General features: G+C 59.4%; 47 protein-coding genes, 1 tRNA gene and 1 other RNA gene (2 of these 49 cut by a window edge). 11 read left to right on the top strand and 38 right to left on the bottom strand.

The genetic code is table 11. The features are described 5' to 3' along the window. Positions 1 to 807, bottom strand: the 5' portion of a protein-coding gene (locus tag HK20_RS03110; RefSeq protein ID WP_086645600.1) for a class II 3-deoxy-7-phosphoheptulonate synthase. The gene continues 573 nt to the left of window position 1, outside the view; 807 of the gene's 1,380 nt are visible here — the first part of the coding sequence; it begins with the start codon at positions 805 to 807; its stop codon lies off the left edge, out of view. Between the two features lie 310 nt (positions 808 to 1,117). Here HK20_RS03110 and HK20_RS03105 point away from each other — a divergent pair, with 310 nt between their 5' ends. After that, on the top strand, positions 1,118 to 1,516 hold the full coding sequence (locus tag HK20_RS03105) for a hypothetical protein (RefSeq protein ID WP_086645599.1): 399 nt from the start codon (positions 1,118 to 1,120) through the stop codon (positions 1,514 to 1,516). Here the strand turns inward: HK20_RS03105 and HK20_RS03100 are convergent. Next, positions 1,513 to 2,124, bottom strand: a complete 612-nt coding sequence (locus tag HK20_RS03100) for a YigZ family protein (protein ID WP_086645598.1) — start codon at positions 2,122 to 2,124, stop codon at positions 1,513 to 1,515. The genes HK20_RS03105 and HK20_RS03100 overlap by 4 nt on opposite strands. Positions 2,125 to 2,327: 203 nt before the next feature. On the opposite strand from HK20_RS03100, the gene HK20_RS03095 reads away from it, so the two are divergent. Further along, positions 2,328 to 2,720 (top strand): hypothetical protein, encoded by a 393-nt coding sequence (locus HK20_RS03095; protein ID WP_233129051.1) that lies wholly within the window; start codon positions 2,328 to 2,330, stop codon positions 2,718 to 2,720. A 95-nt stretch (positions 2,721 to 2,815) separates the two neighbouring features. On the opposite strand, the gene HK20_RS03090 is transcribed toward HK20_RS03095, so the two are convergent. The 23 genes from HK20_RS03090 to rnpB all read right to left on the bottom strand — a co-directional run bounded on the left by HK20_RS03090 (position 2,816) and on the right by rnpB (position 33,048). Beyond that, positions 2,816 to 3,643: a pyruvate, water dikinase regulatory protein gene (locus tag HK20_RS03090; protein ID WP_086645597.1), complete on the bottom strand. Its 828-nt coding sequence runs from the start codon at positions 3,641 to 3,643 to the stop codon at positions 2,816 to 2,818. A 50-nt stretch (positions 3,644 to 3,693) separates the two neighbouring features. Beyond that, positions 3,694 to 6,369, bottom strand: a complete 2,676-nt coding sequence (ppdK, locus tag HK20_RS03085) for a pyruvate, phosphate dikinase (protein ID WP_086645699.1) — start codon at positions 6,367 to 6,369, stop codon at positions 3,694 to 3,696. Between the two features lie 223 nt (positions 6,370 to 6,592). Then, positions 6,593 to 8,653, bottom strand: a complete 2,061-nt coding sequence (ligA, locus tag HK20_RS03080) for an NAD-dependent DNA ligase LigA (protein ID WP_086645698.1) — start codon at positions 8,651 to 8,653, stop codon at positions 6,593 to 6,595. A gap of 26 nt (positions 8,654 to 8,679) precedes the next feature. After that, positions 8,680 to 10,401 (bottom strand): DNA repair protein RecN, encoded by a 1,722-nt coding sequence (recN, locus tag HK20_RS03075; RefSeq protein ID WP_086645596.1) that lies wholly within the window; start codon positions 10,399 to 10,401, stop codon positions 8,680 to 8,682. Positions 10,402 to 10,579: 178 nt separating this feature from the next. Further along, on the bottom strand, positions 10,580 to 11,590 hold the full coding sequence (locus HK20_RS03070) for an outer membrane protein assembly factor BamD (protein ID WP_086645595.1): 1,011 nt from the start codon (positions 11,588 to 11,590) through the stop codon (positions 10,580 to 10,582). A 97-nt stretch (positions 11,591 to 11,687) separates the two neighbouring features. Then, the gene (gene lpxC / locus HK20_RS03065; protein ID WP_086645594.1) at positions 11,688 to 12,668 is read right to left on the bottom strand and encodes a UDP-3-O-acyl-N-acetylglucosamine deacetylase; all 981 of its coding nucleotides are present in this window, start codon (positions 12,666 to 12,668) and stop codon (positions 11,688 to 11,690) included. Between the two features lie 148 nt (positions 12,669 to 12,816). Beyond that, the gene (gene ftsZ / locus HK20_RS03060; RefSeq protein WP_086645593.1) at positions 12,817 to 14,301 is read right to left on the bottom strand and encodes a cell division protein FtsZ; all 1,485 of its coding nucleotides are present in this window, start codon (positions 14,299 to 14,301) and stop codon (positions 12,817 to 12,819) included. Positions 14,302 to 14,383: 82 nt separating this feature from the next. Then, positions 14,384 to 15,820: a cell division protein FtsA gene (gene ftsA, locus HK20_RS03055; RefSeq protein WP_086645592.1), complete on the bottom strand. Its 1,437-nt coding sequence runs from the start codon at positions 15,818 to 15,820 to the stop codon at positions 14,384 to 14,386. Further along, positions 15,813 to 16,727 (bottom strand): cell division protein FtsQ/DivIB, encoded by a 915-nt coding sequence (locus HK20_RS03050; RefSeq protein WP_086645591.1) that lies wholly within the window; start codon positions 16,725 to 16,727, stop codon positions 15,813 to 15,815. Before HK20_RS03050 ends, ftsA begins: the two co-directional genes overlap by 8 nt. After that, positions 16,724 to 17,662 (bottom strand): D-alanine--D-alanine ligase, encoded by a 939-nt coding sequence (locus HK20_RS03045; protein WP_086645590.1) that lies wholly within the window; start codon positions 17,660 to 17,662, stop codon positions 16,724 to 16,726. The genes HK20_RS03050 and HK20_RS03045 overlap by 4 nt, the downstream gene beginning before the upstream one ends. Further along, positions 17,659 to 18,609, bottom strand: coding sequence for a UDP-N-acetylmuramate dehydrogenase (gene murB / locus HK20_RS03040; protein ID WP_086645589.1), 951 nt, complete (start codon positions 18,607 to 18,609; stop codon positions 17,659 to 17,661). The genes HK20_RS03045 and murB overlap by 4 nt, the downstream gene beginning before the upstream one ends. Beyond that, the gene (murC, locus tag HK20_RS03035) at positions 18,606 to 20,039 is read right to left on the bottom strand and encodes a UDP-N-acetylmuramate--L-alanine ligase (protein WP_086645588.1); all 1,434 of its coding nucleotides are present in this window, start codon (positions 20,037 to 20,039) and stop codon (positions 18,606 to 18,608) included. Before murC ends, murB begins: the two co-directional genes overlap by 4 nt. Further along, positions 20,036 to 21,181, bottom strand: coding sequence for an undecaprenyldiphospho-muramoylpentapeptide beta-N-acetylglucosaminyltransferase (gene murG, locus HK20_RS03030; RefSeq protein WP_086645697.1), 1,146 nt, complete (start codon positions 21,179 to 21,181; stop codon positions 20,036 to 20,038). Before murG ends, murC begins: the two co-directional genes overlap by 4 nt. Further along, the gene (locus HK20_RS03025; RefSeq protein WP_086645587.1) at positions 21,178 to 22,341 is read right to left on the bottom strand and encodes an FtsW/RodA/SpoVE family cell cycle protein; all 1,164 of its coding nucleotides are present in this window, start codon (positions 22,339 to 22,341) and stop codon (positions 21,178 to 21,180) included. The genes murG and HK20_RS03025 overlap by 4 nt, the downstream gene beginning before the upstream one ends. A gap of 7 nt (positions 22,342 to 22,348) precedes the next feature. Then, positions 22,349 to 23,764: a UDP-N-acetylmuramoyl-L-alanine--D-glutamate ligase gene (murD, locus tag HK20_RS03020; protein ID WP_086645586.1), complete on the bottom strand. Its 1,416-nt coding sequence runs from the start codon at positions 23,762 to 23,764 to the stop codon at positions 22,349 to 22,351. Next, a complete protein-coding gene (gene mraY, locus HK20_RS03015; protein ID WP_086645585.1) occupies positions 23,761 to 24,855 on the bottom strand; it encodes a phospho-N-acetylmuramoyl-pentapeptide-transferase in 1,095 nt (364 codons plus the stop codon). The genes murD and mraY overlap by 4 nt, the downstream gene beginning before the upstream one ends. After that, positions 24,856 to 26,295 (bottom strand): UDP-N-acetylmuramoyl-tripeptide--D-alanyl-D-alanine ligase, encoded by a 1,440-nt coding sequence (gene murF / locus HK20_RS03010; RefSeq protein ID WP_086645584.1) that lies wholly within the window; start codon positions 26,293 to 26,295, stop codon positions 24,856 to 24,858. Next, positions 26,292 to 27,761 (bottom strand): UDP-N-acetylmuramoyl-L-alanyl-D-glutamate--2,6-diaminopimelate ligase, encoded by a 1,470-nt coding sequence (locus HK20_RS03005; protein WP_086645583.1) that lies wholly within the window; start codon positions 27,759 to 27,761, stop codon positions 26,292 to 26,294. The genes murF and HK20_RS03005 overlap by 4 nt, the downstream gene beginning before the upstream one ends. Next, positions 27,758 to 29,806 (bottom strand): penicillin-binding protein 2, encoded by a 2,049-nt coding sequence (locus tag HK20_RS03000; RefSeq protein ID WP_086645582.1) that lies wholly within the window; start codon positions 29,804 to 29,806, stop codon positions 27,758 to 27,760. Before HK20_RS03000 ends, HK20_RS03005 begins: the two co-directional genes overlap by 4 nt. A 31-nt stretch (positions 29,807 to 29,837) precedes the next feature. Continuing rightward, positions 29,838 to 30,815: a hypothetical protein gene (locus tag HK20_RS02995; protein WP_086645581.1), complete on the bottom strand. Its 978-nt coding sequence runs from the start codon at positions 30,813 to 30,815 to the stop codon at positions 29,838 to 29,840. Further along, positions 30,812 to 31,831: a 16S rRNA (cytosine(1402)-N(4))-methyltransferase RsmH gene (gene rsmH, locus HK20_RS02990; protein WP_086645580.1), complete on the bottom strand. Its 1,020-nt coding sequence runs from the start codon at positions 31,829 to 31,831 to the stop codon at positions 30,812 to 30,814. The genes HK20_RS02995 and rsmH overlap by 4 nt, the downstream gene beginning before the upstream one ends. Before the next feature lie 3 nt (positions 31,832 to 31,834). Then, the gene (gene mraZ / locus HK20_RS02985; protein WP_086645696.1) at positions 31,835 to 32,314 is read right to left on the bottom strand and encodes a division/cell wall cluster transcriptional repressor MraZ; all 480 of its coding nucleotides are present in this window, start codon (positions 32,312 to 32,314) and stop codon (positions 31,835 to 31,837) included. Between the two features lie 321 nt (positions 32,315 to 32,635). After that, positions 32,636 to 33,048, bottom strand: an RNA gene (rnpB, locus tag HK20_RS02980) — RNase P RNA component class A. Positions 33,049 to 33,144: 96 nt separating this feature from the next. Between rnpB and HK20_RS02975 the strand changes: the two genes are divergently transcribed. Further along, complete coding sequence (locus tag HK20_RS02975; RefSeq protein WP_086645579.1) at positions 33,145 to 34,209, top strand: alpha/beta hydrolase; 1,065 nt, start codon at positions 33,145 to 33,147, stop codon at positions 34,207 to 34,209. A 32-nt stretch (positions 34,210 to 34,241) separates the two neighbouring features. Here the strand turns inward: HK20_RS02975 and HK20_RS02970 are convergent, their stop codons facing one another. Next, on the bottom strand, positions 34,242 to 34,700 hold the full coding sequence (locus HK20_RS02970) for a hypothetical protein (RefSeq protein ID WP_086645578.1): 459 nt from the start codon (positions 34,698 to 34,700) through the stop codon (positions 34,242 to 34,244). Next, positions 34,697 to 36,169: a glucose-6-phosphate dehydrogenase gene (zwf, locus tag HK20_RS02965; protein WP_086645577.1), complete on the bottom strand. Its 1,473-nt coding sequence runs from the start codon at positions 36,167 to 36,169 to the stop codon at positions 34,697 to 34,699. The genes HK20_RS02970 and zwf overlap by 4 nt, the downstream gene beginning before the upstream one ends. Positions 36,170 to 36,431: 262 nt before the next feature. Between zwf and HK20_RS02960 the strand changes: the two genes are divergently transcribed. Continuing rightward, a complete protein-coding gene (locus HK20_RS02960; protein ID WP_086645576.1) occupies positions 36,432 to 36,692 on the top strand; it encodes a DUF2312 domain-containing protein in 261 nt (86 codons plus the stop codon). Between the two features lie 42 nt (positions 36,693 to 36,734). Beyond that, positions 36,735 to 37,397 (top strand): hypothetical protein, encoded by a 663-nt coding sequence (locus HK20_RS02955; protein WP_086645575.1) that lies wholly within the window; start codon positions 36,735 to 36,737, stop codon positions 37,395 to 37,397. A 49-nt stretch (positions 37,398 to 37,446) separates the two neighbouring features. Here HK20_RS02955 and proB read toward each other — a convergent pair whose 3' ends face one another. The 9 genes from proB to HK20_RS02910 all read right to left on the bottom strand — a co-directional run bounded on the left by proB (position 37,447) and on the right by HK20_RS02910 (position 46,553). Beyond that, positions 37,447 to 38,577, bottom strand: coding sequence for a glutamate 5-kinase (gene proB, locus HK20_RS02950; RefSeq protein ID WP_086645574.1), 1,131 nt, complete (start codon positions 38,575 to 38,577; stop codon positions 37,447 to 37,449). 57 nt (positions 38,578 to 38,634) lie between these two features. Next, on the bottom strand, positions 38,635 to 39,651 hold the full coding sequence (gene obgE / locus HK20_RS02945; RefSeq protein WP_086645573.1) for a GTPase ObgE: 1,017 nt from the start codon (positions 39,649 to 39,651) through the stop codon (positions 38,635 to 38,637). Positions 39,652 to 39,756: 105 nt separating this feature from the next. Beyond that, positions 39,757 to 40,026 (bottom strand): 50S ribosomal protein L27, encoded by a 270-nt coding sequence (rpmA, locus tag HK20_RS02940; RefSeq protein WP_048854263.1) that lies wholly within the window; start codon positions 40,024 to 40,026, stop codon positions 39,757 to 39,759. Between the two features lie 50 nt (positions 40,027 to 40,076). After that, entirely contained in the window at positions 40,077 to 40,391 is a 315-nt protein-coding gene (rplU, locus tag HK20_RS02935) for a 50S ribosomal protein L21 (RefSeq protein WP_025826492.1), read from the bottom strand. 210 nt (positions 40,392 to 40,601) lie between these two features. Continuing rightward, a complete protein-coding gene (locus tag HK20_RS02930; RefSeq protein ID WP_086645572.1) occupies positions 40,602 to 41,525 on the bottom strand; it encodes a formyl transferase in 924 nt (307 codons plus the stop codon). Positions 41,526 to 41,573: 48 nt separating this feature from the next. Next, on the bottom strand, positions 41,574 to 42,896 hold the full coding sequence (locus HK20_RS02925; protein WP_233129050.1) for a lipopolysaccharide biosynthesis protein: 1,323 nt from the start codon (positions 42,894 to 42,896) through the stop codon (positions 41,574 to 41,576). A gap of 123 nt (positions 42,897 to 43,019) precedes the next feature. Beyond that, positions 43,020 to 44,147: a CDP-glycerol glycerophosphotransferase family protein gene (locus HK20_RS02920; protein WP_086645570.1), complete on the bottom strand. Its 1,128-nt coding sequence runs from the start codon at positions 44,145 to 44,147 to the stop codon at positions 43,020 to 43,022. 96 nt (positions 44,148 to 44,243) lie between these two features. Continuing rightward, complete coding sequence (locus HK20_RS02915) at positions 44,244 to 45,344, bottom strand: glycosyltransferase (protein ID WP_086645569.1); 1,101 nt, start codon at positions 45,342 to 45,344, stop codon at positions 44,244 to 44,246. Positions 45,345 to 45,422: 78 nt separating this feature from the next. Then, complete coding sequence (locus HK20_RS02910; protein ID WP_086645695.1) at positions 45,423 to 46,553, bottom strand: CDP-glycerol glycerophosphotransferase family protein; 1,131 nt, start codon at positions 46,551 to 46,553, stop codon at positions 45,423 to 45,425. Between the two features lie 509 nt (positions 46,554 to 47,062). Here HK20_RS02910 and HK20_RS02905 point away from each other — a divergent pair. The 4 genes from HK20_RS02905 (at position 47,063) to HK20_RS02890 (ending at position 53,443) form a co-directional block, all read left to right on the top strand. After that, a tRNA-Ser gene (locus HK20_RS02905) sits at positions 47,063 to 47,152 on the top strand. A 356-nt stretch (positions 47,153 to 47,508) separates the two neighbouring features. Continuing rightward, on the top strand, positions 47,509 to 50,700 hold the full coding sequence (locus HK20_RS02900) for an efflux RND transporter permease subunit (RefSeq protein WP_086645568.1): 3,192 nt from the start codon (positions 47,509 to 47,511) through the stop codon (positions 50,698 to 50,700). Continuing rightward, positions 50,700 to 51,905, top strand: a complete 1,206-nt coding sequence (locus HK20_RS02895) for an efflux RND transporter periplasmic adaptor subunit (RefSeq protein ID WP_086645567.1) — start codon at positions 50,700 to 50,702, stop codon at positions 51,903 to 51,905. The genes HK20_RS02900 and HK20_RS02895 overlap by 1 nt, the downstream gene beginning before the upstream one ends. After that, positions 51,902 to 53,443, top strand: coding sequence for an efflux transporter outer membrane subunit (locus tag HK20_RS02890; RefSeq protein WP_086645566.1), 1,542 nt, complete (start codon positions 51,902 to 51,904; stop codon positions 53,441 to 53,443). Before HK20_RS02895 ends, HK20_RS02890 begins: the two co-directional genes overlap by 4 nt. A gap of 205 nt (positions 53,444 to 53,648) precedes the next feature. Here the strand turns inward: HK20_RS02890 and HK20_RS02885 are convergent, their stop codons facing one another. Continuing rightward, entirely contained in the window at positions 53,649 to 55,796 is a 2,148-nt protein-coding gene (locus HK20_RS02885; RefSeq protein WP_086645565.1) for a heavy metal translocating P-type ATPase, read from the bottom strand. Positions 55,797 to 55,871: 75 nt separating this feature from the next. On the opposite strand from HK20_RS02885, the gene HK20_RS02880 reads away from it, so the two are divergent. Then, positions 55,872 to 56,315 (top strand): helix-turn-helix domain-containing protein, encoded by a 444-nt coding sequence (locus HK20_RS02880; protein WP_086645564.1) that lies wholly within the window; start codon positions 55,872 to 55,874, stop codon positions 56,313 to 56,315. A gap of 264 nt (positions 56,316 to 56,579) precedes the next feature. Next, positions 56,580 to 57,455 carry an arginase family protein gene (locus tag HK20_RS02875; protein WP_086645563.1) on the top strand — a complete coding sequence of 292 codons (876 nt, stop codon included), beginning with the start codon at positions 56,580 to 56,582 and terminating at the stop codon, positions 57,453 to 57,455. Positions 57,456 to 57,508: 53 nt separating this feature from the next. On the opposite strand, the gene HK20_RS02870 is transcribed toward HK20_RS02875, so the two are convergent. Continuing rightward, positions 57,509 to 57,671, bottom strand: the 3' end of a protein-coding gene (locus HK20_RS02870; RefSeq protein WP_086645562.1) for a LysR family transcriptional regulator. It continues 728 nt past the right edge of the window; only the last 163 of its 891 coding nucleotides appear in the window; its start codon lies beyond the right edge, outside the window — the gene reads right to left on this strand; its stop codon occupies positions 57,509 to 57,511.

Below are 57,671 nucleotides of genomic sequence, written 5' to 3'. Positions count from 1 at the left end.
GCAGTCATACCATTCGCCCGATGTGGAATCGACGCGCGTCAGGGCCTGCTCGTAAGGCAGCAGCAGCGCTTCGTGCGAGGTGTAGAACTCGGTTTCGTCCACCTGGGCGGAGGAGGCTGCGTCAATCCCGCAGGCCTGCATGAAGGCGAGGGTCTCACCAATACGTTCGGCCATGGTGCGGTAGCGGTTGGCCAACGGGGAGCGTTCCACAAAACCAAGGTTCCAGCGGTGCACTTCGTGCAGGTTGGCGTACCCCCCGCGAGAGAAGGCGCGTAGAAGGTTCTGGATTCCGGTGGACTGGAAATACCCTGTTTCCATCCGTGCCGGGTCGGGAATACGGGCTTCAGGGGTGAATTCCGGCCCGTTGATGATGTCCCCCCGGTAGGATGGCAGGCTGACACCATCTATCGTTTCCATATCGGAAGAGCGCGGTTTGGCGAACTGGCCAGCCATACGGCCGAGCTTGATGACCGGCACCTTGGCCCCAAAGGTGAGCACCACGGCCATTTGCAGCAGCACACGGAAGGTGTCGCGCACAATATCGGCCTTGAACTCGCCAAAGCTTTCAGCGCACGGGCCGCCCTGAAGCACAAAGGCCTTGCCCTGTGCAGCCTGAGCCAGATGGTTGCGCAGGCGGCGTACTTCACCAGCAAAAACCAGCGGCGGGTAGGCGCTCAGCCGGTCCTCAACATTTTTAAGGGCCGCTGCGTCCGGATAGGTGGGAATCTGCTTGAACGGAAACGAACGCCAGCTATCCGGCATCCAGGTCTCAGACGTCGGGTTGGGCTGGGTGAGCGTAGCACTCATAACGCGTTCCTGTTCAGTTGGGCTGATTACACACAAATGGTAAGCAGATGGGTAAAAACAATCTCTCTTGGGCATGAATTTGCCAAAGGCGGCTGCCTTTATGTCTAATATGCACAAATTACGCAAATAGCGTTTGCTGGCCCAAGCCATGTTCTGGTCAATGGTGTGGCATCTGCCCCACTCTTGACCAGAGGATTTGGATTTTTGCACTTTTGGTGTGATAAGGGGGACCAGTATGGAACCTGCGCGGCCATGTGCTTTATGGTTTGTGTGGGGTGTTTTTTCTTTTTTTCTTGCGGGGTAACGCGCAATGGCGCAGCTGCGTAGACCGTTTGTAAACGTGATGTCCGGCCTTCTGGTGGGGGCCAGCCTTGTGGGGGCAGTAAGTGTTGCTCACGCGGACCCCCTGATGACCCCCAATGACGATGTTTCCTTCTCCGAAGGGAATGGCAACATGGACACGGGCGCGGGCAAATCAACCGAAGCAAAGACCGTGCACGGGCACCGTAGCCTGCCCCCCGGTTATCAGGATGCTCCGTCCATGGAGTTCCAGCATGGGGATGACCCGGACCATCTGGCCAAGGTGCACAGGGATTCGGTCACGGGCTCGGACCTGTCCCGCTATGGTTCCGCTTACCAGAGTTCCGGCCCGTTTGGTTCGGGGCAGGTGGGGGATTCCACAGGCAATGGCTGGGTTACCCCGCGCTAAGCTGGTGTGGGTTCGTCCTCTATAAGACGAATATCGGCCTGACCACTGGTCAGGTCGGTCAGCTTTGCACAGACGTCCTGTTGCAAAGCCTGTGGGAGCAGAAGCTGGAACCACGCCCCGTTTTCATCAAAAACGGGTGGCTCGGCCTCCACTCCCCACTCAGGCAGACGGGCCTGAATAATTCCCAGTAATGAAAACGGGCAGTGGAACCCAAGCCTGATCCGCTCGATCAGCTCTTCCTTCGGGGCTTCACGCAGGCATTCGGCTGCCGTGCCGGCATAGGCCCGCACCAACCCGCCCGCACCCAGTTTGATCCCCCCAAACCAGCGGGACACCACAATAGCTACGCGGTCCAGCTTTTGGGCAACAACCACCTGCAAAATCGGGCGGCCTGCCGTGCCCGAGGGTTCTCCCGCATCGTGGCAGCGGCAGTGGGGGCCAAACTGCCATGCCCAGCAATGGTGGGTGGCGTCCGGCTCGGCTGCGGCAATGCTGGCAATAAACGCATCGGCTTCCGCAATGCTGGCAATGGGGATTGCGCGCGCGAGAAAACGGCTTTTTTTAATATCCCGTTCCAGCAAAAAAGGGCCGACCAGCGTTTGTGTCATGCGCCCTTCTTATCCTTTCCGTTCCGGTTCGGGCAAGTCGGGCGGGGGCAATGCGCAGCTTCACGAGGGGCATATGCCAAAACTGGGGGCTGACAGTCTTTTGTAACAGGAGTAACGCGGTAACAGATGTTAACCTGTGTTACGCTAGCCCGGAACTGGCAAACCCTGCCACCAGAGGTCTGAACAAAGGAGAAAGCACCCACATGATGCCGGTATTCCGTAAAAAATGGAAAATCCTGTTTGGCTTGTGTGCGCTTGCACTGCCCCTTATGGCCGGTGTGCCCGCCCACGCCGATGGTGATCCGCTCAATGGTGGGGATGATGATGACACGGACGCCCACCGTGCCTCCAGCATGCATAATCTGGCAGGCAAGTTACCTTTGCCACGCGCGCACAAGGACTTTAGCAAATACCGTTTTGTGCCACCGGGGGACAGGGTGGTGGAACAGGCCGATACAAACCGGCTGCTGTTCTGGACCAAAGGCGGCCAGCCAGATGGGTATGCCCAGCGGCGCGGGAGCAGTGTGATTTATTACAACGCCCAAGGGCAGGCTGTGCGGGTACAAAGGCTGACAGCGCAGGAAATGAACGACTAAATGCCTCGCCCAGCCCATGGTGCTGTTCAATCAGAGCCAGAGGCTGGGAGGATACCCCTGTGGCCCCGTTAAAAAGGGGTAACAGGGGCGTGTTTTCAGGCTGTGGTGGCAATCAGTTCCAGAATGGAAGCAGACGACTCCTCAATGGAGCGGCGCGTTACATCTATGACTGGCCAGTTATGGCGGCGGCATAACCGCCTTGCCCAGTGCAGTTCTTCCTGCACTTTTTCCAGATCAATGTAGGCGTAATCGGTTATGGCCTCTGGGCGGGACTTGCCCGGGATCATCTGGTTCAGGCGGTTGCGGCGGATTTCAATCAGCCGTTCGGGGTCTATGGTCAGGCCAATAACCGGCTTGGTTGTGGTAAACAGGGCTTCTGGTGGTTCTATGCCCATAACCAGCGGTACGTTAGCCGCTTTTATGCCCCGGTTAGCCAGATAGAAGCAGGTCGGTGTTTTGGAAACGCGTGAGACGCCAACCAGAATAACATCCGCCTTGTTCAGGCCGCGTGTTTCCTGCCCATCGTCATGAGCCAGCACATAATGCATGGCCTCAATACGTTGGTAGTAGTTTTCGTCCATAATATACTGGCCGCCGGGGTGGCGGGTTGCTTCTTCCCCGGTTTCTTCGGCCAGAAAGTTCAGGGCATTGTCCAGCACGTCCAGAAGCCTGATCTGCAGGCTGGCGCAACCGGCTTCCATATCCGCCTGAAGGATCGGGTCTGTCAGGGTGGACATGACCGGCCCACGGTTATTGGCAATATGCCGCAAAACCCGCCGGAGCTGGATCTGGGTGCGGATCAGGTTCCAGTGCCGGAGCCGGACTTCAGTGTTGGGGAACTGCGCAATGCAGGCCCGCGCCACGGAATCGAGCGTTTGCCCCGTAGCCTCGGAAACGAGGTGGAGAGTAAGAATTTTTTGCATGGTATCAGATTGAAAAATGGCCGCCTCAAAGCGAGGCGGCCACTTTTTCCTTAGGCTTTAACAGCCTTGTTATTGCGTGCGGCAAGAGCTGCCTGTGCTGCGGCCAGACGGGCGACCGGCACACGGAAGGGGGAGCAGGAGACGTAATCCAGCCCGACTTCCTCAAAAAAGGCGATGGAGAGCGGGTCCCCACCATGTTCACCGCAAATGCCCAGCTTGAGGTCGGGCTTGGCGGCACGGCCTTTTTCCACACCCATGCGCACCAGAGCGCCCACGCCTTCGCGGTCGATGGAAACGAAGGGGTCCTGGGGCAGCAGCCCTTTTTCCACGTATTCAGGCAGGAAGGAGCCTGCATCATCACGCGACAGGCCAAGGGCTGTCTGGGTCAGATCGTTGGTGCCGAAGGAGAAGAAGTCAGCACTCTGTGCAATCTGGTCCGCAGTCAGGGCTGCACGGGGCAGTTCGATCATAGTGCCAATCTTGTAAGCAAGCTTGACGCCACGTTCGCTCAGCACATCGGCAATAACGCCTTCGCAGGATTTACGAACCAGATCCAGCTCGGCTTTGGTGCCGATCAGCGGGATCATGATTTCGGGTTCCACGGCCTTCCCGGTTTCCTTCGCAATGTCCAGCGCGGCCTCGGTAATGGCACGCACCTGCATGGCGTAGATTTCGGGGTAGGTAATGCCAAGGCGGCAACCACGGTGGCCCAGCATGGGGTTGGATTCGGAAAGGGCCGAGCGGCGTGCGCGCAGGCTTTCCACATCCTTGCCCAGTGCCTTGGCCACATCAGCCAGCTCGGCCTCACCATGCGGCAGGAACTCATGCAGCGGCGGGTCGAGCAGGCGGATGGTAACCGGCAGGCCAGCCATAATACGGAAGAGTTCCGTAAAGTCGCTGCGCTGGAACGGCAGAAGGGCCTCAATGGCGCGGGCGCGTGTCTGTGCGTCATCCGCCATGATCATCTGGCGCACATGGCCAATACGGTCAGGGCCGAAGAACATGTGCTCGGTCCGGCACAGGCCAATGCCTTCCGCACCAAAGCGGCGGGCGGTCTGTGCATCTTCGGGGGTTTCAGCGTTGGCGCGCACACCAAGGCGGCGTACGCCATCTGCCCAGCCCATAAGGGTGGCAAAATCGCCCGAAAGGGTGGGCGGAATGGTGGGAACGCGACCCTTGTAAACAGCACCCGTACCACCGTCGAGCGTAATCCACTCGCCCGCTTTGAGCGTGTGGCCATCCACGGTCATGGTCTGGGCCTTGTAGTCCACGGCAATGCTGCCAGCACCGGCCACGCAGACACGGCCCATGCCACGGGCCACAACGGCTGCGTGGGAGGTCATGCCGCCGCGGGTGGTCAGCACGCCACGGGCTGCGTGCATGCCGTGTACGTCTTCTGGCGAGGTTTCAATGCGCACCAGAATAACGTCTTCACCCTTGGCTGCGCGGTCTTCCACATCCTCGGCGGAGAAGGCGATTATCCCGGTTGCAGCACCGGGGGATGCGGGCAGGCCGCGGGTTAGCAGCTGGCGCTCGGCCTTGGGGTCCAGCACAGGGTGGAGCAGCTGGTCGAGCGATGCGGGAGGAACGCGGGTTACCGCTTCTTCCTGCGTGATCAGGCCTTCCTTGGCCATGTCAATGGCTACGCGCAGGGCTGCGGCGGCGGTCCGTTTGCCCGAGCGGGTCTGGAGCAGGTAGAGCTTGTTGGCCTGCACCGTAAATTCAATGTCCTGCATGTCGCGGTAGTGGCGTTCAAGCAGGTCACGCACCTTGAGCAGTTCGCTGTACGCGTTGGGCAGGGCTTTTTCCATCGAGGTCTGACCCTCGACCGAACGACACTCCGCCATGGGCTGCGGGGTGCGGATGCCGGCTACAACGTCCTCACCCTGTGCGTTGATCAGGTATTCGCCGTAGAAGATGTTTTCACCCGTGGACGGGTCGCGGGTGAAGCACACGCCCGTTGCACAGTCATCCCCCATGTTGCCGAACACCATGGACTGAACGTTAACAGCCGTGCCCCAGCTTGCGGGAATGTCATGCAGTTTGCGGTAGGTATTGGCGCGTGGGTTCATCCATGAGCCAAAGACGGCTCCAATGGCGCCCCACAGCTGGTCCTTAGGGTTTTCGGGGAAGGGAGTTCCCGTTTCGGATAGGACGATCTGCTTGTAGCTTTTTACAACGTCCTGCCATTCTTCGGCGGTCAGGGCGGTGTCATCAATCTTGCCAGCGGCGCGTTTGGCCTGTTCAAGCAGGTCTTCAAATTCGTGGTGCGGCACGCCGAGCACAACGGAGCCGTACATCTGAATGAAGCGGCGGTAACTGTCCCATGCAAAGCGGGCATCGCCCGAGGAGCGGACAAGGCCTTCAACCGTTGCGTCGTTCAGACCAAGGTTGAGCACTGTGTCCATCATGCCGGGCATGGAAACGCGCGCACCGGAGCGGACAGAAACCAGAAGCGGGTTTTCGGCATCGCCAAAGCGCAGGCCCATGGCCTGTTCTACCAGCCCCATAGCCGCTTCAAGCTGGGATTCCAGCTCGGCGGGGTACTTCCGTCCGTTGTCGTAAAAGGCGGTGCAGACTTCAGTGGTAATGGTAAATCCTGGGGGCACCGGCAGGCCAATATTGGCCATTTCCGCCAGATTGGCGCCCTTGCCGCCGAGGAGATTGCGCATCCCGGCGTTGCCTTCGCTTTGGCCAGCGCCGAAACTGTAGATCCACTTGGTCATTTTGCCGTTCACTTCATTCTTTTGTGCCAGATGAGCTGAAGTTCCGACCGAGGGGATGGGAACAGGGGATACCGGAACAGCAGCCGGACTGGGCACGGAATTTTTATTTTTGGTTTGGACGACGAACTCCACCCCTTCGTTGCACGGCAGCATGGCGCAGATTTGGCCGCCGGGCAATCTCTCTTTTACACGTAAATGGTAAAAAACTGCGGGTGTGGTGGTTCTATCCGTTTGTTACGCAAAAGGCGTTCCATTCTGCTTCGTCCATGGTGGGAATGTTCAGCTCGGCCGCTTTTTTGGCTTTGGAGCCTGCCTTTTCCCCCAGCACCACCAGATCGGTCTTTTTTGAGACGGAGTCGGACACCTTGGCCCCCATGCGTTCGGCCGTGGCCTTGGCCTCCGGGCGGGTCATGGTGAGCAGCGTGCCGGTAAACACAATGGTCTTGCCCGCCAGAGGGCCTCCACTGGCGGCACTTTCCTCGGTAATGGTCAGCTCGGCGCTCAGTTCGGCCAGCGTGGTCTGGTTGTGGGGCTCAGCAACAAAGGCCACCACATCCGTTGCTATGGCGTTACCAATGCCGGTAATGGACCCCAGTTCCAGCCGGGCGTCAGAGCCGATAATGGTGGCCGCCTCCATCTGCTGCAGCCAGTTGGCATAGCTGCCGTAATGGCGGGCCAGCAGGCGGGCGTTGCTTTCCCCAATACGGCGGATGCCCAGCGCGTAAATAAAGCGCGAAAGCGGGATTGTGCGCCGGTCGTCTATGGCCTGAAGCAGATTACGCACAGACTGCTCACCCCAGCCATCACGCTGTTCCAGAGCAGCGGCGTGGGCCTTGAGCCGGAAGATGTCGGTTGGGGTGTGGATCAGCCCGGCTTCATAAAACTCGCGAATACTGCGCTCACCCAGCCCTTCAATGTCAAAGGCAAGGCGGGAGGCAAAATGGATCAGCCGTTCCACGGCCTGTGCGGGGCAGGTCAGCCCGCCGGTGCAGCGGCGCACCACTTCGCCTTCAGGCCGCACGGCCAGCGCGCCGCATACGGGGCAATGATCGGGGAAGTGAAAAAGAGGTTGCCGTTCGGGCGCTGGCTCACCTGCTGGGACCGTACCAAGCACCTGCGGAATAACATCGCCTGCGCGCTGGACATACACAAGGTCACCTTTGCGCACGTCCTTGCGGGTAATTTCGTCTTCATTGTGCAAGGTGGCGCGGGTTACAAGCACCCCGCCAACGTTAACCGGTTCCAGATGTGCAACAGGGGTCAGGGCACCGGTGCGCCCAACCTGAATTTCTATGGCGTTCAGGCGCGTAATGGCCTGTTCTGCCGGGAACTTCCACGCGATGGCCCAGCGGGGGGCACGCCCGGCAAAGCCCAGACGTTCCTGCAGGCTCAGGTCGTCTATCTTGTAAACAACGCCATCAATATCATAGGCCAGACTGGCGCGCTCGCGGTTGATTTCCTCAAAAAAAGCTTCGGCATCGGCCGCTCCCTCAATCTGGCGGGAGAGCGGGTTGACCGTAAACCCCCATGCCTTGAGCTGCTCCAGATAAGCCCAGTGGCTACGGGTTGCCTTGTCCGAGCAGAAACCCTGCGCATAGGCAAAAAGGGAGAGCGGGCGCTGGGCTGTAATGCTGGCGTCCAGCTGCCGCAAGGACCCCGCCGCCGCATTGCGCGGGTTGGCAAACAGGCGCTTGCCTGCTGCCTCCTGTGCGGCATTGAGTGCGATAAAGTCGGTTTTGGAGAGGAAGACTTCCCCGCGAATTTCGATCAGGTCGGGGTAGGGGGCGGGGAGCACCAGAGGCAGGCTGCGCAGGGTGCGCAGGTTGGCGGTTACGTCTTCCCCTTCCGTGCCATCGCCCCGAGTGGTGCCCCGGATGAACTTGCCGGATTCGTAAGTAAGGCTGATGGAAAGACCATCAATCTTGGGTTCACCCACCAGACGCAGGCTGGACGTATCTGCCTGATCCAGCCCTAAAAACCGTGCTGCACGGGTGATGAAGCCTTCAAACTCCTCACGGTCAAACACGTTGTCGAGCGAGAGCATGGGGGCGAGGTGGACATGCTTGCCAAGCCCCGTATCCGCGCTGGCCCCGACTGCATTGGCTGCGCTGTTCTGTGGTTCGGCATCGGGGTAAAGGGCGGCAAGCTCGGTGTAGCGCTTGCGCAGGGCATCATACTGCGCGTCGCTTATTTCCGGGGCGTCATAACCATGGTAGGCGGTGTTGTGGTAGGCAATCTGGCTGGCCAGTTCCGCCAGTTCCGTGCGGGCCTGATCACTGTTCATTTCCGTGACCGGGGTGGTGTTCGCTATCATTTTTTGGAATCCAGCAGGCTGGCGGCGGCAGCGCGGGCTGCATCGGTAATGGTGTCTCCTGCCAGCATGCGTGCGATTTCTTCCCTGCGTTCGGTTTCTGCCAGAGCTATGGCGTGGGTTGCGGTTTGTCCGTTACGGGTCTGTTTGCCAATCCGTAAATGCGCATCAGCACTGGCGGCAACCTGCGGGCTGTGCGTAACGGCCAATACCTGCACATTCAGTGCCAGACGGTGCAGGCGCTCACCAATGGCGGCAGCGGTGGCACCACCTACGCCTGCGTCAATTTCGTCAAAAATGAGCGTGCCAATGCCAGATTGCCCGGCCAGAACCAGCTTGAGCGCCAGCATCAGGCGGGATAGTTCCCCCCCCGATGCCACCTTGGCAATGGGGCCGGGGGGCTGGCCGGGGTTGGCGGCAATAAGGAACATGACCTGCTCCATGCCGTGGCGGCTCCACTGCTCGGAGGGGAGGGGCTGCAACTCGGCCAGAAAACGGGCTTTTTCCAGTTTAATGGGTTTGAGTTCGGCCGTTACGGCCTGCTCCATTTTTTTGGCGGCAAGGGCGCGGGCATCGGTCAGGGTGCGGGCGGCCTCCATATAGGCAAGCCGGGCGTCTTCCGTGGCTTTGCGCAGGCCTTCCAGTTCGGTGGCGCCATTGTCCAGTGCGTGGATGCGCGCAGTCAGTTGCGCCAGCAAAGCTGCCAGTTCATCCACCAGCACGTTGTGTTTGCGCGCAACGGTGCGCAGGGCAAACAGCCTTTCTTCCGTTTCTTCCAGCTCCCGTGGGTTGGCTTCCGTATCTGCCATAAGGCGGGAGAGCAGGCTTTCAGCTTCGGCCAGTGCGTTTTCTGCATTTTCCAGCGCGCTCAGGGCTTCGGCGGTGCGGCCTGCCAGCTCATCGGTTTCAGGCGGTGTGCTGTCCGATGTGGTGGAGGGGACCAGACGCAAAAGGGCGCGGTTGGCAGCGCGCAGGGCTGCGGCTGGCCCGGTGGAGCGGCGGTCACGCGGTGTGAGTTCGGACAGGGCGGCTGCCACGGCCTCGCCCCGGCGTTCGGCCTGCTGGAGCGCGTGGCGTTGCTGCGCCAGCTGGCTTTCCTCCCCCGGTTGGGGGGCCAGGGCGGAGAGTTCGCTCACCGTATGGCGCAGCCATTCTTCCTCACGGGCGGCGTCTTCCAGTGCCTGTTGTGCGCAGGCAAGGCTCTGGCGCAGGTCCTGCCAGTGGGTAAAGGCCTGTGCGACTTTTTTAAGGAGAGAGGGCTTAATGCCGTAAGCATCCAGCAGGCCGCGATGGGTGGAGGCATCGGCCAGCCCCATCTGCTCATGCTGGCCCTGAATTTCGATAAGAGCGGAGGCAATTCGGCGCAGTAGGGTCAGACCCACGGGCTGGTCGTTAATCCATGCGCGTGACCGCCCCTCGCGCGAGATAACCCGGCGTAGCACAAGGGGTTCGCCTTTGTCGGCCGGAATGCCCTGTTCTTCCAGCTGGGTGTAAACCGTATGGCTTGCCGGGGTTTCAAAACAGGCGGTTACACGGGCTTCCTCCGCACCGGCGCGGACAAGGCCCGCATTGGCGCGCTCGCCCATGGCAAGGCCCAGACTATCCAGCAGGATGGATTTGCCTGCCCCGGTCTCCCCCGTTAAGGCGGTAAAGCCGGGGTGGAGAGCAAGGTCTAGTGCCTCGATCAGCACAACGTCTCTGATGGAAAGATGTGTCAGCATAGCGACATCCGGCTTTTAGGTTCACACCTGAAATGACTGGAGTCTGCGGAACAGACTAAACAAATGCGCCTGCTCCCGCCTGAGCGTGAACAGGCATACCCTTGCTGCGAACAGGAAAGGTGAGTCCTGTATGTTCCTGTTGTGTTCTTAGTTCAAGAGTGAAAGTGAAAAAGCCGTATTACTTTTTGGTGGCCGCCGCAGGAGCCGGGGCCGGTTGTGTGCTGGCCGCAGGCGTGGAGGAACCTGCCGCAGGAGTAGCGGTTGCAGGCTGCTGCATGGCTGTCGGGGCGGCCATACGTTCATCCCGTGTGTCTGACGCCTGTGCTTTGAGCAGGTCCGGTTTGGCAGGGGTTGTAACTGCCTTGCCCGGAGGCGGCAGTTTGCCGTCGATCAGGTGGTAGCTTTTCAGCTTGTTGTAAGCGTAGTGGTACCACTGGCTGCCGGGGTAGTTGTAACCCAGAACAATGGCGGATTTGCGCGCCTGGTCGGTTAGCCCAAGGTCCAAGTACACTTCCACCATGCGTTCGAGTGCTTCAGGCACATGGTTGGTGGTCTGGAAGTCCTGCACAACGCGCTGGTAGCGGTTAATGGCGCCTTCATAATTGCGTTCGCGCTGGTAATAGCGGCCAACCAGCATTTCCTTGCCAGCCAGATGGTCACGGCACAGATCGATTTTAAGCTGGGCGTCGCGGGCATATTTGCTCTGGGGGAAGCGGGTCACCACTTCTTCCAGCGCGTCCATGGCTTCCGCCGTGCCCTGCTGGTCACGCTGCACGTCTGCAATCTGCTCATAAAAGCAGAGCGAGCGCAGGTAATAGGCATAGGCGGAATCGGTGCTGGTGGGGTGCAGGCTGATAAAGCGGTTCAGCTGCTGCACGGCTTCGGGGTATTTCCCTTTAAGGTAGTAGGAATACCCTTCCATCAGCTGCGAATTGGGGATGTAACCCGAATAGGGGTAGTTCTGCTGGAGTGTTTCAAACTCGGCAGCAGCCAGCTCGTAGCGGCGTGTGCGCAGGGCATCAATGCCGTTGTTATAGAGCGTCTCCGGTGGTGCAATTTTGGGCGTGATCGGCCCTTTTTTGCTGCCGGTCAAAAGACTGCAACCCGTAAGCCCGGTCAGCACCAGAGCTGAGAGCACGAACGGCAGACGACGACGGACTGACTGTGTTTTTATAGAAATATCAAACATACCGGCTCTTCAGATCGAGACGAAATCTTATAGCATGTCAGCGGGTCAAGAAAAGCAAAGAAACGCCGATTATTGAAAGAGCCGTGCAAAAAGCTGGTCAGGCCGCAGCAGAGGTGGATTGCAGGTCTGTTGTGTCCTGCCATGCGGTGCTCTGGGCAAACAGGGTTTTGAGCAGCATGTTGTTGAGCGTGTGGCCCGAGCGGTTGCCCCGGAAGCTGGCGTTGAGCACGCAGCCCGCTAGATACAGATCCCCCACCGCATCCATGATCTTGTGGCGGATGAACTCATCCGGACAGCGCAGGCCCGCCGGGTTGAGTACAACGTCATTATCCACAACAATGGCGTTATCCAAAGACCCGCCCAATGCCAGCCCGGCCTGATGCAGGGCTTCAATTTCCTGCCGCATGGCAAAGGTGCGGTTGCGGGCCAGCTCGTTGCGGAAGGAGGTCGGGGTCAGGTCCAGAGCATAGCTTTGTGCGCCAATGGCGCGGGCGGGAAAATCAATGCTCATGGATAAATGCGGGCTTGGGCTGCTGTGGGGGAGCAGTTCCACCCAGGCATTCTGGTGCTCCACCCGAACAGGTTCCAGCACCTGTACCACCTTGCGTGGCAGGTCCTGCGTTTTGCGTCCGGCGCAGTCGAGCAGAAAAACAAAATCTGTGGCGGAGCCATCAAACACCGGGGTTTCCGGCCCATCAACCAGAACAAGTGCGTTGTCTATGGCGCACCCGCAAAGGGCAGCCATCAGGTGTTCAACGGTTGCAACCCGGTTTTCGGGGCGTGCTTTTTCGCCCAGAACGGTGCTCAGATGTGTTTCCACTACGTAATCATAACGCGCGGGCAGGGGGGCTGCCTGTGGCAGGTCGGTCCGCTGGAAAACAATGCCATGCCCTGCGGGGGCCGGGGCAATGGTCATGTTAATGGAGCGGCCTGTGTGCAGGCCAATACCTACGGCAGAAATGGCATGGTGCAGCGTGTGCTGGGCCGGTGCGGTTTTTTGGCGCATCTGTCGCATGGTGGTGGGGAGGATCTCCACAGATTTGGAACATGGGGTAAGCTCCCCAGACAGATTATCCATGATCCCGACCGCCCCGTATTGGTGTGGAAAGTTATCTCACACTAACGCTAGGGCCTGTTTGGGGCAGATGCGAGTCAATGATTATTGCCGTCTGTTTCATCCCCCGCCATGCGGCACACAGGTGCCGGGCGGGGGTAGCCCATAAGGCTTAGCGGCGCAGAAAGGTTGGAATTTCCAGCCCGTTATCGCCTTCACCGTGGCGGGGTGCACCCTGTTCGGCCTGGCTGATGGTGGGGTGAGACTGCGCTACAGGCTCTTCCCGTGTTTCTGGTGTGGTGGCCCGGCGGAATGCACCAGTCACGCGGCCAAACAGGCTCCGTGCATTGGGGTCCTGCACAGGGTAGGCCGAGGGACGCGGCGGTTCGCTGAACAGATTGGCATGTTTGGATGCAGCAGGCGCTGGTGCGGGGGCCGGTGCAGGCTGGCGGGGCTGTTGTGCCGCAGCGGCGACCTGACCGGGAACCATGTGCGCCGGGGGGGCGGCATGGCCGGGCTGGGGAGCATAGGCCTGCTGCTGTACGGGGGCACTCTGCTCGGCCACGGGGGGCTGAGGCTGTGCAGGCGGCGGCGCGCTGGGCTGTGCCGCAGGGGCAGCGTAGGTCTGTTCCGGCTGGGCTTCGGTTTCCACTGCTGCCAGATGCGGGCGTTCAGCCGCGCCTGAGGGTACGTCAATCCCCGTGGCAACAACGGATACGCGTACGCGCCCGCTCATTTTTTCCTCAATGACCGTACCAAAGATCATGTTGGCGTCTTCTGGTACTTCGCGGCAGATGCGGTTGAAGGCTTCTTCCGCTTCAAAGAAGGTCATGTCTTCACCACCGGTAACATTGACCAGCAGGCCCTTGGCGGTAGCCATGCAGGTATCTTCCAGCAGTGGGTTGGAAATGGCGGCTTCGGCGGCTTCCACCGCACGGTTTTCACCTTCGGCTTCGCCCGTACCCATCATGGCCTTGCCCATTTCCGCCATAACGCTGCGGATATCGGCAAAGTCGAGGTTGACGTAGCCGCGTTCCATCATCAGGTCGGTAACGCCGCGCACACCCATGTTCAAAACTTCGTCAGCCAGCTTGTAGGCTTCGCGCAGGGTGGTGCGTTCGTTGGCAATACGGAAGAGATTCTGGTTGGGGATGACAATCAGCGTATCAACATACTGCTGAAGTTCCTGAATACCTTCATCCGCCACGCGTGCGCGGCGCTTGCCTTCGTAGGCGAAAGGCTTGCTGACCACGCCAATGGTCAGAATGTTCCGCTCACGCGCCATGCGGGCAATAACTGGTGCTGCCCCTGTACCCGTGCCCCCACCCATGCCGGTGGTGATGAACACCATATGTGCGCCGTCCAGGTAGCGGGCAATTTCGTCCGCGGCTTCTTCCGCTGCGGCACGGCCCACTTCGGGCTTGGCACCTGCGCCAAGGCCGTGGGTCAGGTGCGGGCCAAGCTGGATGCGGCTGTCGGCCAGACTTTTGGCCAGACTCTGCGCATCGGTGTTGGCTACAACAAACTCCACACCCTGCAGGTTGGAGGCAATCATGTTGTCAACCGCGTTCGTCCCCCCGCCGCCAACGCCTATAACGGTGATCTTGGGCGAAAAATCAGCATGAGTCTGGGGTGGAACGGTTAGGTTGAGTGTCATGTGTCTCTCCCGGACTGCGGCGGGTTAACAGGGGCGTTGTAGATAAGATTGCGAATAGTTTACCAACCTTTTGCGGGGCAAATCAAACCCTCTCACGAATAAAAGCAACCAGTTTTTGTAAAAAACCAGTTGGCGCGGCTTCGCGGAATTCCACATCGCTGAACGGACGCTCCGCACTGGCCGCCCAGAACAGCAGGCCAGCAGCCGTGGCAAAGCCTGCTGCGGCTGCCGTATCTTCTGGCAGACCGGCAATATTCTTGGGCCTGCCCAGACGGACCGAGCGCGTAAAACCGGGGCCGGAATGACGGCCAACACTTACCGGCACCCCCAGAATACGCTCGGCCAGCGGGCGGATTCCATCCAGCAGGGAGCCACCCCCGGTCAGCACAATGCGACCACTGGCGGCCATGCCAAGGCCCGCGCCATCCAGTTTTTCGCGCACCAGTTCCAGTGTTTCTTCCATACGGGGGCGAATGATGCGGCCAAGCTGGGCGCGGGAGATCTGCTCAAAATGGGGCACATCATTGCCCAGCAGTTCCACGGTCAGGATTTCGTCCTCCACGTCGGAGGAGAGGTCCGCACTGCCATACACGGTTTTCAGCCGCTCGGCATTGTCGAGTGATGTGCCAAGCCCGCGGGCTATGTCACGCGTAACATGCAGCCCGCCAACCCCGATCTGGGCGGTGTGCAGGATCTGGCCTTCACCAAACACGGCAAAGGATGTGGTACCCCCGCCCATGTCCACAACCGTTGTGCCAAGGTCGCGTTCATCCCTGTCCAGCACGGACAGGCCGGATGCCAGCGGGGAGGACACAAGAGCTTCCATGCGCAGTTCGGCACGGCTCAGCACGGTTTCAAGGTTCAGCAGGGCGGTGGTGGCGGCATCAATAATATGCAGGCGCGCCTTCAGCGTTTCGCACAGGTGCCCCCGTGGGTCAGACACGCCCTCAGTATCATCCACCGTAAAGTCTATGGGCAGGGTGTGAATGACCTCGCGCCCCTGCACGGTGGCCTGCACGCGCCCTTCCGTAACCACGCGGCGGATGTCCGCCTCGGTTACGACCCGCCCGCCAATGGGCCAGCGCACATTGAACAGGCGGCTGGCCGGATGCCCGCAGGACAGGTTGACCACCACCTTGTCTATGGTGCGCTCGGCCATGTTTTCAGCCTGCGCTACGGTTGCGCGTATGGCGGCTTCGGCCTCCTGCAACTCGGTTATGGCGCCATTGCGCACACCAGCGGAGCGGCGCCAGCCAAAGCCCGCCACGCGCAGCATGCCGTTGGGCTCCCCCTTGCCAATAAGGCAGGTAATTTTGGTCGAGCCAATATCCAGCACCGCACTGTAGCCGTTGCGCCATGTGTGCGGGCGTTTGTTGCGCTCACTGGGGGGGAGCGGAAGGGATGCTTCTCCCCCGCTCATGCGCAGTGTGGGGGAGGCTGAAGAATGGCTCCGCTTTTTGTGCAGCCGGTCCGCCAGACTGAGTGCGGGGGAAGCAGGGGAGTGCGCGGTGTCATTCATCTCGGCTTTCCTCCGTGGGGGATCGGGTGGGCTGGGTGTGGTGGGGTGTGTGCTGCGGGCTGCTTTTTGCGCCATCCCCTGCCGGTGCGGAGGGGGCAGGGGGCGGTTCAGGAGGGCGTTCGCGTATGGTCAGCCGGTCGGGCAGGCGCATGTCAATCAGTTCAACGGGGCGGTCAAGCAGCTGTGTTGTGGCGTTAATTCTGGCTAACCGGTGAATGGCCGGGGCTTCCTCCCCTTCGGGAAGGAGCACGGTTGCGCCATCTTTCAGGCTCAGGTTCCAGCGGCGGTCGCTTACCCGCACAGCAGCTGTTACGTGGGATTTTACGTCCGGTTCCTGTGCCAGCACGTCTATCAGGGCGGCGGCGTTTTCGTTCGCGCCGTCACCTACGACCAGTGGCAGTTTGGCAAAGGCAGTGGCGTCCTTGTCGTTCGCGCCCTGATCCGGCACTTTCTGCCCCTGCCGGTCGATCAGGATAAAATGGCCCTGATGCTGCCACACCGCATACGGTGGGCGCTCGGTAATGTGCACGTCAATCTCGCCAGACAGGTGGCGCTCAACGCTTACATGGTCAATAAACGGCAGGGCGGTCAGGTTCTCACGCGCGCGGGTGACGTTGAAGTTGAGAACCGGGTCCCCCACGGCAATGTTGAGGGCGGTGTGAATGGCCTCGTCACTGGTCAGGTTGGCCCCTTCAACCCGGATACTGGTCACGCGCAGGGCGGAGGTGCCCAGTAATTTGTCCCGCAAGGGGGCAATCTGTTTTTGCAGGGCCGGAAGAGGCACCGCCAGATAAACAGCAGCCCCGGCCCCCGCCAGCAGCATAAGCCCGATAACGGGCCGCAGCAGGCGTTTTTGGCGCTTGAGGAATAATCCCGTGCGGGAGGGGCGGCTGGCGGGGCGCTTCATTGGCGGCAGGTGGCCTGCTCAACAAGCCAGTGGCACAATGCGGGGTAGCTAATGCCGCAATAGGCGGCCTGTTCGGGCAGGAGCGATGTTGCGGTCATGCCCGGCTGGGTGTTGACTTCCAGCAGGATCAGGCGCGGGTTGGCCGGGTCTGCATCATCCAGCCGGAAATCCGAGCGCGATGCCCCAGCACATCCCAGCGCTTTATGGGCTTCTACCGCCACGTCCAGTGCGCGCTGGGCAACATCGGGGGCAATGCGGGCGGGCAGTTCATGCCGTGAGCCGCCGGTATTGTATTTGGCGTCGTAATCGTAAAAATCGTGGCCGCTGCCGGTGGGGGTAATGTCTGTTATGGTCAGGGCGCGTTCGCCCATTACACCCACGGTAATTTCGCGCCCGGGAATAAACTCTTCTACCAGCGCATGCGGGCCAAATGTCCAGTCCCGCACAATGCGTTCGCGCACATTGGCACCGGGCCGCACGATGGAGACACCAACGGACGAGCCTTCGCTAACGGGTTTAACCACGTAGGGGGCTGGCAGGGGGTCGCCTTCGGCAAGTTCGGCAATATCAATGACCCGGCCTTCGGCCACGGGCAGGCCAGCGGAAACAAAAGCAGCGCGGGCGGCGGCCTTGTTCATGGCTGTGGCGGATGCCCGCACGCCAGAATGTGTATAGGCAAGGCCCATCCAGTCCAGAATGCCCTGAATACAGCCATCTTCGCCAAATCGGCCATGGAGTGCGTTAAACACGACATCGGGTTTTTGTGCGCCCAGTTCGGCAACCAGCGCGCCCAGATCGGCCCCGGCATCAAGCGTACTGACCGTATGGCCCAGACTGCGCAGGGCCTCGGCCACGCCCTGCCCGGAAGACAGGCTGACAGTCCGCTCGGACGATATGCCGCCCATAAGCACGGTAATCCGTTTGGAGGTGCTCATGCGCGGGCTCCCTGTGTGCGGCCAAGACGTTTGATTTCCCAGTGCAGTTGCACGCCCGAATGCTGGGCAACGCGCTGGCGTACGGTATCCCCCAGTGTTTCGAGGTCATGGGCGGTGGCATTGCCGAGGTTGATCAGGAAGTTGCAGTGTTTTTCGCTGACCTGGGCATCGCCCTGGCGCAGGCCACGGCAGCCAGCCTGATCAATCAGCTCCCACGCCTTGCGGGCGGAAACCTCGGGTTCAGGGTTGCGGAAGGTGGAGCCACCCGTGCGTGCGCGCACAGGCTGGGACTGCTCGCGCGCTGTGCGGATATCGCCAATGCGTGCGGCTATGTCCGCCGGGCTGGCAGGCATGCCGCGCAGGCGCGCACGCACCACCATGGCCCCTTCGGGCAGGCCGGAGCGGCGGTAGTCAAAGCGCAGGGCGGCGTTGCCTAGGCGGACCATATTGCCATCACGGGTCACAATTTCCGCCCAGTCCAGCACGCTGGCAATATCCGCTCCATAGGCTCCGGCGTTCATGCGCACGGCCCCCCCGATGGAGCCGGGAATACCTGCCAGAAACTCCAGCCCCGCAAGCCCGGCCTGTGCCGCGTGTTCGGCTACTGTGGCATCCAGGCAGGCGCTGCCCACCACAAGCCCGTCCGCTTCCACAGCAATATCGGCAAAGCCACGAGCCATGCGCACCACAATGCCGTCCAGCCCGCCATCGCGGATAATCACGTTGGAGCAGGCTCCAAGGGCAATAACGGGCAGTTCGGGGGAAAGGCGCTGGAGCATGCCTGCCAGATCATCCGCATCCCTGGGCTGGAACAGCCATTCCGCCGGACCACCAACGCGGAACCATGTACGCGCCCCCAGCGGGGCCTGCGCGGTAACGCGTCCATGCGTGCCGGCAAAGGCGTGGCGAACCATATCTTCCAGCGTGGTTGCGGGCGTGCTGTTCATGCCGCACTTCCACCTTTCTGTTCAGCCTGCAAGGCGGCAAGCTGGGCAGGCAGGGCCTGCGCCCAGTTGGTAATGGTGCCCGCACCCAGGCACACAACATAGTCCCCCGGCTTGGCAATGGCGTTGATCATTTCTGCCAGATGTTCAGGGCTGGAAAGCGGGACAACGGAGCGGTGGCCGCGTTCACGCAGCCCTTCTATCAGCCTGTCGCGGCTGGCATCGGGCAGGGGGTCTTCGCCTGCGGCGTACACGTCGGAGACAATAACCGTGTCGGCATCGTTCATGCAGGTGCAGAAATCGGCAAACAGGGTTCTCAGGCGGGAGTAGCGGTGCGGCTGCATGACCGCAATAACCCGGCTGGCTCCAGCCTGGCGGGCGGCCTTGAGCACGGCGGCAATTTCCACCGGGTGGTGCCCGTAATCATCAATCACGGTAATGCCACCGGCTTCCCCCGTACGGGTAAAGCGGCGCTTGACCCCACGGAAGCTGGCCAGCCCGGAGCGGATCACATCATCACTGATGTCCATTTCGGTTGCGACGGCAATGGCGGCAAGGGAGTTCTGCACATTATGCGCGCCCAGCATGGGCAGGCGGAAAGGCCCGGCCTTGCGGGTGCGGCGGGTAACGCGGTCTGTCAGCGTGACCTCAAACGTAGCGCCCAGCTTGTCGGTAATTACCTTTTCGGCCCGGACATCCGCCTGTGGGGAGAAGCCATAGGTGACAATCCGGTGGTCAGACAGGCGCGGAATCATCTGCTGCACGGCAGGGTGGTCTATGCACAGCACCGCAAAACCATAGAACGGTACGTTGGAGACAAACTGGTCATACGCTGCCTCCATGGCCTCGGCAGAACCCCAATGGTCCAGATGCTCGGGGTCCATGTTGGTAACGACCGAAATAACGGAGGGCAGGCGCAGGAACGAGCCATCGCTCTCATCCGCTTCCACCACCATCCAGTCGCCCTTACCCATGCGGGTGTTGGTGCCGTAAGCCTCGATAATACCGCCGTTGATAACGGTGGGGTCCAGCTTGGCGGCTTCCAGCACGGCAGCCACAAGGCTGGTGGTGGTGGTTTTGCCATGTGTGCCGCCAATGGCCACGGACCAGCGCAGGCGCATGAGCTCGGCCAGCATTTCCGCCCGGCGGACAACAGGGATCAGCTTGGCGCGGGCTGCAACAACTTCGGGGTTGTCACGCTTGACCGCGGTGGAAATGACCACAACCTGCGCATTGCCCAGATTGGCGGCGTCATGCCCGATTGTGACCGGAATACCCGCAGCCCGCAGGCGTTTGACATTGGCGTTTTCCGCTATGTCCGAGCCCTGTACGGAGTAGCCCAGCAGGCACAGAACCTCTGCAATGCCGGACATGCCAATGCCGCCAATGCCGACAAAATGGATGGTTCCGATGGAAAGGGGCAGGGCTCTCATGTGCGTGTCTCCGTCTCGTGTGAGGGCGGATGGGCGGGTGAAGGAGAAAGTTGGAGGCATTCTTCTACTATATCAGCCAGACGGAGGGCGGCATCCGGGCGGGCCAGCGTGGCAGCGGCGGCTGCGGCACGGGCCAGGTCGTCCGGGGCGGTGAAAAGGTCTTGCAGGCGGGCTGCCAGTGTTTGTGCGGTAAAGTCGGGCTGGCGGATCATCCAGCCTGCGCCCGCGTCGGTTATGGCGCGGGCGTTTTCGGTCTGCTCATCGGAGGCGGCAATAGGCAGGGGGACCATGACCGCAGGGCGGCCTGCGGTGGTAATTTCCGCCACCGAGGAGCCTCCTGCCCGCCCGATGACCAGATGGGCTGCGCGCAGGATGTCGGGCACATCGTTCAAAAACGGCTCCACACGGGCCTGCACGCCAATATCGGCATAGGCTTTGCGCACGGTGTCCACATCATCCGCGCGGGCCTGCTGGGTAATGTGGATGCGTGCGCGCAGGGCGGCTGGCAGGCGGCCAATGGCTGCGGGCACCACCTGCGAAAAAATGCGCGCCCCCAGCGAGCCACCCCAGACCAGCAGGTTGATCGTCCCGTTCGGGGTGGGCCATGCCTCCCCCGCCAGCGCGGCAATGCCGGGGCGCACGGGCATGCCGGTCAGCACGGTTCTGGCCCCCATGGGCAGCTTGGCCACGGTGGGGAAGGAGGTGGCAATCACGTCAGCAAAGCGGGAGAGCACGGCATTGGCCTTGCCCAGAACGGCATTGCCTTCATGAATGATCAGCGCAGGGTGCCTGCGGCCGAGCAACCGCGCGCCCAGTAGGGGCGGAATGGAGGGGTAGCCGCCAAAGCCGATGACCGCATCAGGCTGAAGAGTGTGCAGGATGCCCCGCGCCTTCCATGCGCTGGCCAGTAGCGTAACCCCAGCACGCAGGGCGCGTATGGGGCCACGCCCGGCCACACCCGCACCACGCAGCACAAACTGTGGTGCATTGGCAAAAACGCCGCTGGTGCGCTTGCCTGCGCGGGCATCGGTCATCAGCACAATGTGGTGGCCACGGGCAACCAGTGCGTCAGCCAGTGCCTCGGCGGGGAAAAAATGACCGCCAGTGCCCCCGGCCGCGATCACAATAGTCTGTGGCTTCATGCTGACCGCCATTGTCTGAGAGTGGAGATAAAGCCATTGCCCGAGCGCAGGCCCCCCGGTTGCTGCCGGGTCAGGGCCAGCACCATGCCAATAGCCAGAGCAACAGACATGGCCGAAGACCCCCCATAGGAAATGAATGGCAGCGTCATGCCCTTGGTGGGGATAAGATGCAAGGTGGAAGCCATGTTAACAAACGCCTGAAGGCCAAAACCCGTTAGCAGCCCGGTCGTGGCGATGACCACAAACGGGTCATCCTCGCGGATCAGGCGCAGCAGGGTCCGCACCACAATGGCGGCAAAAACGCAAATGATCAGCAGGCAGATGACAAGCCCGTATTCTTCCCCCGCCACGGCAAACACAAAGTCCGCATGGGCGTCGGGGAGCAGGTCCTTGACCCGGCCTTCACCCGGCCCGCGGCCCATAAGCCCGCCATTGCCAAAGGCGCGCAGGGCCGTATCAATCTGATAATGATCACCCACATTGGGGTGCATGAACCGCTCCACGCGCGAGCGCACGTGCGGGAAGATAAAAAACGCGGCAATACCTGCTGCAATCATGCAGGCAAAACCAAACCCCACAAAAATCAGGTTCAGCCCGTCCACAAACAACTGGACCAGAAAAACAGCGGTAATAACCGTAAGCATGCCAATGTCTGGCTGGGATTTAAGCAGCAGCAGAATAAGCCCATACAGCCCGAATGCGATGAGCATCCCCGGAAAATAGCGCGAAATACGGCGCTGGGTCAGCAGCCACCCCGTGACCACGGCAAAGCAGGGCTTGAGAAACTCCGAGGGCTGCAAAGACATGAGCGGCAGCGCAATCCAGCGCCGTGCACCCTTGATCTCGATCCCGTGGACCAGTGTAAGCATGGTTGCACCCAGCATGAGCGCCCCCCCGATCAGGGAGAGCCGCAGCACCGTCCGGCGCGAGAGCATGGAAACCCCGGTGACAATAACCCCCGCCACGCTCAGGAACATGACCTGCTTGAAAATGAACATGTTGCGCGACGCACCAATGCGCACCGCAACCGCCGGGCTGGCCGCAAGCATGAGAATGTAGCCAAAGCCGATAAGAATGAAGGTGCAGACCAGCGTTGTCCGGTCCACGTTCCGCCACCAGCGGCCAAAAGGCGAATCATCAGTGCGGGAATAACCGGCCATGCTTGTCCTACTGCCCCGTCGTGCTCATCTGCTGCGTACGCACAGCATGGGCCAACGCCTGAAAATGCTGCCCGCGTGCCTCAAACCCGGCATACTGGTCAAAGCTCGCACAGGCGGGTGAGAGCAGGATAACGGGCGTATGGGTCTGCTGTGCAAGACTGTAGGCTTGGGGGACTGCTTTTTCCAGTGTCTCCACCACGGTATGGGGCACGTTGTGGCGCGTAAGGGTTGCTGCCAGCTCCGCTGCATCCCGCCCGATCAGGAAGGCATGGGTGATACGGCCAAAATATGGACTCAGGCTTTCTATCCCGCCTTCCTTGGCCATCCCCCCTGCAATCCATACCAGCCGGTCATAGCACCCCAATGCGCGGGAGGAGGCATCGGCATTGGTGGCTTTGCTGTCGTCTATGAAGGCAATGTTGTTGCAGGTTTCAACCAGCTTCTGCCGGTGTGGCAGACCGGGGAAGGAGGCAATGGCCTGTGCTGCAACGGTATCCGCAATACCCAGAAAACGGGCCATGGCCAGTGCGGCGGCTGCATTCTGGGCATTATGCGCACCCGGCAGGGCAGGGGGCAGTGTGGCCAGTGCCGCGCTGTTGTGCCAGACCGCGCCATTCTGGCCGTAATAGCTGGCGGCAGGATTGGTGCCGGACACGGTTATGCAGGGTGTGGCCGACTGGGCCAGATGCCCGGCAATGCGGGTGCATTCAGCATCATCAATGCCAATCACGGCAATATCGTGTGCTGTCTGGCCCGCAAACACACGTTGCTTGGCCTGTGCATACCCGGCCATGCCTGCGTGGCGGTCCAGATGGTCCGGGGTCAGGTTGAGCAGGCAGGCGGCATCAAAATGCAGGGTGTCCAGCCGTTCCAGCATGTAGGACGACATTTCCAGCACATACACGCCGTTATCGGGGAGTAGGGGCAGGGCCAGTGCTGCGGGGCCAAGGTTGCCACCGGCTGCAACCGGCACACCGGCCTGTTCCAGAATATGGGCCAGCAGGGTGGTGGTGGTGGATTTGCCGTTGGTGCCGGTAATGCCCGCAAAGCGTGCCTTGCTGCCTGCGGCGCGGACTGCGCAATAAAGCAGTTCCGCATCGGACAGAATGGGCACACCCGCTGCAATGGCCAGTGCGGCAACCGGGTGCACACGCGGCAGGTGGTGCGGAATACCGGGGGAGAGAACAAGCGCGTCAAACCCCGCCAGATCCTCCAGCGGGGCGCAGGTAACGCGGGCAGCCTGCTCGGGGGGCATGTGGGCCAGCGCTTGGGTCAGGCCTTGGCGGCCTGCCTCTCCATCATCCCATGCCTGAACATGCGCGCCACATGCGGCCAATGCCTGCACGGCGGGCAGGCCATTGCGGCCAAGGCCCAGCACGGCAAAACGTTTCACGGCAAACACAGAGGGGGGGAAGGTGCTCATCGCAGTTTCAGCGTGGCCAGACCACACATGCCCAGCACGATGGAAACAATCCAGAACCGGATGACAATCTTGGGTTCAGCCCAGCCCTTTTTTTCAAAATGGTGGTGGATGGGCGCCATAAGGAACACGCGGCGGCCCGTACGCTTGTACCAGAACACCTGAATGATGACCGAGAGTGTTTCCACCACAAACAGCCCACCAACAATGCACAGCACCAGTTCGTGCTTGATGGCAACGGCCAGCGAGCCAAGTGCCCCACCGAGGGAGAGCGAGCCCGTATCCCCCATAAATACGGCAGCAGGTGGTGCGTTAAACCACAAAAAGCCTAGACCGGCCCCAACAAGGGCTGCGCAGAACACCGCCAGTTCCCCCGTGCCGGGCACGGCATGGACCTGAAGGTAGTCTGCAAAAACATGGTTGCCCACCACGTAGGACAGAATGGCAAACACCAGCGCCGCCACCACCACGGGGCCAATGGCCAGCCCGTCCAGCCCATCGGTAAAGTTAACCGCATTGCCAAAGCCGGTAATCACGATCATGGCGAACACGGGGTAGAGCAGGCCGAGGGGGAGCAGCAGCTCCTTGGCAAAAGGGAAGGCCAGATGGTTGGCCAGTTCAGGCGGCATCAGATACTGCAACCACCCCCCGCATATGAGCGATATGGCAAATTCCGAGCCAAGGCGCGCCCGTTTGGAAAGTCCATCCGTGTTGCGCCGTGCCAGTTTGCGGTAATCATCGGCAAAGCCAATCAGGCCAAAACCCAGCGTGGTCAGCAACACGGCCCATACAAACCCGTTTTCCAGATTACCCCAGAGCAGCGTAGCCACTGTGAGTGCGATCAGGATAAGCATGCCGCCCATTGTGGGGGTTCCGGCTTTTTCAATAATATGCCGTTCAGGCCCAACCGCGCGGATGGGCTGCCCGTAACGCTGGATACGGCGCAGCATGGTAATGAGTGGCCTGCCCAGAAGCAGGCTGATCCCCAGTGCGGTCATGCAGGCGCAACCCGCCCGGAAGGAAATGTAACGCAGCAGGTTGAGCAGCGTAATGTGCCCGTCATGCACCGCGTGAGAGACCAGTAGATACAACATTCAGATGGGCTCCACGGTGTTAAGGGTTTCAAGGGCTGCAATGACATCGCGCATGCGACTACCCAGACTGCCTTTGACCAGCACGGCATCTCCCCCGCGCAGGGCGGCACAGGCCAGAGGCGCAAGGGCGGCGGCGTTGTCCGCCCATGCGCCCTGTCTGGCGGGGGGCAGGGCATCGAAAAGGGTTTTCATGTAAGGTCCGCAGCAAAAAACAAGATCGGCCGAGGCAGCCGCTACTGGGGCAAGGGCTGCGTGTTCAGTTGTAGAGAATGTTCCCAGTTCGCGCATATCGCCCAGAATGGCAATGCGGCGGGTGGCAGGCAGGTGGTGCAGGACGTCCAATGCCGCGCGGATGGAGGCAGAGGAGGCATTATAGCTCTCGTCCAGCAGGGTTATGGCTCCCCCCGCAATGTGGCTGAGTGCCCCCCGGCCCTTGCCGGGGGTAAAGCTTTGCAGTGCCGTGGCGGCTTTGGGCAGGTCCGCCCCAAGGGCTGCGCAGGCGGCCAGTGCGGCCAGTGCGTTGCGGGCCAGATGCAGGCCGGGTGCTGGCACATGCACGGCTACCTCTACCCCGGCAATGCTGGCGGTAAACTGTGTGCCATCGGCCCCGGAGTGCACAGCGCCCATATGCGCGGTGCTGTCAGGGCTGGAGCCCGTGCGCCACAGGGTTGCGTGGGCCTGTTGTGCGGCCTGAACAAAAAAAGAAGCACCGTGCGCATCATCCGGCACCACAGCCACGCCATGGGCTGGCAGGGTGGTGATAATGGAGGCTTTTTCTGCCGCAATGGCGTCCAGGCTCCCCATATGGCCCAGATGGGCGGAGCCTATGGTGGTAATCACCGCCACATCGGGGCGAACCATGCGGGCAAGAGGGAGGATCTCGCCGGGGTGGTTCATCCCGATTTCACTAATGCAGAAGGCTGCATCTCGTGGCAGGCGGGCAAGGGTCAGGGGCACGCCCCAGTGGTTGTTATAGGAGGCCTCGGCCGCATGGGTCGGGCCATTGGCGCTCAGGCACAGGCGCAGCATTTCCTTGGTGGTGGTTTTGCCCACGCTGCCGGTTACGGCCACGACCTTGCCGGTAAAACGCGCACGCGCGGCTTGGGCAAGCTGTTGCAGGCCCACCATTGTATCGGCCACCACCAGCACACGCGGGTCAGCCAGCCCGTCTGCCGCATGCACCATGGCGCATGCCGCTCCCTTGTCCAGTGCAGTCTGAACATGGGCGTGGCCATCGCTGGTATCCCCCTTAAGGGCGATAAACAGATCACCGGCGGCAAGGGTACGTGTGTCGATGGAAATGCCGGTTATGGCCTGCTCAGTCAGGTTTCTGGCAGGGACTTCAGGCTGTGTGCCTGTGGGGGCAGAAGGGCCTGCTGCGGGCAGAAAATACCCACCCGTTGCCTGTTCCAGTTCCGTGCGGGTCCATAAGGTGGTCATGGCTGCCCCACTACGGCGCGAATAACCGCGGCATCATCAAACGGCAGCACGGTTGTACCTATAATCTGCCCCTGTTCATGGCCTTTACCTGCCACCACCAGCACATCCTTTGCTCCAAGCATGGACAGGGCCTCTGTTATGGCCTGCCTGCGATCCCCGATTTCCAGCGCATCGGGCGCGCCCGCGCGGACCTCCGCACGGATTTGTGCGGGGTCTTCCGAGCGGGGGTTATCATCTGTGATTATGGCAATATCAGCGCCATGTGCAGCCGCCTGTGCCATAAGGGGGCGTTTGCCCTTGTCGCGGTCCCCGCCTGCGCCAAAAACCACCACCAGTCGTCCCTGCGCATGTGGCCGCAGGGAGGAGAGCAGGCGGGCCAGTGCATCTGGCGTGTGGGCATAATCCACATACGCGCTGGCACCATTGGGCAATACGGCGGCCCGTTCCATGCGCCCGCGTACCCCGACCAGAGCGGGCAGCAGGTCCAGTGCTGCGGGTATGGCGGCCTCGTCCTGCACAGCCAGAGCCAGAGCCAGCAGGGCGTTATCCACCTGAAAACGCCCGGGCAGAGGGAGCATGACAGTTTTAACCAGCCCGTTGCAGCTTATGCGCAGTTCCTGCCCGGCGGGAACGGCCTTGCAGTCCAGCAGGCGCAGGGTCGTGCCGTTGGTACCGATCAGGCGCAGGTGCAGGTTGCGGGTCTTGGCAATGCCGTGCAGTGCATCAAGCGTTGTGGCATCCATGTCCGCATTGGCGGCGGCAATGGCCCCTTGGGGGAGCAGGGTATCAAACAGCCGCAGCTTGGCCGTGCGGTAGGCGGCCATGGTGCCGTGGTAGTCCATGTGGTCACGGGTGAGGTTGGTAAACCCGGCGGCCTGAAGGTGCAGCCCGTCCAGCCGCCCCTGTTCCAGCCCGTGGGATGATGCCTCCAGTGCTGCGTAATGCACCCCTGCGCGCTCCAGCGCGGCCAGCCCGTTGGCCAGTGCAACCGGGTCCGGTGTTGTCAGGGGAGGGAAGGTAACCCCCGTACCCTCGGCCCCGGTCAGCCCCAATGTGCCAATGCCGGCCGCCTTGTGGTCCTGTAATGCCCATATCTGGCGCAGGAAGTCGGTTGTGCTGGTTTTGCCGTTTGTGCCGGTTACGGCAACCAGATGTGCTGGTTGTGGGCCAGCCAGCATGGCAGCCCACAGGGCCAGCACGTGGCGCGGGTCGGGGCAGGTGATAAATGGCCGTTCTGGCACACCCTGCGGCCAGAGCGTGCCGGTTGGGGCCAGAATGGCCGCCGCCCCCTGCTGTACTGCTGCTGCAATATAGGTGCGGCCATCCACCCGCGTGCCGGGGAGTGCGGCAAACACAACGCCCGGACCTGCCTGCCTGCTATCGGCCGTAATGGCGCTCACATGCGGGTCGGTGGTGGTTGTGCTCAGGTTAAGTGCGCGCAGCAGGGTGGAAAGGAGTGTGCTCATTCGTCCATGTTCTCCCCTGCTGTTTTTTTGCGGATTGCCAGAGTATGTGCCGCCGTGGTGCGTGCCAGTTTTTCTGCCTGCCGGGTGGCGCGGTGTTCGGCCTCAAGCTTGCGCGGGTCCCCGGGGTCGTTCCCCGGGCCGAGCGGGCGAACGCCCCGTGGCACCGCCGGGTGCATGGGTATGGCCAACTGGGCATCAATCTGGGCCGCGTGCTCCACATCGGGGAAAATCTGCAACATGGGGCCAATGCGTGAGATCACGCGCGAGACTGTGGGGGCCGCGTTCCAGCCTGCTGTTGTCCAGCCGTGGGTCTGGGGGGTGGGCTGTGGGCTGTCCAGCATGACGTACACGGCGTAGCGCGGCGCGTTCATGGGGAAAATACTGGTAAAGGCAGAAATATTGACGTGTTTGAGGTAGCCGCCATGCGGGCCGATTTTTTCTGCCGTGCCGGTTTTTCCGCCTACAAAATACCCGGGGGATTCAGCCGTTCGGCCCGTGCCCTGCGTCACGTCCAGCCGGAGCAGCCTGCGCAGCAGCGCCGAATTGCTTTCGGAAAGAACGCGCACGCCCTGCGGAATAACCGGGGCTTCGGGCATGGGGGCACCGGTGCCTGTTGGCAGGGTGGGTAATGTCTGCCGCAGGGCTGCACTTTGCACACCCTGCTCGAACTCCTCTGCGGGGGAGGCGTCTGGCGCGGGTGGGTCGGGGTCTTCTTGGTCCAGCAGGGTGGGTGTGACCAGAATGCCACCGTTAACCGTGGCCGCCGTGCCGCGCACAATAGCCAGTGGTGGTTCGGCCACACCGTGACCAAACCCTACGGTCATGGTTGTGGCAAGGCCCCACTGGCGGGGTACCAGCGGGCGGGCGGCTTCGGGCAGTTCTACCGGTACGGGGGCAAAAAAGCCCATGCCGCGCAGCCATTCCGCCTGCCGTTTGCCGCCCACATCCAGTGCGATATGTGCTGCCGCAGGGTTGGAGGAATAGGCCATGACCTCGGGCAGGGACAACCATGGAGCAAAATGGTCGTTCTTCATGTCCCGGATGGTAAAACGCCCGATTTTGAGCGGAACGGAAGAAAAACTGTCCCATATATGGATGGTGCCAGTCTCCAGCCCCATGGCGGTGGTTTGCAGCTTGAAGGTGGAGCCCGGCTCATACAGCCCGGTTACAGCGCGGTTGAACCGCTCATCGTTTGTGGCGTGGGAAAACTCGTTGGCATCATAATCGGGCAGGCTGACCATGGCGATAATTTCGCCCGTGCGCACGTCCATGACAATGCCGCATGCGCCAATGGCCTGAAATGTATCCTTGGCAGCAGCGACCTCTTCACGCACGGCGGACTGCACGCGAATATCCAGTGAAAGCCGCAGGGGCTTGCGGTCCACCAGCAGGCGTTTGTTAAAAAAGCGCTCCACGCCGGCAATGCCGTTATCATCAATATCCACGGCCCCCATAATCTGGGCGGCCATGTGGCCCAGCGGGTAGTGCCGCTGTTCCCCCGGCTCAAAATAAATGCCGGGGATACCCAGATTGTTAATGGCCAGTTCCTGCTGGGGCGTAATGTTGCGCGCGATGTACACAAACTGCTTGTGCCGGGCCAAACGCTCGGCAGTTTCAGGCTCGTTCAGGTCATGCAGGACGGATTTGAGCTTGTGGGCAACATCAACCGGGTCGATCAGCTCCTGCGGGTTGGCGTAAACCTGCGCTACCGGCAGGGAAAGGGCGAGTGTCTGCCCGTTACGGTCCACAATGGAGGCCCGGTGGACCTGCGGCAGAACGTAATCCCCCGCCAGACTGCCCTTTGGGTCAATTTTGGGTATTTTTGGCACCTGCGGTGCAATCTGGCGCTGCTCGGGCACCATGGGGTGCAGCACTGTGGCAATTGTCAGCTTGATGGCAACGCAGGCAAATAGTGCGCAAAACCCGGCGGACACACACAGCAGCCGCACATGCATTGTTTCTCTGTGCGCGCGGGCGCGCAGGTCATCCCCCGTTACACCAATTGTGCGTGTTGTTTCGGAATCATGGCGTGGGGGGCCGACCATATCGTATCAGAAGGACTTTCAGCCAAAACAATCAGTTGGTTACGGGAACAGGGGCGGGCAGGGCGTCGCTACCGCGACTCAGCAGGGACCCGTTCGTATAACCGGAAGTTGCGCGGGCTTCCATATAACCCTCTGCTACGGGTGTTCTATGTGCGCGAACAGGGTGCCAGCTTGCTGCGGCCACAGGCAGGGGGTGGCGCACAGGCGTTATGTCATCACTGTTCTGGGCAAGGCGGCGTGGGGCCATGGCCTCTGCCCGGCTGGCAGCAGCCAGCGTTGCACGCCGGGAGGCTGAGGTATCCGTATCATCCGCGCTGGCTGTTGCAAGGTTCTGGTGCAGGCTGGGGCGGGGGGCATCAGCCACCTGCACGGGCTGGTGGCGGGGTGCCACCGCTGCGCGGGTAATGGGGGCATCATGCTGCGCAACCGGCGGCGGCAGTGCTGCGGGTGCAACCAGAACATGCGGTGCCTGTGCCGGGCTTTCCATGGCAACAGTTACCGGGTGTGGGCGCACAGCGCGCACAGGCAGCGGACGCGGGGGCGTGGGGGCTGCATCGGCTACAGCCAGAGTGTGTTCACGCTCGGGCTGCGGCGGGGGCAGATGCGCCGTGGTGCTGCTGGCAACCGCCACGGGGGCTGCTGGCTGGGCTGCGGTTTTGCTGCCCTGTGCCACCTGTGCGGGTGCGCTGGCCTGCGCCACGGCCACGGGTTCGTGGACCACATTGGGCAGGTGCTGCACAAGGTCTGCCATCCGCACAAACTGGGCCGGGTCCATGGACTGGAGGTAAGCCGCGTGTTTGACAACAAGAGCTGCCAGCCGCTCCGGCTGGTTTTCCAGCGCCCATTCCGTGCGGAGCATGGCGGTCTGCCCGCGCACGTGTTCGGTTTCGCTGACAATGGCGGAAATCTGCTGGTCCAGCAGGGTTGTCTGGTGCTTCTTTGTATAAAGGAAGAACCCCGATGCAATCGCCAGAACAGCGCAGCAGCATGTAAATGGGCGGGGGATCATGCACTCAATCCTTTAGTCAAAGAAGCGGATGGAGAAGGACGTTTCATCATGGCGCGCAGGCGTGCGCTGCGGGCACGGGGGTTGGCCCGGCATTCGGCATCGCCTGGGCGAATGGCCTTGCTGGTCAGGCCCACAAAAGCAGCCGGGGCCGCCGGGGCGAGCGATGCACGCGGGTCATGGCGGGAAAAGCTGACATCCTTGCCCAGAGCGCGCTGCATGGCGCGCTTGACCAGACGATCTTCCAGCGAGTGGAAGGAGACAACAACAAGCCGTCCGCCGTCATTTAACAGGGTCAGGGCCTGTTCCAGCCCACGTTCGATTTCACCCAGCTCATCATTCACGGCAATCCGCAGGCCCTGAAAGCTGCGGGTTGCGGAATCAATGCCCGAGCGGTCCTGCGGCACCACGCTCCGGATGACCTCGGCCAGTTGCAACGTGGTGTGGAGCGGGGTTTCCGCCCGCGCGGCCACAACGGCGCGGGCTACGCGGCGGGCGTGGCGTTCTTCCCCATAAAAATGGAAAATATCGGCCAGTTCCGCCTCTGGGGCAGTGTTGATGATGTCGGCTGCACTGCGGCCCTGTCTGGCCATGCGCATGTCCAGCGGCCCGTCAAACCGGAAGGAGAAGCCACGCTCGGCCTCATCAATCTGGAAGGAGGACACGCCAAGGTCCATGACAATGCCATCAAAACGGGGAGCATGGGCCTGCTCCGCCAGTTCGGCCATGTGGCCAAAACTGCCTGCCAGCATATGCAGGCGTGAGCGGCCTTCCACTTTTTCCATTTCGGCGCACAGCACCTGCCCACGGGCTATGGCGTCCGGGTCGCGGTCTATGGCCCAAACGTTGCATTCCGCCGTGTTCAAAATGGCGCAGCTATAGCTGCCCCCGCCAAAGGTGCAGTCCAGAATGGCCTCACCACGGGTGGGAGCCAGATAATGCAGAACCTCATCAAGCATGACGGGTACATGCCCACTGCTGGGGGGCTTGATGGCGGAGGGAAGTGGGAGCGCGTTCATGGCCTAGTCTTCCCTCTGGCTGGTCTGCGATGCCGCGGGAATGGTGACACGGCGGGACTTCTGGCGTGCTTCGGCCCGGCGCAGGCGCGCAGCCTCGGGTTCCCAGATCTGAAAGATGCGGCCAACCCCCATGAATGCGGCGGTAGAGACATCCTGCAACCCGGCATGTTCGCGCAGGAAGTCGGGCAGCATCAGGCGGCCTTCACGGTCAGGGTCCATGGGGTAGGCATCGGCGTAAATGGCGGCGGCAAGGTCGTCATGCTCGTCAGAGAACATGTCCAGCCGGTCCAGTGGCTCGGTCAGGCGGGCAAAGGCCACGGCTGGCCATGCCTCAATGCAGGGCAGCGTATGGGAGGGGCGGAGAATCACCAGCGCATCGCCTTCCTTTTGCTGTGACTTGAGAACGGAGCGGAACCCAGCAGGAATCGAGACGCGTCCTTTTGCGTCGAATCGATTTTCATGCGTGCCGAGGAACACACTCACGAAGTTCAGAAGTCCTTTTGAGCCAATGGTTTCTGTTCCTGGGGGGGGCGGGGAACATGGGACCGCAACCACTTTTATGGTCTGCCGTGGGATAGCATGGGATAGCATGGGACGCAAATTAAAAGCGAAGAAAAAACAGCAGAAAACAGCCGTTTATAAAGTATTCATACTTTGTTGGAGAGTCGCATGAATGTATTGATCGCGTAGAATCGAACTTGGGAAAGACATTATTTGTTCATGTTATGTTCTTTTGCAGTAAAAAGGGCATGCAAAAGCCCATGCGTGCCCAGCTTCATGCGCGGGAAAAGGGGGGGGGTAAAAAATGCCAGACGGTCTGTAAGCCGGGTTCTGTCTAGCCCAAAAGGGCCTGGACGATCATTCCTCTGGGACATGTCTTGCAACATGCCTCACGCGACCAACCCGAACGACGGGGCGGGAGAACCCCCGAAACCCTAAGGTTTCTGCCGTTCCTATTCGGTCTTGCTCCCGGTGGGGTTTGCCGTGCCTCCCCTGTTACCAGCGGAGCGGTGCGCTCTTACCGCACCGTTTCACCCTTACCTTCAGCCCGTCCCATGGTTTCCCATGGCATGGAACCCGGAAGGCGGTCTGTTTTCTGTGGCACTTTCCCTAAGGTCACCCTCGCCGGTCGTTAACCGGCACCGTTCTTCCCGTGGAGCCCGGACTTTCCTCCATCATGCGCAAAAACGCACAACAGCGACCGTCCGACCGTCTGGCCCGCGCACCCTGCGTTGGCGGCTGGCGCAGGTCAAGGGCTTTGTGTTGGAAAAGCGCTCTTGGCAGGAGCGGGCAAGAACGCACATCATGCACATATGTCTGATTTTATGGTTCCCACCTCCGTTTCAACCCCACTCCGGCCCAACCTGCCCTCTCGCGTGCTGCTTGGGCTGATCCGCTGGCAGGAGCGCCGTAAAAAACGCTTACCCAAAAAAGGGGCAGGGCAGGGCAACACTGCGCAGGGTCAGGGCGGGGCACAGGTACAGGCACAGCCTGCGGCGGCACTGCCAGAGCAGCAGCATTTTCTAAAAATACTGCGCAAGGCAATGGATACGCCCTCTTTCCCCCAGCGTCTGTCCGCCCTGCCGCTGCGCAGGGTGGTGCGTGTGCAGGTGTCGGGAGCAACGGGGCCATTGGCGGCACGGCTTTACATTCCGCATGGGCGGGTGCGTGGGGCAGTGCTGTACCTGCATGGGGGTGGGTTTGTGCATTGCGGCCTTAACTCCCACCACGGCATATGCTGCCGTCTTGCGCGGGCATCGGGTGCGGCGGTGCTGCTGCCCGATTACGCACTGGCGCCCGAAAACCCTTTTCCCGCAGCGGTGGAGGATTCCCGTGCGGCACTGGTCTGGCTGGCGGGGGCCTCCGCCCGGCACTGGGGCGGACAGGTGGCGGTTGCGGGGGATAGCGCAGGGGGGAACATTGCCGCCGTACTGGCGCAGAACGGCCGGGCAGGCCTGTGCCCTAACCCGGCCCTGCAACTGCTGTATTACCCATCACTTTACGGGCGTAATAACCTGCCGTCGCAGTCTACATACGAGGAAGGGTATTTTCTCTCCCGCCGCTCCATGGAGTGGTATGCCGCCCAATACATCCAGCGGGAGGAGGACTGGACACACCCGCATTTTGTGCCCGGCCACACGGCTGATCTGGGCGGGCTGGCCCCGGCCGTTATTGTTACGGCAGCATGTGACCCCATGCGGGATGAAGGGCAGGCCTATGCCTCAGCCCTCAAACGGGCCGGGGTGCCGGTGCTGTACCGCTGCTACCCCGGAACCCTGCATGCGTTCCTTAATTTTTACGCGCTTATGCCCCACGGCAAGGCGGCACTCCGCCTTGGGGGGCGCGCCTTACGCAAGGCTTTTGCAGCCAGCGCGTAAGGCCCGGTGCTGGGGCGCAGGGCGCGCTCCGCTCAGGGAATAGGGTGGAACTGGCCGGGGGAGCCTTGGTCGGAGAGGACAATCCGGTTCATGCGGTCCACCTTGAGTGTAAACAGTTTGGGCAGTTCACCCTTGGGGGCTGGGCATGTGCCGGTGCTTTTTTCCATCACTTCAATGCGTGACGCGGTGGGCTGGTCGTTGCCGTTGATAATAAAATTCAACAGCAGGCAGTCGGGCCTGTCATGCGTCATGCCGTTTTGCGTAATCTTGAACCGCAGGTGCCGGTCAAGAGCCGTATCATCGTACCAGCTCTGGGCCGAAAACGTGTACCGGTCCACCAGTCGTTCCAGTATGCCGCTTTTGGCCAGAACGATCATGAGCAGCGTAAGCGGCAGCACCAGTGCCAGCCTGCGCAGGACATGCTGGCGCAGCGTCCGCTGGGCAAAGGGGCCACGTTTGGGTTTGGGGGTAGGTGTGTTGGTGTCTGTCATGTCAGCATATCTTCGTGCCACAGGGCGCCATCGCGGGCCAGCAGGGAGCGGGTGGAGGCTGGGCCCCAGCTTCCCGCCGGGTAGGGTTCCAGCGGGGTCATGGCGTGCCGCCATGAGTTGAGAATGGGTTCAATCCACTGCCAGGAGGCTTCAACCTCGTCCCGGCGGATGAACAGGGCGGGGTCCCCGCGCACGGCGTCCAGCAGGAGGCGCTCGTACGAATCCTGATACGTGACCGAAAAGGCATTTTCGTAAGACATGCCCAGCGTGGCATTGCGCACGCGGAACCCGCCTGCACCGGGGTCACGCACCGCCATGACAAACGAGAGTTCCTCATGCGGGGCAATGCGGATAACCAGCCGCCCCGGAGAGGGCATGTTGGTAAAGATCGGCCACACCTGCGGGCGGAACTGGATGACAATTTCGGTGGTTTTGGTGGCCAGCCGCTTGCCGGTCCGCAGGTAGAAGGGGGTATGCCCCCAGCGCGCGGTGCGGATTTTGGTGCGGATGGCAACAAAAGTTTCCGTATTGCTGGCACGTCCGGTGCCCAGGTCCTCGTTATAGCCGGGTACGTCCTGACGTTTGATCTCGCCTGCCACGTACTGCCCGCGAATAACGTTGCGGCGCACCATGTCCGGTGTCATGGGGCGCAGGGCGTTGAGCACTTTCAGCTTTTCGTTGCGCAGATCATCGGAGCCGAGGGAGGCCGGGGCATCCATGGCCACCATGCACAGGACCTGCAACAGGTGGTTTTGCACCATGTCGCGCAGAGCGCCCGATTCATCGTAATAGGAACCACGGCTGCCCACCCCTACGGTTTCTGCCGCAGTAATCTGCACATGGGCTATGGCCTCGGACGACCACAGTTTTTCCAGCGCGGGGTTGGCAAAGCGCAGGGCCAGAATGTTCTGCACCCCTTCCTTACCCAGATAATGGTCAATCCGGTAAATGGATGCTTCGGGGAAGAACTGCCCCACCCCCTGATTGATGGCGCGTGCGGTTTCCAGATTAACGCCAATGGGCTTTTCCAGCACCACGCGGGAGTGCTGGTTAATCAGGTTATGCCGGGCCAGTGCCTCGCAGAGCGGGGAGTAGAGTGCTGGTGCGGTGGCCAGATAAAAAACACGGGGGCGGTCGTTAGCGCTCAGTAGGGTATCAAGCGTCTGCCAGTCCCCACCGGGTTTGAGCGCATCGAGCGTAATATAGGTCAGCAGGCCCAGAAAATGGCGCAGGGTCTGTTCGTCCTGTGCGGTTTCGGGGGCAAACTCGCGCAGGGCGGCCTCGGTCTGCTCACGGAACTGCTCCGTGTTCAGTTCCGTGCGGGCAATGCAGATGATCTGCGCATCGTCACTGAACTCCTGCGCATGGAAGCGGCGCAAAAAGGCAGGGAGCAGCTTGCGGCGCGACAGGTCGCCCGTTGCGCCAAAAATAACAAAGTCAAAAGGTCCCGTGTGATTGACCAGAGCCATGGAAAAAACATTCCCGCAAGGGTGGTGGGCAGGGCCGCCGTCAATAAAGGCGTTTGCAGGCGCTGTTACGCCACAGCGCACAAAGGCTGCTCCGCTTATGGAAGGCTCAGGACGTGTTTGCAAGGGTTAGAATGGTGTGTGATCATTGACCCCGTGCACACAGCACGATAAGCCCGCGCCTTTGGCAAGCAGCAGGATACGGGTTTTTGGTCTTCCGTATTCCTGTGCCTGAGATACGATGCGCAACTAAAGGGAGCCGAACATGGATGGCGAACAAGAAGACGCAGCAGTAGGCGGCATTGCCGCAGACCGTCTGAGAAGCATTATCGAACGGGTTGAACGGCTCGAAGAAGAGCGCAAGGCGCTGGCAGGCGACATAAAGGACATTTTTACCGAGGCCAAATCCGCCGGGTTTGATGTCAAGGTCATTCGCCAGATTATCCGCCAGCGCAAACAGGAACCTTCGGAAGTGGAAGAGCAGGAAACCCTGCTGGACATCTACCGCCGTGCGCTGGGCATGTAAGATCATCCACGCAGGCGCAACACAGGGTCGGGGCGGCTTTTGATGATGACATTGTCTTTTCCCGAATGGGTACCGCTATGGGGCCAGTTGCTGGTTCTGGCGGTGGGCATTGTGTTCGGGCTTGCGTTCATGATGATGCCTTTTGCCGTTTTTGGCGTCAAAGGCAGGCTGGCTGAACTCTCCCTCCAGCTGGAGGAACTTCAGGCAGAACTGCGCGCGCGCGCCATGCAGGGCAACAGGGTGCCGGAAGGGTATGCGGGGCATGGGGCGGAACCCCCACTCCCCTTTACCCGCCGCGCAGAGAGCGAGAGCCGGCCCGTGGTGGAGGAAGTACGCCCCCCCGCGGTGGAAAAACCAGCCACCCCACGGGGTGTGCCCGTTTTTGCGGAACTGCGCGCACCAAGGGTGTCCGACGCCTACGAGGCCCGGCAGGAAGCTCCTCCGGCGCCTTCCATGGAATCCGACCCCTACAAGTCTGCTCCGGTCAGGCGCATGCCCTGGCATGAGGAGGAAGACGAACAGCCGGAAAAAAGTGCCGAGGCCCAGCGCCGCCAAAAAGCGCCGGATGCCAATCAGGAAGCCTACCGCCCCGATTTCTCGCGTGAAGGGGGGCAGCCCCGTTCTGGCACAACGAGTGGGCGGTACGATGATTATATGGGCCGGGCCGAGCCCGTGCTGCATTTTCCCTCCCGCAACAAACCTTAACATCGGGTGTTGCGGGGGTTAGTCCTGTAGTGGTTTTGGGGCTGCTGTGTCAGACCATCACAAGGTCATCACGGTGGATGATCTCATCACGCCCCTGCCAGCCCAGAATACTGGCGGTCTCGCTTGAATGGTGCCCGGCTATGCGGCGTGCATCGTCCGCATCATAGGCGGCAAGGCCGTGGGCCAGTATGCGCCCGCTGGCATCCACCACCTCCACCAGATCACCCTGCGTAAAGTTGCCCTGTACGTGCAGAACGCCCGCAGGGAGCAGGGAGCCACCTTTGCGCAGGGCTTCGGCAGCCCCCGCATCCACTTTAATTTCCCCCGTGGGGTTCAGGCTGCCGGCAATCCACTGCTTGCGGCCCGTATGCCCGTTGCTCTGGGGCAGGAACCATGAGCAGCGCGCGCCATCCATAAGAGCCTGAAGCGGGTGCATGGTTTTGCCAATGGCAATGGCCATGGCGCAGCCCGAGCGTGTGGCAATGTTGGCCGCCAGCAGCTTGGTGCGCATGCCGCCCGAGGAGTAGCCCGGTGGCGGCTCACCCCCCATGGCCTCGATTTCGGGCGTCAGGGCCTCAATAACCGGCAGGTGCTGCGCGTTGGGGTTAGTGCGTGGGTCGGCTGTGTATAGCCCATCAATATCGGAGAGCAGCACAAGCTGGTCCGCATCGGTCATCTGCGCTACGCGGGCGGCCAGCCGATCGTTATCCCCAAAGCGGATCTCGGCTGTGGCAATGGTGTCGTTCTCGTTAATCACCGGCACACACCCCAGTTCCAGCAGGGTATTCAAGGTGGCGCGGGCGTTCAGGTAGCGCTTGCGGTCTTCTGTGTCTTCGGGGGTTAGCAGCAGTTGGGCGGCTGTCAGCCCGTGGGCGGAAAGGGCATTGCTCCATGCCTGGGCAAGGCTGATCTGGCCTACGGCTGCTGCGGCCTGTTTTTCCGCCAGCCGCAGTGGCCCACCCGCAAGCCCCAGCGTATGCCGTGCCAGTGCTATGGCCCCGGAGGACACAACACTCACCGCCACGCCCTGTTTGCGCAAAACCGCTATATCTGCGGCAACGCTGGCCAGCCACTCCTGCCGTGGAGCGGCTTTTTGTGGGTCCACAACCAGAGCACTGCCGATTTTGATAACCAGCCGTTTTGCATGCAGGAGTGAGGGGCGGGGGCTGTCTGTGGTCATGGGCTCATCCGTTGGGGGACAAGGCCCCCTCCAGCTATGGCATTGCGGGTTGGTGGGTCAGGACTGGTCCTGCGCGTCCTTGCGGGAGGCCGTTACTTTATCCTGCAACAGGCGCAACAGTTCCGGCACACCCTGCCGTGTTGCCGCGGAGATCAGCAGCACAGGAGCACCACTGGCTTTTTGCAGTGCCGCCCGGCGGGCAGATGCTTCACGTGGGGTCATGGCGTCTGTCTTGTTCAGGGCAATAATTTCCGGCTTTTCTGCCAGACCGCCCCCATAGGCCGCCAGTTCGTGGCGGATGGTGCGCCATGTGTCCACCACGTTGCCTGCGGCACCATCAATCAGGTGCAACAGCACGGCGCAGCGTTCCACGTGGCCCAGAAAACGGTCGCCCAGCCCCGTGCCTTCATGGGCCCCTTCGATCAGCCCCGGAATGTCCGCCACCACAAATTCTTCGGTCATGGACAGGCGCACAACGCCCAGTTGGGGGTGCAGGGTGGTAAAGGGGTAGTCGGCAATTTTTGGGCGCGCTGCGGAGACAACGGACAGGAAGGTGGATTTGCCTGCATTGGGCAGGCCCACAAGCCCGACATCCGCAATCAGTTTAAGGCGCAGCCATACCCAGCGCTCTTCGCCCGGCCAGCCCTTGTCCGAGCGGCGGGGGGCGCGGTTGGTGCTGCTTTTGTAGTTGGCATTGCCAAACCCGCCATCCCCCCCACGGCACAGGGTCACGCGCTTGCCGGCTTCGTCCAGATCGGCCAGCAGGGTTTCGCGGTCATCATCCATGATCTGGGTGCCAATAGGCACCTTGATGACAACAGCGGGGGAGGCCGCACCCGTGCGGTCCGAGCCAGCACCATTGCCACCCTTGCGGGCACGGAAATGCTGGGTGTACCGAAAATCAATCAGTGTGTTCAGGTTGGGCACGGCTTCGAATATGATGTCCCCACCACGGCCGCCATTGCCGCCATCGGGGCCACCGAATTCGATGTATTTTTCCCGACGGAAGGCTGTCACACCATCTCCACCGTCGCCTGAGCGAACGTAGATTTTAGCCTGATCTAGAAACTTCATGACATACCTTCCGGCCCGGAACACGAAAAAGGGCCGAACCTTCCGGCCCGGCCCTGTTTTGCGTTCCAGCTACGCTAAAACGTAGGCTGGAAAAACCCAGCCTGCTTATTCGGCTGCGAGGGGCAGCGCATCAACAGAAACGTGGACGCGGCCTTCTGCACGGCGTTCAAAACGCACATTGCCGGGAACCAGAGCAAACAGCGTGTGGTCGCGGCCAACGCCAACGTTCACGCCAGCCTTTACCTTTGTGCCACGCTGGCGAATGATGATGTTGCCAGCAAGAACCTGCTCGCCACCAAACTTTTTTACACCAAGGCGGCGTCCGGCGCTATCGCGCCCGTTACGGGATGAACCGCCAGCTTTTTTTTGTGCCATGACCTAAGTCCTCCGTGGTCTAACCGGCCTGTTGTTTCCCCAAAGGGAAATCAGGCGGCGTTAATTTCCTGAATGCGCAGAACGGTAACCGGCTGACGGTGGCCGTTTTTGCGGCGGCTGTTCTGCCGACGGCGCTTCTTGAAGATGATGACCTTCTTGAGGCGGTCCTGAGCGATAACGGTAGCCGTTACTTTTGCGCCAGCAACTGTGGGAGCGCCAATGGTCGTGCCGCTCTCGCCACCAACGGCCAGAACGTCATCAAAGGTGATGGTGGAGCCGGCTTCGACTTCCAGCTTTTCAACCTTCAGCACCATGTTGGGCTCAACCCGGTACTGTTTGCCGCCAGTGCGGATAACTGCGAACATAAACTGTCTCTCTTTCCGATCTCTTGACCCTCGCGGCACCTTGGGCACAGGCGAAAAATCAGCTCGCTTTTTATTCTTTGGCCGCGACTTTGCACGGCATGCTTCCATCTGCGTGGATTAGCGGGGCTTTTACTGGCAGACTCGCCGCCACGTCAATCAATAACTTGCGCTTTGGCGTAATTTTGGCGGTGAACCGGGGGTATGGCCCTGTTACGCGCCTTTTGGGTGGAAAAGTCTGGCACCAAGCCGCCTGACCTCACGCCATGCCTGCAAACCAATACCGTAGGCGGAGAGGTCCGTATATTTTGCATCAATCAGTGTAACGGGGCCAACTCCGGCCAGCGTATGCATGCCTTCTGTATAAGGCGCAAAACTGTCGTTCTGGCCGATGGCGGCCCCGGCGTGGGTTACAACCCGGTCGGGGGTCAGGGTGTCAAAGGTCAGGGGGCGGATTGCCCCACCATATGTATGCGTGCAGTCCTGCACCGGGAGCACCAGCTTGCCGTTGTGCACGCAGGGTGTGCCGCCGGGGCGGGTGCTTGCATTGTCCAGCCGGACAGGGTTTGCGTGGTGGCGCTGCCACGGGCCAAGCAGGCTGGGGGCATATGCCAGATGCAACGCCCCTACGGCTGCGGTGCGGCTGGTGGCGGGCATATAAAACAGCCACCACAGACCATCATGAAAAAAGGGTGTGGCGTCTATGGCAATATCATCACCCAGATCAATTACCGTGGCTTCCTCCCACTGATCGGGGAAGTGCCTGCAACGGTAAAGGGTCAGTTTGCCCGAGCGAAAAGCCTCGGGCAGCATCCATGTATGGCCATCGGCTTCAAAAACATATGGGTAGGAGAGGTGCCACGGAGTCTGCAACACCTTGCGCTGCTCCAGCAGATGCAGGGATTTATCGTAGATCAGAACATCTATGGAGCCTACGCGCACGCGGTAGTCATAGTCCTCGACAAACACGTAAAGCCTGTCATCGCGCCACAGGCCAAACGGGTCTGCACGAAAGCAGAACCGGCGCATGGGAGGGGTCCAGACAACGGGCAGCCCTTCAAGCGTGCCCTGTGCCAGAATATGCTGGAGCGGGCTGTTTACAATGCCCACACGCCAGATGTCTTTGCGCAATCCCATGGTCAAGAAAATCCCTGTTTTGTGCAGCCGGACTGAGGGGAGGCGGGGTTACACCCTGTGTCTCAAATCATTCTTGAAAAGCCATATCCCCACAAAGCGGGAGAGCAGAACCCCGGCGCTGGACAGTACGGTGGCAATGCAGGCACCGTAAAGTCCCATCTGGCTGGTAAAAATGTATAAAACCGGAAAATACAGTACCGTAATAACGGTGCGGTTAAGGGTTAAAAAGCGCACGCGGTTCATAACGGTCAATAACGGGTCTAGCGGTACAAGCAGCAGGTTGCAGGCAGTGGCAACCAGCATCATGGAAATATACAGGGATGAGTTTTCAATTGTTTCATGAAACATAAAGGAAAATATTTTCCCGCCGGAAAAAAATGAAAGAACAATAAGCGCGGAAGACAGCAGCAATAGAGCTGAAAACATGATGAAGGTCAGCTTTTTTAAGCCGCGCCAGTTGTTCTGATCCCGCATTTTAATCAGCTCCGGGTAAAGCACCGGGGTCAGGAGTTGTGCCGGCGTGGCTATGCCATCGGCAATCTGCCGCGATACCCGGAAAATAGCCGCATCCGCCGGGCCAAGATGGCCACCAATAATAAGCGTTGCAATCTGCCCCGAGACAGAGCCGAGTGTCTGGTTCAGGGTCACATTGCGTGTGAAATCCCACATTCCCGGCAGCTTCCATTTGCGATTGTGGAAGGCATGCGCGTAGATTTTAAAAATATTCATTTTAATGGAGGAAAGTGCGAAGCACACGGAGCCAGCATAATCAATAACCCGCGTAAGCCCCCAGATCAGCAGGAAGTAACCCAGAGTATAGTGGAGCTTGTAGCCAACAAATGTTGCGGATGTCTGAAATGTTGAGCACAGGAAATCTATGATCGGGGCAACGTGGAACTTGCCAGACAGGCGCAATATGCCATTGGACCACCCGGTGTACATAAACGGACTGCAAAAAGCATAAAGCAGGGCTAGCGTTATAATATGCTGGGGCCAGCTGGCGAGGGTGCCATAAATCAGAACCAGCACAATGCCCAGGCTTAGGGCAATTGCAGCGGATAGCGTGTCCAGACGTATGGAAAACCCGATAACCTGCTTGATAAGGGGAATGTCCTTGCGGGCGAATGCCTCGCTCCCAAAGTGGATGAGCGTCTGCCATGATTGCATGCGTGAAACCATGGAGGCGGCGGAAGCTAGGGAATGAATGAGAATGAGCAGGCCAAAGTCCGCCAACCCCAGAGTGCGCACGGCAAGGGAAATGTAGATAAAACTGCAAAGTGCATTGCCAATGCGTCCTGCGGTCAAAAAACCTACATTGCGGAATATGCTGTTAAAGAGTGATTTATCGCTGGCCATGAGGGTGTCGAACACAAACTTGCGGATTTGTCCATGACCTGAACCCCCGATGTCTGGGAATGATCCCGGTCATGCTCCGTATGGACAATAAAAGCCATTATTCCGCCAGCCTTTAATGCTCCCACAGGCAGCGTGTGCTCAGGTCGGGGCCAGATAATGCATGATGGCTTCGGCCCCACGTTGCGAAGCACCAAGCAGGGGGGCGCAGAAGGCGTCCTGGAAAAACTTTTCCTGCGCAGGGCGGTACAGGGCGTGGCGCTTTGCAGCATTGGCTATGGTGGGCATGAGGTCGTGCAGGTTTTCTACGACGTCGCCCAAGGTCCAGTATACAAAGTGCGGGTCATTCTTCCATGCGATTTTGTTAGGGTTTAAAAAAACGCAGGGGCGGGGAATGGCAAGGAACTCGTAAATCTGGCTGCTGACATCCCCAATATAAAGGGCAGCCTGGGACGTGTATGTCATGTCCAGCATTGCAGGTGAGCCGGTATCAACCAGAATACCCGGCCCTTCCTGCCGTTTTAAGGCGCGCGCCTTAAACCCGAAACCCTTGTGAAACATTTTGATATGGGGGGCCACTACCAGATTATACCCCTCGGGTTTGTCCAGTTGTGCCCGAAATCCCTTGATAAGCGGCATCATCCATCTGGAGGCAGATGTCAGGGATCGCTGGCAATGGGGGTTGTAAAGGGCAAAAGGGTGGCCGTTGGCAAAATGAATGGGCTTTTCGTGGCGCATGGCGGCAAAAACATCGAACTTCGGATAGCCGATAATTTTGCTGGCATGATTTTGCAGCAGCCCATGGCTTTTGAAAAAAGTTTCTTCCTTGGGGCCGGACAGTAAGGTCAGGTCAAACTGGTCTATCAGGTTCTGGTCTTTTACGTAACGCCCTGCGGCCCCATGCATGAGTAGAATGAGTTTTGGTTTATTCAGCCCCATCTGCTTTAAAATGCCGGCTGAATACTCTGTTGCAATGACCGCATCATACGTATTCAGCTCGTCAACATTTTCTTTCAGAACAAGGGTACGTTCCTGATCAAGGCGTCTGGCGCGCTTGAGTGCCTTTGCCCTCCATGATTTGGGGAAGGGCGTAAGAGGCAGGTCTGGTAAATCGAGCGAACGCCTGATGCGTTGCAGATGTAATGGTGTGTCGGGGAAGCTGTAATACTCAGTGACCTGATTACCCGGCATTGCCGCCAGCGCGCTCGCCACGGTTGCCGTGTGGTAGCACTGATATGGCTCGGCAATGTAGATAAAGGCAATTTTCACGACTAGTCTTTCTGGTCAGATTTACAGAGTGCTGAAATTTCAGGTTCTAAAATTGACAGGGTTTTATGGCATAAGAATGCAATCTTCAGGGCAGGATCAGGCCATTGTGGTTTTTATGTTATGGGCCACAATCTGCTCAACGCGGGCCAGAATGTCCCGGCCGATCCGGTCAAAATGCTGCGCGCCAAAACGGGCCAGTACTGTAGCACGGGCATGTTGGCCCATATCCGCCAGATGCTGGGGCTGTTTGAGCAGGTCTTCCAGAGCACTGGCAAGGGCCGCACTATCCTGCGGTGGCACAATGCGGCCGGTTTGCGGGGTAATGGAAGACGGGATTTCCCCCGCGTTGGAGGCAACAACCGGCAGGGATGCCAGCATGGCCTCATGCGCGGCCAAGCAGAAACCTTCCCACAGGGAGGGTTGGACATAAAGGTGCAGCCGGGACAGAAAAACCGATGGATCTTTAATATGCCCAAGGATCTGTATGGGGAGCTGGCCTTTGGCAATCAGTGCCTCAAGGTGGGGGCGTTCTTCCCCTTCACCACCGATCAGGACTTCAAAAGGGGGGAGGTCAGGGCAGTTTTGCAGCAGGGCAATGGCCGCGCATAGCGTGTCATACCCCTTGACCGGGTGCAGCCGCCCTAGCGTGCCAATGCGTACAGGCGTGCCCGGCTGCCAGGGGGTTGCGGTAGGAACATCGGGGTCCGCCCTGAAGATGGGCCATTCCACAAGCCTGTCCGGTGTAACACCCAGCGTGCGGCGTGTCTGTTCTGCCACACAGGAGGAATCGGCCACCCACAGGGCGCTTCTGTTTTTAAAGCGGCGTAACAGGGCTGCGTTCAGGGGTTTGAGGCGGGCGGAATGCTGCCAGCTTACAACGGGAATATGCTGCCATTGTCCAACCATCTGCCCCAGTAATGTGGCCCGGCTGAGCGATGTCCAGATAACATCGGGTTTATAGGCGCGCATTTGCTTGTGCAGCCAGCGCAGGGCAGGGAGGTGGTCCTTGCGTGTGCCGGGGCGGATATGGAGTGTAAGCCCAGCATTTTCCAGCGGTTCAATCGCCAGACCGTTGCGCCGGGTCAGGGCAAAAACCTCAACATGGTGCCCGGCGTCCCGCATGACCTTTGTAATGGCCGGAACGGGTAGCGCCGCGCCACCGCTTTCCACGGAGTTTATAATATATGCGATTTTCATCGGCGCGATTTTTGCACGGATCAGACCAATAGGCGAGGGACAAGCACGCTGGGCATGCTTGCAGGAGCAGGGAGGGGCTTAGACCTTTTTTTGCAAAAAGCGCATGATGGCATCCGCTGCTCCGGGGGATGTCGGGCTTTTGTCCTGATGTTCAAAGGTTTCTGCAACATAAGCGCGCTGCCTGCCTTCAAACTCATCCTGACGGGTAAAGGCAACGGAAAGTGCGTGGCCCAGCTCATCGGGGGTGTCGATGACCTGCCCCAGTGTCCAGAACCGGTAGTCCTTGTTGTTCTGCCAGTGCGCGTGATGTGCATTGAGGAAAATGCATGGTCTGGGCCGGATCAGGAACTCGGCAACCTGACTGCTGACATCCCCCAGATAAAGGTCCGCCGCCATGGTGTAGGTCATGTCTATGCTGCGGGTGCTGCCGGTATCGATCAGGATATTGGGGTATTTGGCAAAGCGCTTGACCAGTGCTTCGGCCTGTTTTTTGTGGCCGTTGAACAGGCGGTAATGCGGTGCGCAGATCAGGTTATAATGATCCTGATTGGCAAAGTAGTTCAGGATTGTCTCGCCAAACTGGTACCATGATGTCAGCCCGCGTGAAAAATGCGGGTTGTACAACACAACGGGTTTGTCGTTATCAAACAGCCTGGCCTGCTGCTTGTGCAGACGCTCCACAATGTCGAACTTGGCATAGGTGCCCATGTGGTATTCGCCGGGGGTTATAAGGCCCCGTTCAAGCAGCCTCTGTTCCACTTTTTTGCCTGAAAGAAGCACAAAGTCGAACTGCTTGATGTCATCAGCAAACCCGATGGCCCGGTCGCCTGCACCGTGGCGGGTCCAGATATACAGGGGTTTGGTCACGCCCATGCGCTTGAGGTAGAGCGATGTCCGCTCCGGCACCACAATGGCCTGAAACTGATTGAAGTAATGGCGGCTGAAAAACAGGGAAGCCAGCCGCTCGAGCGGACCATGGCCATTACGCTCGACCAGTCTGCCAAGCCATGCGGGAATGGGGAGCAGGTCGTAGATGACCTTTGCCGCCGGGTAGAGCCGGCCGAGCGAGCGGGCGTAATCCAGATGGTTCTGGGTTGGGCAGGCCACATGCACTTCCGCATTGGGGTGGCGGGCTGCCATTTCAAAGGCGATGGGGAGCGAGTGGAGCGTCTGGTGCGGCTGGGCAATCAGCAGGAAAACCACTTTCAGCGTTTTAAGGGCGCTTTGTGGCGGTGTCTGTAGTGCCGACACGCCATGAGGACCGCGCCCCAGACTCTGAAGGTGTTTCTGCTGGTCTGTCATATCGAAAAAAAATGGCTGCACAGGCACATAGGTCAAGCTACGGCTCTTTCCTCTTGGGAAGCGGGCACCATAACCCGGCTACCACAAATACACCTCAATTCTATTCAGCGTTTGGTAAGGACATGTATAGTGCACGCTGACTTGCACCAGATAGCGCACAGCGTCAAGCCGCAAACACATGCGGTAAGGGTCTGAACATACACATAAACCCTCACTTAATATGGATGTTTGACACATATCTTGACCAGCCTGCGTGCAGGGTATGCCAGAGCAGCCATAATATGGCCAATGGCGGCGGGGGTGCGCTCGCGGCTGGTTCGGCCATAAGTCTTGGGGATATGGTGCAGGAAGCCAGTACATGTTCCTGCGGATAGCACTTGCGTATTTGTGCCAGCACACCTATAACGCATCCCCACGGAGAGGTGCCAGAGCGGTCGAATGGGGCGGTCTCGAAAACCGTTGTGCGAGCAATCGTACCGAGGGTTCGAATCCCTCCCTCTCCGCCATTCCTTATTCTTATAAAAATATACTGGGTATCAAACAGCCTGTTCCTTCCGGCTGTTGAGTTGGCACCCGTTCGGGCATGAGCCGCTATTGGTGCAGCGTAATGGATGCCTGTGCCATCCCCCCCATATGGGGGCTGCGCTCTGCCCGATATGTTGTGGTTTTCCATGTTTATAAAATAGGAAAACGTATGAATATATCATGCATATTCCGGAAATAATTTTTATTCCCGCTTAAGGTGATGCGTACATATTAATTTTGTTTTTATATCAATAAAATTTTTTCTAACAGATTTTTGAATAAAAAATTCCTAGCTTCAGGCCAATCCCAACCACAATCCATCGAGAACTGGGAACGCATGAATGCTATTGTCATAACCGCATTGAAACGGCCCTATACTTTTGTGGTCCTTTCTCTGCTCATTCTCGCATTTGGCGTCATGTCCGTACTGCGTGCGCCAACCGACGTGTTTCCCAACATCAAGCTGCCTGTCGTGTCTGTTGTGTGGACATATGGCGGCATGCTGCCAGAGGAGTTTGCCGGACGCATAACCTATAATTACGAACTGGCCGTGACCTCCACTGTGGAGGGCATAGAACACATGGAGAGCAGTTCGTATTACGGTCGCAGTATCGTCAATATCTACTTCCAGCCCGGAACGGATATTGGTGAGGCGGAAGCCGAAGTTACGGCTATTTCCCAGACTGTTATCAAACAGCTGCCAGACAATATTCCCGCCCCCATGGTCATGCGGCTGGATGCGTCCTCAGTGCCGGTTCTGGCCTTGCAGGTCACATCGGACAAGCAGACCCCCTCAGACCTGTTCAAGATCGCAATGACGCGCATCCGCCCCATTCTTGTTACCGTGCCGGGCTCGGTTCTGCCGCAGGCGTACGGGGGGATGGATAGCTTTATTATGGTTGCGCTCAACCAGACGCAGCTTCAGGCGCACCATCTTTCCGCCATGGACGTGCAGAACGCCCTGCGCAAGCAGAACATTGTTCTGCCCGCCGGGGATCAGAAAATAGACCGTACGGACTGGATGGTTCAGACCAACGCCACCCCGCGCTCCATGCAGGAACTGGGGGATATTCCCGTCAAGCGCGTGGGCAATTCGGTCATTTATGTGCATGACGTTGCCAACGTGTACCGTGGCGGCCATCCGCAGACCAACCTTGTGCTTGTAAAAGGCAAACAGGGTGTTGAGGTCATTGTCATGAAAAGTGGTGATGCCTCAACGCTGGATGTCGTTTCCAGAACCAAGGAGCTGTTGCCGCGTATCCAGCAGCTTGTGCCGCCGGATGTGCATATTTCGGTCCTGAGTGATGCATCGGTTTTTGTGAAGGACGCCATTCGGGACGTCGTGCGCGAAATGCTGACAGCCGCAGTGCTGACTGGTCTGGTTGTGCTGCTGTTCCTTGGCTCGTGGCGCTCCACCATTATTATCGCCACGTCCATTCCCCTGTGCATTCTGGCCGCCATTATCTGCCTGCTATGGGCTGGCCAGACCATTAACGTGATGACACTGGGTGGCCTTGCTCTGGCGGTGGGTATTCTGGTGGACGATGCGACCGTCATGATCGAGAATATCGATACCCATCTGGAAATGGGCAAGGATCTGGAAACAGCGATTATCGATGCTGCCAACCAGATCGTTATTCCCACGCTGGTTGCCACCTTGTGCATCTGCATTGTGTGGACCCCGCTGTTCCGCCTGAGTGGTGTTGCAGGGTGGCTGTTCATGCCCATGGCCGAAGCCATTGTTTTTGCCATGCTGGCATCGTTCATCCTGTCGCGCACACTGGTGCCGACCATGGCCAAATATCTGCTGGCAGGGCAGGTGCATCCCGGTTTGCACGGGGATGAGCATGAAGCTTTGCCCAAAGGTGTTTTTGGCCGGTTCCAGAACAGGTTTGAGCATGCTTTCCATGCCTTCAAGCTCCGTTACGGGCGGGTGCTGGAACGTGTGGTAACCCGGCGTCACAGGTTTGTGGCCGTGTTTTTGGGGGTGTCTGTTCTCTCCCTCGCCCTGTTTGCGGTGGTGGGGCAGGACTTCTTCCCCGAGGTTAAATCCGGTGCATTGCAGATGCACATGCGCGTGCCCCTTGGTACCCGGATTGAAACCACAGGGCGCATAGCCAGTCTGGTGGATGACCGTATCGAGCAGCTTCTGCCCGGTCAGGTGGAAGGGGTGATCAACAACTGCGGTCTGCCGGAAGGTCCGCATAATCAGGCGTTTATTCCAACACCCACAATCGGCACGCAGGATTGCGATCTGAGCATCACGCTCAAGAACGAGCTTTCCCCCGTATGGGATGAGCGTGCTCTGCTGCGGCGTGAGCTTTCGGCCAGTTTTCCCGGCACGGTCTTTACATTCCAGCCTGCGGACCTGACGGAAAAAATCCTTAACTTTGGCTCCCCCGCCCCGGTTGATATTCAGGTATCAGGCCCGAATATCCGGGATAACTACCGCTATGCCCGCCTGCTGGTGAACCGCCTGCGGCACATACCCGGCGCGGTGGATACGACAATCCAGCAGACCATGGCCACGCCAACGCTGTTTGTGCAGGGGAACCGCACATTTGGTCAGGCCACGGGCATGACGGAAGGGGATATTGCCAGTAACGAACTCATGACTCTCTCGGGCAGTCAGACAGTCGACCCACAGTACTGGCTTGATCCCAAAACCGGCATTACCTTCCCGCTCAATGTCTATGTCTCCCAGGACCAGCTTACACATTACAACAACCTGCTGACCATTCCGGTGGATAAGGGGGACAACGACCCCGAAGGCAAGGATATGCAGCTGCTGGGTAGCATCAGCACCATCACGCCCATCGGCACGCCGGGGCAGGTGTCTCATTATAACTCCATGCCTGATATAGATATTTACGTTTCTACCGAGTTTACCGACCTTGGCTCCGTTCTAAGTCAGGTCAAGCAGGAAATCGCTGCAACACAAAGCGATCTGCCACGCGGTGTGGCGGTGGACATCCGCGGGCAGGCCACCACCATGCATAGCGCTTATGTGGAGCTTATTGCCGGTCTCGTTGTGTCGGTCCTGCTGATTTATATGCTGATTGTGATCAACTTCCAGTCCTGGATTGATCCTTTCATTATCATCTCGGCATTGCCGGGGGCTCTGGCGGGCATTGCGTGGAGCCTGTTCCTGACCCATACGCGCCTTTCCGTGCCTGCGCTAACAGGTGCGATCATGTGCATGGGAACAGCCACGGCCAATTCCATTCTGGTCGTGTCCTTCGCCAAGGAGCGCTTTGCCATGCATCGCAGTGCCGCGACCGCAGCAATTGAAGCCGGTATTGGCCGTATCCGCCCGGTTATTATGACAGCTTCGGCCATGATCATCGGCATGGTGCCAATGGCCATCAGTAATTCCCAGAATGCGCCACTCGGTAAGGCGGTTATTGGCGGGCTGGTTGTGGCTACGGTTTCCACCCTGCTTTTTGTCCCCTGTGTTTATGCAATTTTCCACCATCGTCCGGCCCGGCCATCCAGCACGGATGCCGCTAACCAGCAGGAGACTGTCTGATGTTTGTTGCTAGCAAAGGCAGAATTGTCATTATTTTCTTCGCGGCTGTCATGATGGCGGATATTGCGTATCTGCTGGTCCAGCGCGCCCATAATACCGTGCGCATCCAGCAGGACGCCGCCTATGACCGGGTGCCCGATGTTGCGCTGGTCAAGCCCACACCCGCACCACCAACAGTGACCATGTCCTTACCGGGTACAATCAGCGCATGGTACGAAGCGCCCATGTATGCGCAGGTCTCTGGCTATGTAAAAATGTGGTACCGCGATTACGGCGCAGTCGTTAAAAAGGGTGATCTGCTGGCCGAAATCAATACGCCCCGGCTGGATGCGGAATACGCACAGGCGCAGGCGGACCTGAAGGTGGCGCAGACCAAATACGGCCTTGCTGCCATAACCGCCACCCGCTGGCGGTCCATGGGCCAGTCGCAGGCTGTATCTGGCCAGTCTGTTTCCGTGCAGAACGCCAATGAACAGTCCGCCAAGGCAGAGCTGGAAGCCGCTGAACACAAGGTGGCCCAGTATCAGGCCATGATCCACTTCAAGAGCATTGAAGCACCGTTTGATGGCGTGGTCATCGCGCGTAACATCAACGTGGGGGATTATGTGGGGGCCGGGAGCGGCAGCATGAATGCAAACGGCACAGCCAGCGAGCTGTTTACCGTGGCGGACACCCATGCCATGCGCCTGTTTGTATCCGTGCCGGAAACATTTTCCTCCATCCTCCAGCCCGGACTGGTGGCAAAGGTGTCCGTTCCACAGTTCCCCAATGCCGTGTTCGAAGCAAAGTTCCTGACAATTGCTAAAGGTTTTGACCCCAATACCCGTACGGTCATTACGGAGTTTTCCATCGACAATGCGGAACAAAAACTATGGCCGGGCAGTTTTGCTTCCGTCACCCTGACCGCTCCGGCCCGCAAGGGGGTTTATACCATTCCCACTGGCGCACTGGTGTTTCAGGAACACGGTATGCAGGTTGCCACGGTCAATGCGCAGCAGATTACGCATTACCAGAACATAACCGTGGGTCGCATGTCGGATGCCTATACGGAGGTCAGTGCAGGTCTTGCCCCCGATGACCGGATTATCAACAACCCGCCAGCCGATCTGATGGAAGGGGGTAAGGTCAGGCCCGTGGAGCCGGAGCAGGGCTACCTCAGCACACCCAACGCAACGGCGGAAACAAAGGGGGATGATGACGAATGAAACATATATCTGCATATTTTCGTCCCTTGCCTGTGCGTACTCTGGTGGCGCGGGCGGGCCTGCTGCTCTCCCTGAGTGCGCTGAGTGCGTGCGATCTGGCCCCCCGTTATGCGCCGCCACATTATGTTGTGCCGGCCTCTTGGCACGGGCAGGGGCCTTTTAAGGATGCGGCCCCCAGCACCGTGGCGCTGAAACCAGACTGGTGGACCCTGTTTGATGATACCGTGCTCAACGGGCTTGAGCAGGAAGCACTGGCCAACAATGCTGACCTTCAGGCTGCTGCGGAGCGTTTTTCGCAATCCCGCGCTATTGTTATGGAAGCGCGCTCCGACCTTTTGCCGCATTTTGGCATGGCGTTTGGCTCAAGCGACAACAAAAGCTCGGCAGACAGGCTGTTCCGCTACAAAGGCCCGATTACTGCAACGGATGAGTTCTATTCCGGCCTTGCAAGCTGGGAGCCGGATATCTGGTCTGGTATTCGTAACCGGGTCAGGGTGCAGAAATACTATGCGCAGGAACAGGCGGCAGACTATGCCGCCGCACGGCTCAGTTTGCAGGCGGAACTGGCAACGGATTATTTTGCCCTGCGGGGGCTGGATGCCCAGCACGCCATTTATACCCAGTCCATTGCCTATTATCAGCAGGCGTTACACGTTACCCAGACACGGCTGGATAACCAGAATGCCACCGGCATTGATGTCGCCCGCGCGCAGAACCAGCTTTACATGACACAGGCCCGCCTGCTGGACGTGCAGGCCCAACGGGACGTGCTGGAACACGGTATTGCCGTGCTGGTCAATGAGCAGCCATCCACCTTTCATATCCAGCCGGTGGATGATCTGAGCAATGCAGAACCTAATGTTCCTGCGGGTCTGCCGTCTGATCTGCTGGAACGCAGGCCCGATATTGCCGCGTCGGAAAGGCGTATGGCACAGGCAAACCGGGCTATTGGTATTGCCCGTGCGGCGTTTTATCCACATGTGTTTTTTAGCGCCAATGGCGGGTTTGATTCCAATGGCTTCAACCTGGCTAATCTGGCCAACAGCATGTGGTCTTACGGGGCGTCTGTTTCCATGCCTCTGTTTGAGGGCGGGTTGCGCCGTGCCCAGTTGCAGCATTCCTGGTCCGTCTACCGCGAAACGCTGGATCATTACCGCATGACCGTGCTCTCCGCCTTTGCGGATGTAGAGAACGGGTTTTCCATGACCAACCGACTGCGGGCAGAAACCGAGCGTTTGGGGCAGGCGGTAGGGACGGCGGAAAAAGCCCAGACCCTGACCATGACTTTGTATAAAGGTGGTGCTGACAATTACCTTGATGCGTTGATTGCTCAGGTCAACACACTGGATGCACGGATTGACCGGGTGCAGGTGCAGGCCCGCGCGTTGCAAAGCACAGTCGGGCTGATCCGTGCTCTGGGTGGGGGCTGGCGGCAGAAAGACCTCCCTACGCCAGATGCCACGATGACATTTGGTGTCATGCAGTATTCAGGCCTGCAAACACCATCGGATACGCTTCAGCAGCTTAATAAATACTAAGGACTTTTCTTTCTGGGACTTATAAGGATTTGTCATAAGTTTTTGAAACCATGGCCATGCAGCTGTTTATGTGGCGTCTGGTCATAAAAGCGCATGATGGGGACACGCGCAGGCATGAGAGTATAGGTGGGTGATCCTTGCTCTCATGCTTATTCTGCCGCTGTCTTTTGTTGCCAGAGCATCAAAGGGCAGGGGGCAGGCTCTCTTAACTTTTTTGGGCAAGCCCTGCGGGTTTTGTGCGTAAAAGCCGCAGGGCGTTCAGGGTTACAAGAACAGTGGCGCCGGTATCCGCCATAATGGCAAGCCATAGGCCTGTCATGCCAATAATGGTTGTTACCAGAAAAACCCCCTTCAACCCGAGTGCGATGGATACATTCTGCCGGATATTGCCCATGGTGGAGCGGGCAAGGCGAATAAGGGCCGGAATGTCTGTAATACAGTTGCGCAGTATGGCAGCGTCTGCGGTTTCCAGCGCGACATCTGTTCCCGATCCTATGGCAACACCAACGGTTGCCTGTTTAAGGGCAGGGGCATCGTTAATGCCGTCCCCCACCATCATAACCGGGCCACGTGCTGCCAGTTCGCGGATGGTCTGCTGTTTCTGTTCCGGTAGCAGTTCGGCTTCGTAATCCACATGCAGCAGGGCTGCAATGGCTGCGGCTGTGCGTTGGTTATCCCCTGTCAGGATAAGGGGTGTAACCCCAAGGCTGCGGAGCTGCTGTATTGTTTCCTGCGCATCCTGCCTTGGTTCATCCCGCAATCCGATCAGTGCCAGAGCCGTGCCGGTATAAAGAACAACAACCGTTTTGCCTTCACTTTCCATGGCAGTGGCCTGTGCTGCGGCGGTGCTGGACAACGCGCCATCCTGCATTGCATGCCGGGGGCTGGCGATTGTTATGATCTGCCCATCAAACACGGCAGACACACCCTTGCCCGCAATGGCGCGGCTATCCTGCACAGGTGCCAGCGCCATGCCTGCCGCCTTGCGTACAATGGCCTGAGCCAGCGGGTGGTTGGAGGCTTTTTCCACTGCTGCGGCAAGAGCAAGAACTTCGGCCGTGGAGTGCTGATCCAGGCAGAGAATATCCGTTACCTCGGGCTGCCCCATGGTCAGGGTGCCTGTTTTATCCAGTGCAACCGTTTTGATCGCCGCCGTGGCTTCAATAACGGCACCACCCTTCATAAGCAGGCCATGCCGTGCCCCAGCGCATAGAGCCGATGCAATGGCGGCAGGGACCGAGATAACCAGAGCGCACGGGCACCCAATAAGCAGCAGAGACAGGCCACGATAGACCCAGACCGACCACGCCTGCCCAAAAAACAGGGGCGGGATAGCCACAACCAGCGCGGACAGACCCACAATGGAGGGCATGTACCAACGGCTGAAGCGGTCAATGAAGCGTTGTGTTGGTGCGCGTGAATCTTCTGCCTGCTCAACCAGCCGGATAATCCGGGCAATGGTATTGTCTGCTGCGGCACGCGTTACCTGTACCCGCAGGGCTGTTTCGTTATTAATTGCCCCTGCAAATACCGGATCGCCCGGCCCACGCGTTACGGGCATGCTCTCACCCGTTACGGGGCTTTCATCCACACCGCCGGTGCCTGAAATAATTTTGCCATCGGCAGGAATACGGTCCCCCGGCCGCACAATAACAACATCGCCAGGCACGAGTTCTGTTGCCGCGACGTCTTCCATCATGTCATTTTTTTCGCGCAGGGCCGTTTTGGGTACCAGCGTGCTTAATGCCCGAATGCCATCGCGCGCATGGCTTACGGCAACGCCTTCAAGCAGTTCGCCCACGGCAAACAGAAAGACAACCAGAGCCGCTTCCTGCGCCGCACCAATAAACAGCGCACCTGTTGCGGCAATGGTCATCAGTGCTTCAATGGAAAAAGGCTGCCCTGCACGGATGGCGGCAAAAGCCCGTAAGGCGATGGGTATAAGGCCCGCAAGGCACGCCACAATAAAAGGCCAGTTCCCGGAAGCTGGCAGCAGAAGTGCCAGCCCCCATGCTACCACAAGCAAGGTTGCGGTGAGCAGAACCAGATGCCCTTTTCCTGTTCGGTACCAAGGGGCATCGGTTTGTGTGGTGTGCTCGTCAGCCCCAGTGTGCGCGGTGGGGGTGCTGCCTGCCAGTGCAATGGCTTCAATACCGTAGCCAAGGCTTTTTACACGGTTTTCAATATCTGCCGGGGGAGTGGCATGCGCCGTTGCCGTAACCCTGAGTTTTCGGGACATGACAGATATTTCAACCGCTTCAATGCCGGGTAGCTGGGCTACGGCTCCTTTTATTTTTGCAGCGCAGGATGGGCAGTCCATCCCTGTTACGAGCCATTCATGTGTATCCGGCATTTTATCCTCCTGTCCCAACGCGAGAGAATGAGATAGCTACATCCTCTAGTGACTAGAGGTTCAAGGGGATTCTGCATGTTGAGTATCGGAAAACTGTCTGGGCTGACTGGTGTAAAAGTGCCAACCATCCGGTACTACGAGCAGATCGGGCTGCTCCCCAAGCCGGAACGGAATGAAGGCGGGCAGAGGATTTACAATAATACCAGCCGCGAACGCCTGAACTTTATCCGCCATGCGCGCGAACTGGGTTTTCCGCTGGACGATATTCGGGAATTGCTGGCCCTATCGGATGACCCCGACCAGAGTTGTGAGGCCATTGATGCCATTGCAAAGCGCCAGCTGGCGGAGGTGGAGCACCGCCTTGTAAGGCTGAATGCCCTGCACAGGGAACTTGAGCGTATGGTCGCGCAATGCACCTGTGGCACAGTGCAGACATGCCGGGTTATTCAGGTCTTGGGGGATCACGGCCTATGCGCGGCTGATCATCAGAAAATCGTGTCTCATGATATTGACCAGTAATGCTGCAAATGGCTGCTTGCTTGGAGTAATCTGCCAAACTTCATTTTACGGTATAAATATCAGGCGTGACTATGGCCTGATTTATCAGGATGATTGTGAGTAAAACTCAGCAATATAGTTCTATGAAATGCATATTATTCATGAAAAAATACTCAGGACTGAGAGCGCTAGGCCGTAACACAGGCCGGGCCGGAATGATGATCTGATCAAACCTGCCAAGTCTAATACAGGCGCTCTCGTGCTGATCGTTTTGGGAGAGAGTGCGTGTCAAAACCGGACAAGAACACACTGCGTCTTATTTTTCCGCAATGGCAGGGTGGGGATAACCCACCATATTATCTGGGGTCCAGATTGCTGGCATGGCTGGCACCCCCATCCCACGGACCGGTTGAGGAAGTACCCGTTGATGCCCCGACAGATACCCCATTGCCGCTGGAAAACGACATGCGCGGGCGCAGCGTTCTTGTAAAACAGATCAAGGCGGCACAGGCAATTATTGCGCGCCACCAGCCCCGCTCCATTGCTGTGCTGGGTGGGGACTGTCTGGTATCCCTTGCTCCGTTTGCCTGGCTGGCAGAACAATACGGGGATAAGCTGGGTGTTCTGTGGATTGATACACACCCGGACGTGCAGACCCCTGAGCAGTATAAAAACGCGCATGCGCATGTGCTGGGTGCCCTTATGGGCCATGGTGACCCTGACCTGACCAGCGCGGTCAAGCAGCCGATAGCGGCCAAAAATGTCATGATCGCGGGTATTCATGATCCACTGCCGTATGAGACCCGGTTTATTGCCGAGCACGGCATTCGCACATGCTCACCCCAGCAGGTGCGGGAGGGTGCACAACCCGTTATGCAATGGCTCAACGATAGCGGGATTGAGGTTCTGGCCATTCATCTGGACCTGGATGTGCTGGACCCGCACAACTTCCGTTCCCTGCTGTTTGCAAAGCCCGGCCGTGGCAAACACGATTTTGGTGATGTGGCGGAAGGAAAGCTCAATATTCCAGATGTGTTGAAGCTGGTCGGGGAGGTCATGACCGAAAAGCAGGTGGTGGGCATGACAATTGCCGAGCATATGCCGTGGGATGCGCTGAATTTACAGCAGATGATGCAACAGCTCCCCCTGCTAGGGGCGTAAGCGGCTGTGTATATGCAAGGGTATGCGGGGTTTACGCATGCCCTTGCGTGGCATCATGCCAGTTTCATTTCTTCGATAAAAAGAGCCAGCGGCATGGAATACTGGTTATGCCGTGGGTAAAAAAGATGGAACCCCACATGGGTAGGGCAGATTTTTTCCAGCGCAGGAACAAGCTCGCCTGATGCAATATGGCTTTCCACCACAACCCTTGGCAGG

The organism is Acetobacter sp. DsW_54, assembly GCF_002153575.1.
GTDB classification, from domain to species: domain Bacteria; phylum Pseudomonadota; class Alphaproteobacteria; order Acetobacterales; family Acetobacteraceae; genus Acetobacter; species Acetobacter fabarum.
Note: the sequence above shows the minus strand (reverse complement) of the source record. Positions and strands in the feature narration are given on the sequence as shown.

Bases quoted from the DNA above. Each gene is read 5' to 3' on its own strand.
- HK20_RS03045 (WP_086645590.1), bottom strand. From the start codon at position 17,662: ATGAGCACCTCCAAACGGATTACCGTGCTTATGGGCGGCATATCGTCC.
- HK20_RS02890 (WP_086645566.1), top strand. From the start codon at position 51,902: ATGAAACATATATCTGCATATTTTCGTCCCTTGCCTGTGCGTACTCTG.
- murC (WP_086645588.1), bottom strand. From the start codon at position 20,039: ATGAGAGCCCTGCCCCTTTCCATCGGAACCATCCATTTTGTCGGCATT.
- murF (WP_086645584.1), bottom strand. From the start codon at position 26,295: ATGACCACCTTATGGACCCGCACGGAACTGGAACAGGCAACGGGTGGG.
- HK20_RS02995 (WP_086645581.1), bottom strand. From the start codon at position 30,815: ATGATCCCCCGCCCATTTACATGCTGCTGCGCTGTTCTGGCGATTGCA.
- HK20_RS03095 (WP_233129051.1), top strand. From the start codon at position 2,328: ATGATGCCGGTATTCCGTAAAAAATGGAAAATCCTGTTTGGCTTGTGT.
- HK20_RS03070 (WP_086645595.1), bottom strand. From the start codon at position 11,590: ATGTTTGATATTTCTATAAAAACACAGTCAGTCCGTCGTCGTCTGCCG.
- ligA (WP_086645698.1), bottom strand. From the start codon at position 8,653: ATGAACAGTGATCAGGCCCGCACGGAACTGGCGGAACTGGCCAGCCAG.
- rsmH (WP_086645580.1), bottom strand. From the start codon at position 31,831: ATGAACGCGCTCCCACTTCCCTCCGCCATCAAGCCCCCCAGCAGTGGG.
- mraY (WP_086645585.1), bottom strand. From the start codon at position 24,855: ATGTTGTATCTACTGGTCTCTCACGCGGTGCATGACGGGCACATTACG.
- HK20_RS02880 (WP_086645564.1), top strand. From the start codon at position 55,872: ATGTTGAGTATCGGAAAACTGTCTGGGCTGACTGGTGTAAAAGTGCCA.
- HK20_RS02930 (WP_086645572.1), bottom strand. From the start codon at position 41,525: ATGGGATTGCGCAAAGACATCTGGCGTGTGGGCATTGTAAACAGCCCG.
- HK20_RS02895 (WP_086645567.1), top strand. From the start codon at position 50,700: ATGTTTGTTGCTAGCAAAGGCAGAATTGTCATTATTTTCTTCGCGGCT.
- rpmA (WP_048854263.1), bottom strand. From the start codon at position 40,026: ATGGCACAAAAAAAAGCTGGCGGTTCATCCCGTAACGGGCGCGATAGC.
- HK20_RS02900 (WP_086645568.1), top strand. From the start codon at position 47,509: ATGAATGCTATTGTCATAACCGCATTGAAACGGCCCTATACTTTTGTG.
- HK20_RS03025 (WP_086645587.1), bottom strand. From the start codon at position 22,341: ATGGCCGGTTATTCCCGCACTGATGATTCGCCTTTTGGCCGCTGGTGG.
- HK20_RS03005 (WP_086645583.1), bottom strand. From the start codon at position 27,761: ATGAGCACACTCCTTTCCACCCTGCTGCGCGCACTTAACCTGAGCACA.
- ftsA (WP_086645592.1), bottom strand. From the start codon at position 15,820: ATGAATGACACCGCGCACTCCCCTGCTTCCCCCGCACTCAGTCTGGCG.
- HK20_RS03090 (WP_086645597.1), bottom strand. From the start codon at position 3,643: ATGCAAAAAATTCTTACTCTCCACCTCGTTTCCGAGGCTACGGGGCAA.
- HK20_RS02915 (WP_086645569.1), bottom strand. From the start codon at position 45,344: ATGAAAATCGCATATATTATAAACTCCGTGGAAAGCGGTGGCGCGGCG.
- HK20_RS03050 (WP_086645591.1), bottom strand. From the start codon at position 16,727: ATGAAGCGCCCCGCCAGCCGCCCCTCCCGCACGGGATTATTCCTCAAG.
- HK20_RS02885 (WP_086645565.1), bottom strand. From the start codon at position 55,796: ATGCCGGATACACATGAATGGCTCGTAACAGGGATGGACTGCCCATCC.
- HK20_RS02955 (WP_086645575.1), top strand. From the start codon at position 36,735: ATGATGACATTGTCTTTTCCCGAATGGGTACCGCTATGGGGCCAGTTG.
- murB (WP_086645589.1), bottom strand. From the start codon at position 18,609: ATGAACAGCACGCCCGCAACCACGCTGGAAGATATGGTTCGCCACGCC.
- HK20_RS03105 (WP_086645599.1), top strand. From the start codon at position 1,118: ATGGCGCAGCTGCGTAGACCGTTTGTAAACGTGATGTCCGGCCTTCTG.
- ftsZ (WP_086645593.1), bottom strand. From the start codon at position 14,301: ATGACACTCAACCTAACCGTTCCACCCCAGACTCATGCTGATTTTTCG.
- HK20_RS03100 (WP_086645598.1), bottom strand. From the start codon at position 2,124: ATGACACAAACGCTGGTCGGCCCTTTTTTGCTGGAACGGGATATTAAA.
- murG (WP_086645697.1), bottom strand. From the start codon at position 21,181: ATGAAGCCACAGACTATTGTGATCGCGGCCGGGGGCACTGGCGGTCAT.
- rplU (WP_025826492.1), bottom strand. From the start codon at position 40,391: ATGTTCGCAGTTATCCGCACTGGCGGCAAACAGTACCGGGTTGAGCCC.
- obgE (WP_086645573.1), bottom strand. From the start codon at position 39,651: ATGAAGTTTCTAGATCAGGCTAAAATCTACGTTCGCTCAGGCGACGGT.
- HK20_RS02960 (WP_086645576.1), top strand. From the start codon at position 36,432: ATGGATGGCGAACAAGAAGACGCAGCAGTAGGCGGCATTGCCGCAGAC.
- recN (WP_086645596.1), bottom strand. From the start codon at position 10,401: ATGCTGACACATCTTTCCATCAGAGACGTTGTGCTGATCGAGGCACTA.
- HK20_RS02975 (WP_086645579.1), top strand. From the start codon at position 33,145: ATGTCTGATTTTATGGTTCCCACCTCCGTTTCAACCCCACTCCGGCCC.
- murD (WP_086645586.1), bottom strand. From the start codon at position 23,764: ATGAGCACCTTCCCCCCCTCTGTGTTTGCCGTGAAACGTTTTGCCGTG.
- proB (WP_086645574.1), bottom strand. From the start codon at position 38,577: ATGACCACAGACAGCCCCCGCCCCTCACTCCTGCATGCAAAACGGCTG.
- zwf (WP_086645577.1), bottom strand. From the start codon at position 36,169: ATGGCTCTGGTCAATCACACGGGACCTTTTGACTTTGTTATTTTTGGC.
- HK20_RS03000 (WP_086645582.1), bottom strand. From the start codon at position 29,806: ATGGTCGGCCCCCCACGCCATGATTCCGAAACAACACGCACAATTGGT.
- ppdK (WP_086645699.1), bottom strand. From the start codon at position 6,369: ATGACCAAGTGGATCTACAGTTTCGGCGCTGGCCAAAGCGAAGGCAAC.
- lpxC (WP_086645594.1), bottom strand. From the start codon at position 12,668: ATGGATAATCTGTCTGGGGAGCTTACCCCATGTTCCAAATCTGTGGAG.
- HK20_RS02970 (WP_086645578.1), bottom strand. From the start codon at position 34,700: ATGACAGACACCAACACACCTACCCCCAAACCCAAACGTGGCCCCTTT.